The organism is Amycolatopsis melonis (assembly GCF_040064235.1).
In the GTDB taxonomy this organism is placed as follows: Bacteria; Actinomycetota; Actinomycetes; order Mycobacteriales; family Pseudonocardiaceae; genus Amycolatopsis; species Amycolatopsis melonis.
In genome coordinates this window covers 167,400-223,409 of sequence record NZ_JBDZYD010000011.1, presented here as the reverse complement: position 1 = coordinate 223,409, position 56,010 = coordinate 167,400, and the positions used below count along the sequence as shown (strand labels likewise).

Sequence of the window (56,010 nt, the reverse complement as noted above, 5' to 3'; positions counted from 1 at the left end):
GCCGAGGTTGAAGCCCGGCGAGCAGAACTGGCGCTCGTCGTAGCCGTACGGCGAGAAGTCGACGACGCGGTGTTCGCGCGTACGCAGCACGTGCTGCATGACGCGGTCGATCTCGGCGTCGCCGCGGCGGGACTTCTTGTACGTCAACGCTCCGGGGTCGCCCGCGCAGGCGAGGACCAGTCCGTGGCGGACCTTCTCGATGCGCGAGGCGTTGCGCGCCAGCCAGGTGATCGAGCCGATCGTGCCCGGCATGAACAGGAACCGGTACGTGTAATAGGGATCGACCAGCTGCTGGGCCAGCGAGATCGCCACCGCGATGCCCGCGAGGTTGTCGTTGGCCAGCGACGGGTGGCACACGTGGCAGGACACGATGACCTCGTCGGTGACGCGGCCGGGCACGACGTGCTCGGCATACGTCAGCGAGCCGTCGGCGAGCGTGGAGTCGATGACCACGTCGTAGTCGCCGTCGGGCAGCGCGTCGAGCTTCTCCTGCGCGAGGCAGAATCCCCAGGCCGGGGCGTAGTAGCTGGTCCGGTAGGGCACCCACGACGGCTGGTCCGGCAGCGTGTGCAGGTGCTCCCGCAGCTCGCTCAGCGGCATCCGCCGCCGCACCGGGACGCTGTAGCCGACGACGTGCAGGTTCAGCTCCTGGAAGTCGATCACCCGCTCGCCGGACGGCGAAGCGACGTACGCGTCGCGGATGTTCCACTCCTGCGGGATCGTCCAGTCCAGCACCTGGGTGCCGGTCGGGACTTCATGGCGTTCCAACGAGATGTGCTCGCCGATGACGTCCAGGGTCTGCCGCACCCCGTCGCCGGTGATGCTGCGGCAGATCGGGTACAGCCGCTCGACCAGGGCGTGCAGGTCCGCCCCGGTCCGCAGCTGCGGGGCGGCCACTACTGCCGCCGCAGGGTGTCGTCGACGCGGCCGGCTTCGCCCTCGCTCTTCAGCCAGGCGAGCCGGGTGAACAGCTGCTCGAACGACTCGCGGGTCAGCCCGAACTTGCGGTAGGCCTCGATGAGCTCGACGGCGCCGTCCTTGACCGACCAGTTGCAGGTGAACCCGGGGATCGCCGCGCGGAAGCGCGAGAAGTCGACGCGGTAGGAGCGCGGGTCGGCGCCCGCCTCGCCGGTGATGTTCAGCGTCGAGCCCGGCACGGCCTCGACGACCTCCTGCGCGATCTCGGCGACCGTGACGTTGTTCTCCTCGGTGCCGATGTTGAACGCCTTGTTGTGCACGGCCTCCTTCGGCGCCGTCAGGGCCGCCGTGAACGCGCGCGCGATGTCCTGGGCGTGCACCAGCGGCCGCCACGGCGTGCCGTCGGAGAGCACCAGCACCTCGCCGGACAGGTGCGCGTGCGCGGTCAGGTTGTTCAGCACGATGTCGCCGCGCAGCCGGGGCGAGTAGCCGAACGCCGTCGCGTTGCGCATGTACACCGGCGTGAAGTCGTCGTCGGCCAGCTCGTGGACGTCGTCCTCGACACGCACCTTCGACTCCGCGTACGGCGTCACCGGCTTTAGCGGCGCGTCCTCGTCGACCAGGCCGTCGCCGCCCGAGGCGCCGTACACCGAGCAGGTCGACGCGTACAGGTACCGCTGGACGCCGGCGTCCTTCGCCAGCTTCGCGAGCTTCACCGACGCGTGGTGGTTGATGTCGTAGGTCAGCTCCGGCGCGAGCGAGCCGAGCGGGTCGTTCGACAGCGCGGCCAGGTGGATGACCGCGTCGAAGCCGGCAACATGCTCGGCGGAAACGTCCCGCAGGTCGACGACGTGCCCGGCCGGGTCGGCGGGGGCGGGGCCGAGCAGGCAGTCCTCGAACAGCCCGGAGTCCAGGCCGACGACTTCGTGGCCGGCGGCGGCGAGCACCGGGGCCATCACCGTCCCCAGGTAGCCCTTGTGCCCCGTCAGCAACACCCGCATCGGATTCAACCCTTCAGGTCGAGAGTGAGTTTCTTGACGAAAAACGCTTCGGCGTACTTCGCGGCGGCTTCGATCCCGCGGATCCGGGCCAGCCCGAGGAACGCTTCGCGGTCGTACCAGGGGCGGTGCCGCTGGGACGCGTAGTGCGCCTGCAGCAGCCGGACCTTCTCTTCCGCGACGTCGTCGGCGAGCGGCTGGTAGACCGACGGGCTGCCGAGGTCGCCGTCCCACTTGACGATCTCGTAGCCCAGCGCCAGGTGGTCGCGGAACGCGGTCGGCACGAGCTTCGCCAGCCCGCGGTGGTCCTGGTGGGCGTCGTCGGTCCGCGGCGCGAGGACGACGTCCGGGTCGGTCCGCCGCCGCAGTTCCTCCAGCGCGTTCTTGGCCTCTTCCCAGTGCGCCGGGAACCGCCCGTCCGGCAGCTTCAGCACCGTGACGTCGAGGTCCGCGCCCGGGCAGAACGCCGCCAGCGCGGCGCGCTCCTCGTCCTCGCGCGGCGTGCCGCCGCCGGACAGGACCAGCGCGTCGACCCGCAGCCCCGGCCGCGACCCGCACAGCGTCAGCAGCGTGCCGCCGGCGCCGATCGCGATGTCGTCGCAGTGGGCGCCGAGGGCCACGACGCTGCCGAGCCGCCCCGGCCGCAGCCCGATCACGCGATGCTCGCGGCGGGACGCTCCCACAGCGCCCACGGCCGGTCGCCGTGCGAGTAGGCGTAGTCCAGCGCCGCCCGCTCCTTGACCGTGTCGGTCGGCTTCCAGAACCCGCGGTACGGGTAGGCCAGCAGGCGGCCGCGCTTGGCCAGCTCACCGCAGCCGTCGGCGACGAGGTCGCCGTTTTCCGGAATGTGGTCGAACACTTCCTGCCGCAGCACGAAGTACCCGCCGTTCTCCCACAGCGGCATTTCGCTCACCGCGGTGATCGAGCCGACCCTGCCGCCCTCGTCCATTTCGACGCAGTGGAACGACGACTGCGGGGGGACGACCATCATCGACGCACCGGCGTCCGAATTCGAGAACCGCTCGATCATGTCGGGAAGCGGGACGTCGGAAAGGACGTCGGCGTAGTTCGCGAGGAACATTTCGTCGCCGTCGAGGTAGTGGCGCACGCGCCGCAGCCGCTCGCCGATCGGCGACTCGATCCCGGTCTGCACGAACGTGATCGTCCAGTCCGCGATGTCCGTCGACAGCAGCTCCGGCTTGCCGTTGCGCAGCACGAAGTCGTTCGACGCCGTTTCCTCGTAGTTCAGGAAGAAGTTCTTGATGTGCGACGCGCCGTAACCGAGGCAGAGAATGAATTCGGTGTGGCCGAAATGCGCGTAGTAGCGCATGACGTGCCAGATGAGCGGTCTCGGACCGACCATCGCCATCGGCTTCGGGACGTCGTCGGCCGCGCCGTTGCGCATCCGCATCCCGTAGCCACCGCAGAAGAGGACGACCTTCACTTCACTGCACCTCGACGATTTCCAGGCGGGGAATCGGGAACACGAGCTTTCCGCCCCACGCACCGATGTAGGAGAGCTGTCCGGTCAGTTCCTCCCGGAGGTTCCACGGGAGGACGAGCACGTAGTCGGGCCGGTCCGCTTCGATCCGTTCCGGGGGCAGCACCGGGATGCGCGTGCCCGGCGTGAACCGGCCGTGCTTGTAGGGATTGCGATCGACGGTGTAGGCCAGCAGGTCCGTGCGGATCCCGCAGTGGTTGAGCAGCGTGTTGCCCTTGCCCGGCGCCCCGTAGCCGACGACGGTCTTGCCCTCGGCACGCGCCTCGATCAGGAACTTCAGCAGGTCCAGCCGCACGCGGGTGACGCGCTCGGCGAACTCGGTGTACCCGGACAGCTCGTGCAGCCCGGCGGACTTCTCGCGCTCCAGCACGTCGGTCATCCGCTCGCTGGGCTCACCCGCCACCTCGGCAGGACGCGCCCACAGCCGGATCGACCCGCCGTGCGTCGGCAGGAGTTCGACGTCGACCACGGTCAGCCCGCCGGTCGCCAGTGCCCGGCGCGCGGATTCGACCGTGTAGTACTGGAAGTGCTCGTGGTAGATCGTGTCGTACTGGTTCTTCTCGATCAGCGTGAGCAGGTGCTGGACCTCGATGGAGACCCAGCCGTCGTCGGCGACCAGTGCCCGCAGGCCCTTGGTGAAGCCGAGGACGTCGGGGATGTGCGCGTAGACGTTGTTCGCGGCGACGAGGTCGGCCGGCCCGTGTTCCTCGCGCACCCGCAGGCCGGTTTCCTCGGAGAGGAACGCGGTCAGGGTGGGCACGCCGGCGTCGCGCGCGGCCTGCCCGACGTTCACCGAAGGTTCGACGCCCAGACACCGGATTCCGTGTCCGACGACGTGCTTGAGCAGGTAACCGTCGTTGCTCGCGACCTCGACGACGAAGGACTTCTCGCCGAGCCCGAGCCGTTCGACGGCGCCGTCGACGAACCGCTTCGCGTGGTCGACCCACGACGTCGAGAAGGACGAGAAGTAGGCGTACTCGGTGAAGGTGTCACCGGGGTCGATCAGCGGCGGGATCTGGGCGAGCCAGCAGTCGGTGCAGACCTTCAGGTGCAGCGGGAAGGTGGCTTCCGGCTCGTCGAGCTGGTCCGCGGTCAGAAATCGCTCACACGGGGGAGTCGCACCGAGGTCGACGACGCTGGCCGTGTTTGTCGAACCGCAGAGTCGACATGTGGTCATCTACCAGGCTCCTTGGCTCGCGGTCGCGATATGCACCTGACACGTCGACCGGCGCCGGGAGGTCGTTACAGCGACGCGTGAGCCATTGGTGGACCGATTCGGAACCGCAACCTGAACGGAGCAACTGTGGTGAAACTCACCAACCGTGCCCGAGTGTACCCGTAACGTCCACTGTGGACCACCCCTAGGCTGGCGCGATGACTTCGGAGCCGACTCCGCGCGTGGGCGTGGTGCTGACGGTCCGCTTCCTGACGGAGCTGGCCCTGCTGGGCGGCCTGGCCCTGGCCGGCACCCAGCTCGGCAGCGGAGTGGTGCTGGCGATCGCGGACGCCGTCCTCCTCCCGGCCGCGGCGGCCGCTGTCTGGGGTTTGTTCATCGCCCCGCGCGCCCGCCGCCGTCTCCCGGAACCCGGCCGCTTCCTGCTGGAGTTCGCCCTGTTCGCGGCCACCGGCGCGGTGCTGGTGCTGATGGGCTGGCCGGTGACCGGGATCGTGCTGGCGGTCGCCGGGATCGGCGTCGCGGCCCTGACCCGGGTCGTCGCCAAGGACGGCTGAGGCCTCCGCGCCGTCGACGCGGAGGCCCCAGAAGACGGCAGTCAGAGCTTTTCGACCGCCGGAATGACCTCCGAGCCGAACTTCTCCAGGACCGACGGCTGGTGCACGTGCGGCACCATGCCGAGGGCGACGTCGATGCCCAGCCCGTTCAGCCGCTCCAGCTCCTCGACGAGGGCGCCCACCTTCGAGCCGTCCTCGCCGATGTCGAGGATGTGGTAGACCGTCTTGGTGATCGAGCCGTAGTCGCGGCCCTCGTTTTCGCAGTGCTGCTTGAGCACGTCGAGCTTGTGCTCCAGGTCCGGGGTGTTGAAGAGGTTGCACTGGTCGGCGTACTTCGCCACCAGGCGCAGCGTCTTCTTCTCGCCGCCGCCGCCGATCATGATCGGGGGGCGGGGCTTCGAGAGGGCCTGGGGCACGTTGAGCAGCCGCGTCGCGTCGAAGTGCTTGCTCTTGAACGGTGCGTCGCCGTCGGCCCACATCTGGAGCACGTACTGGAGGTTCTCCTCCAGCAGCTCGAAGCGCTCGGCCAGCGGCGGGAACGGGAAGCCGAGCCCGCGGGACTCCTCCTCGTTCCAGCCCGCGCCGATGCCGAGGATCGCGCGGCCGCCCGACAGGACGTCCAGGGTCGTGATCGCCTTCGCGAGCAGGGCCGGGTGCCGGTAGAGGACGCCGGTGACGACCGTGAGCAGCTTGGCGCGCTCGGTGTGTGCCGCGATGAAGCCGAGGGTCGTGTACGCCTCGAGCATGTCGTTTTCCGCCGGGCCGACCGCGCTGATCTGGAAGAAGTGGTCCATCACGGCGATCGAGTCGAAGCCCGCCTGGTCGGCCGTGCGGACGATGGCGGCCAGGTCGGCGCCCAGTGCGGCCGCCCCGTTCGGCCACGTGAAGTCGGGGATCTGCAGTCCGAGTTTCATGTTTTCCCACCGTATACCTGGAGTTACGCCAGGTGGGTCGTCAGAAGTCGCGGACGACGAACACCCGGCCGTGCAGCGGGTCGGTGACGTACACCGTGCGGGTGTGCTGGTCGACCGCGACGTCGCCGGGGTTGACGCCCAGTGACAGCTCGCCGCTGAGCGTGCCCGCCGCGCCGTCGACGCGGCTGATCCCGTTCTGGCCGCCGTTGGTGTACACGGTGTTCGTGCCCTGGTGCACGGCCAGTGCCGAGGATTCGCTGCGCAGCAACACGGTCTTGCGTTCCGTGCGCGTTGCCGCGTCCACAATGGACATGTGGTGGATGCCGGAGTTCGCGACGTACACCGTGCCGCTCGGGACGTGCACCGCGACCGCCGTCGGGTTGCGGCCGACCTTCGCCGACGCGACGAACTTCCCGCTGTCGATCGAGAACACCTCGACCGAATCCGTCGCCGTGCTCGCGCAGTAGGCCAGCTTGCGGCCGGTGTCGACAGCGATCCCGGCGAGGCTCGGCTTCGGGCCCGGCACGAGGGTCACCAGGGAGCAGCTCACGCCGTCGAGGATCGCGAGCATCCCGGTGGCGGCGCTGGTCACGTACACGCGGTCGGCCTGCTCGTCGACCGCCAGCGCCGACGCGCCGTCGCCCGCGCCGACCACGCTCACCAGGTCGTGCGTGCGGCCGTCGAGGACGACCACGGTGCCCGCCGGCGGGTTCGCGACGTAGATCCGGTTGGCCTTCGCATCGACGGCGACGTCACCCGGCGCGCCGCCGACGGGGATCACCGTGTCGACCGACGCGCTCCGCGGGTCCACGGCCGTCACCGTCCCGGCCTCGGCGTCGGTGACGTACGCGAGGCCGGTGACCGGGTTCACCGCGAGCCCGCCCGGTGCCCCGCCGACGTCGACCGACCGGACGTCCTCCGCGCGCGCCGACCCGGGCAGCGCCAGAACTCCGGCACCGGCCGTGAGCAGGGCGAACAGGCTCCGCCGGGGTAGCTGGCGACCTTGCATCGGCGCCTCCGCTCGTGATCAACTCGCGTTCCGAGCGTAACTCGCGCGAGGATCACGTGAAGGAACTTCGCGTCCCCCGATCGCGTTGTTTCCACTGGACAACCCCCCTGAAGAGCGGACGGAGGCGAGCGCGCGTGCACGGCCACCAGAACGGACTCAAGACAGCGTTGCTGCTCGGCCTGCTGTCGGCGATCATCGTCGCGATCAGCGGGCTCTTCGGCCGCGGTGCCCTGGTCGTCGGCCTGGTCATCGCTCTCGGGATGAACGCCTACGCGTACTTCAACTCCGACAAGCTGGCGCTGCGCGCGATGCGGGCGCGGCCGGTGTCCGAGGTCGAGCAGCCCGCGATGTACCGGATCGTGCGCGAGCTGGCGCAGGTCGCCCGCCAGCCGATGCCGCAGCTCTACATCAGCCCGACGGTCGCGCCCAACGCGTTCGCGACCGGCCGCAGCCCGCGGCACGCCGCCGTGTGCTGCACCACCGGCATCCTCGACCTGCTCGACGAGCGCGAGCTGCGGGCGGTGCTCGGCCACGAGCTGTCCCACGTCTACAACCGCGACATCCTGATCTCGTGCGTCGCCGGCGCGCTGGCCAGCGTGATCAGCGTGCTCGCGAACATCGCGCTGTTCTTCGGCGGCAACAACCGCGACGGGAACCCGCTGGTCAGCCTGCTGCTGGTCTTCGTCGGCCCGATCGCCGCGGCGGTCATCCGGATGGGTGTGAGCCGGTCGCGGGAGTACCAGGCCGACGCGTCCGGCGCGGAACTGACCGGCGACCCGCTGGGCCTGGCCTCGGCGCTGCGGAAGCTGGAGGCCGGGACGCGGGCCCGGCCGCTGGTCGCGGAGCCGCAGCTGGTGTCGCAGTCGCACCTGATGATCGCCAACCCGTTCCGGCCCGGCGAGGGACTGAGCAGGCTGTTCTCGACCCACCCGCCGATCGCCGACCGCATCCGGCGGCTCGAGGAAATGGCCCGCCGCCCGTTCTGATCCCAGCTGATGGGAGCGGGAATCCGGGCTCCGCCCGCGGAGTTGGCCAGGCATGGTTTCCGCACAGCTGCACCTGGGCGTCGCCATCGACGGGGCCGGGGCACACCCGGCCGCTTGGCGTGTTTCCGCGGTCGAGCCCGCCGCCCTGTTCACCGCCGGCCACTACCTGAAGCACGCGAAGCTCGCCGAAGCCGCTTCGCTCGACTTCGTCACCCTCGACGACTCCCTGGCGCTGCAGCCCGGCGGCGAGGACGTCGTCCGCGGCCGCCTCGACGCGCTGCTCACCCTGTCCGCCATCGCGCCGCTGACCAGCCGGATCGGCCTGGTCCCGACCGTCACCACCACGCACACCGAGCCTTTCCACGTCTCGACGTCGGTCGCGACGCTGGACTACGCGAGCCGCGGCCGGGCCGGCGTCCTCGCGGTGCCGTCCCTGACCGACGCCGAAGCCGCGCACTTCGGCCGCCGCCCGGCCCCGTCACCGGAAGACGCCGCGGCCGAGAACGCCGAAGTCCTCGACGTGATCGCGCGGCTGTGGGACAGCTGGGAGGACGACGCGATCATCCGCGACGCCGCGACCGGCCGGTTCATCGACCGCGACAAGCTGCACTACGTCGACTTCCAAGGCCGTTTCTTCAGCGTCAAGGGCCCGTCGATCACGCCGCGCCCACCGCAGGGCCACCCCGTGACCTTCGCGTACGAGGGGCCCGCCGACGTCCTCCTGACCGGCGAGCGCGTCCCGGGCGCGAAGGCCGTCGAGCCGATCACGGTCCTGCTCGCGCCGACCGACGAAGCCGCGGCCGAACGCCGGCGCGTCCTCGACGACCTGCACCCGTGGCAGCCGGAAGGCCGGTTCTTCGCCGGTACCCCGGCCCGGCTCGCCGAAGAACTGCAGGGCGGCGACGTCGACGGCTACCTGATCCGGCCCGCCGTCCTGCCCGACGACCTCGCGCTGTTCACCGCCGAGGTCGTCCCCGCCCTGCAGGCCGCAGGCGCGTTCCGGATCGGCTACGCGGGCACCACGCTGCGCGAGCACCTCGGCCTCGGCGTGGCCGTCAACCAGTACCAGGGGGCCTGAGATGACCAAGCAGATCAAGCTCGCCGCGCACTTCCCCGGCGTCAACAACACGACCGTGTGGAGCGACCCGGCGTCGGGCAGCCAGATCGACTTCGCGTCCTTCGAGCACCTGGCGCGGACCGCCGAGCGCGGCAAGTTCGACTTCCTCTTCCTCGCCGAAGGCCTGCGGCTGCGCGAGCACGCGGGCAAGATCCTCGACTCCGACGTCGTCGGGCGGCCCAACACGACCACCGTGCTCGCCGCGCTGTCCGCCGTCACCACGCACCTCGGGCTGGCCGGGACGCTGTCGTCGACGTTCAACGAGCCCTACGAGGTGGCCCGGCAGGTCGCCACCATCGACCACCTGTCCGGCGGGCGCGCCGCGTGGAACGTCGTGACGTCGCCGGACGCGTTCACCGGCCAGAACTTCCGGCGCGGCGGCTTCCTCAAGCGCGAGGACCGCTACGCCCGCGCCGAGGAGTTCCTGGCCACCGTGCGCGAGCTGTGGGACAGCTGGCAGCCCGGAACCCTGGTCGGGGACAAGGAAAACGGCGTCTTCGCGCGCGACCCCGGCAAGTTCGCCCACCGGGGACCGCAGTTCGACATCCACGGGCGGTTCACGCTGCCGCGGACCCCGCAGGGGCAGCCGGTCGTCATCCAGGCAGGCGACTCCGACGAGGGCCGCGAGTTCGCCGCGAAGGCCGCCGACGTCATCTTCAGCAGGCACGGCACCCTCGAAGACGGCCAGGCGTTCTTCCACGACGTCAAGCGCCGCCTGGCCGCGTACGGCCGCGAGCCCGGCGACCTGCTGATCATGCCCGCGGCGACGTTCGTCCTCGGCGACACCGACGCCGAAGCCGAGGAACGCGCCCGCGAGATCCGGCTCCAGCAGGTCCGCCCGGCCACCGCGATCCAGTTCCTCGAGCAGGTCTGGAGCCGCGACCTGTCCGGCTACGACGTCGACGGGCCGCTGCCGGAGGTCGACCCCGACCCGGACGCCGAGCCGCTGACCTGGGGCCGCGTCCGGCACGAGAAGGACCTGCTGGAAACGGCGCGGCGGTGGCGGGCCATCGCGGAGGAGAAGAAGCTCTCGATCCGCGAGCTGGTGATCGAGGTCACCGCGCGCCAGCAGTTCGTCGGGACGCCGTCGACCGTGGCCGCGGCGATCGACGACTACGTCCAGTCCGACGCGGCCGACGGATTCGTCCTCGTCCCGCACCTGACCCCGACCGGGCTCGACGAGTTCGTCGAGAAGGTCGTCCCGCACCTGCAGGAACGCGGGGTGTTCCGCACCGAGTACGCCGGGCCGACGCTGCGCGAGCAGCTGTTCTAGACCGAAGCTCCCGCCGCTACGGCGACTGCCTTGACGTAGTCGCCGTAGCCGGACTTCGCCAGCTTCTCGCCCAGCGCGTAGCACTCGTCGGCGTCGATGAAGCCCATGCGCAGCGCGATCTCCTCCAGGCACGCGATGCGGACGCCGGTGCGGTGCTCCAGCACCTGGACGAACTGGCCGGCTTCCAGCAGCGAGTCGTGCGTGCCGGTGTCGAGCCAGGCGAAGCCGCGGCTCAGCTCGACCAGCGTGGCGCGGTCCTGCCGCAGGTAGGTGAGGTTTACGTCGGTGATCTCCAGCTCACCGCGCGCCGACGGAGTCAGCGAGCGGGCGATGTCGACGACCTGGTTGTCGTAGAAGTACAGCCCGGTGATCGCCTTGTTGGAGCGCGGCTTGGCGGGCTTCTCCTCGATGGTGATCAGCCTGCCGTTCTCGTCGACTTCGCCGACGCCGTAGCGCTCCGGGTCCTTGACCGGGTAGCCGAACAGGACGCAGCCGTCGAGGTCGGCGACGGCCTGCCGCAGGCGGCCGGAGAAGCCCTGGCCGTAGAAGATGTTGTCGCCGAGCACGAGCGCCACGTCGTCGTCGCCGATGAAGTCCGCGCCGATGACGAACGCCTCGGCCAGCCCGTTCGGGCTGGGCTGCTCGGCGTAGGAGAACGAGACGCCGAACTGGTCGCCGTTGCCCAGCAGCTTGCGGAACATCGGCAGGTCGGCGGGGGTGGAGATGACGAGGATCTCGCGGATCCCGGCCAGCATCAGCACCGAGATCGGGTAGTAGACCATCGGCTTGTCGTAGACGGGCAGCAGTTGCTTCGACACCGCCTGGGTGATCGGGTGCAGGCGCGTCCCGCTGCCTCCGGCCAGCACGATGCCCTTCATGGACTGCCTCCCTTTCCCCGTGACTGGACCACTCCAGCCTACGGGGACGCGGTCAGAAGGCGGGTCCCTTGCCGAAGTAGGCCTTGCAGCCGAGGTTGTACTCGGTGGCGATCTCCAGCACGTTCTTCCCGCCGTCGACCGGCAGCAGCGTCGAGGAGTAGTTGGGGCAGAAGTTGTTGTGGATGCCGGTGATGTGCACGGGAGCAGGCAGCTCGTACCAGTGGCCGCTGCCGAAGTTGTCGTTCGCCAGCAGCACCTGGCCGTTCTTCGGCTGCGGCTCGCCCTTGGCGTTGGTGTAGATCTGCCCGACCATGACGATCCGCACACCGTTCGGGCCGCCGGGGAACAGCGTGATCGTCTGGGCGTGCTGGAAGTAGTTGCCGCTGGCGGTGGTGACCCGGGTGCCCGGATCGCCGGGATCGCCCCAGTTCGCGCCGTCGGCGGAGATCTTGAAGTAGGGGTCGCAGTAGCGGTCGCGGAAGTTGCAGATCTCGTAGGCGAAGTAGTACCGGCCGTCGGGCAGCCGCCGGATGATCGGCATGCCGGGCCGGACCCGGTCCGGCGGGATCGCCATGGTGAGCTGTTTGGTGCCCCACGTCACGCCGTCGGTCGAGGCGACCCGGTTGAGCACCTGCGCGTACTTCGGCGCCTGCGTCTCGTCGGCGTAGTGCAGCCAGAGCGTGCCACCGGCGTCGACGGTGAACTCGGGCTCCCAGATGCCGTCGATGTTGTGCGACCGCGCGGCCTCGGACAGGAACGACCACGCGCGGCCGCCGTCCTTGCTGGCCCAGACGCGGATGCCGACGCGCCGCTGCGGCCCGGCGTCCTGCCGGTAGGACGCGGCCCACAGCAGCGTCCCGGCGCGCAGCTTCCCGACCCGCTGGGGGAGTTCGTAGACGGTGCCGCAGCACATGCCGAAGCGGCCGTCGGCGTCGTGGATCTCGCCGATCTTGTGGAACGACTCGCCCTCGTCGGTGCTCTCCAGCACCGGCGTGAACTTCCCGCCGGCGTCTTCGCTGGTCAGCGTGGCGATGATGCGGCCGCGGCCGATGACGGAGTGTTCGAGGCGGATCAGCCGCGCGTACGAGCCGTAGCCCGGGATGAGCTGCTTGCGTTCGGCGGCCTGCGCCGGCGTGAGTGTGGCGCCGATCACGGTGAGTGACAGCACCAAGGCGAGCAAGCGCATCGTGACCCTCTCCACGCGGTGACCGCGCGATTACAACACGCAGGTGGGCGAGTTCCGGGGGAGTCACGCGGCCCATTACCGCGTTCGAGGGGTTTGATATGCCCCAACGGGTGACGGCGAAGGTAACGCTTTGGCGGAGCGTGTCGAAAAGCTCACGAGAGGGACCGGCGGCGGTCCCGAGGGGGAACGATGAAACTCCGGCTGTCCTGCCTGCTGCTCCTGGCGGCGGTGCTGGCCTCGGCGTGCGCGCCCGCCGCCACCGGCTTCGGCGAGATCGTGGGAGCCGCGGGTTCCCGGCCTGCGCCCACATCGGCACCGCCGTCGACGTCGGCCGCGCCACCGGCACCCCGCGAAGTCCCGGCGGAGACACACACGGGCAAGGGCGACGGCCAGTTCTCCACGGCATGGCCCGCGGACCAGCCGGCATTCCTGACGTTCGAGTGCCCGAAGTGCTCGTCCAACGTGTTCGTGGAGACCGACGGCGCGGACGGACTCCTGGTGAACGCGATCGGCAGGTACAAGGGCACATCGTGGTTCAACGTGTCCCCGTTCGACCAGCCGGCGACGGAGATCACGGTCCGCGCGAACGCCGCCTGGACGGCAACGATCACCGACTTCCGCAGCGTCCCCGAGCTGACCGCGGGTGCGCCGAAGTCCGGCAAGGGCGACGCGGTGTTCCGGGTGGCGAAGGGCGTCACGAAGGCGGCGTTCACGGCGAAGGGCCGCGGCCACGTGGCGGTGTGGGTGACGACGGAGTCGAGCATCGACCTGCTGGTGAACGAGATCGGCGACCAGCAGCGAACGCTGGAACTGCGCGAGCAGGCCTTCCTGCGCATCGAGGACTGGGACGGCAGCTGGACGATCACGCCGTCCTGACCGCGGGGTGACCGGACGTCATGAACGAGTCGTTCATGACGTCCGGCGACCGGAAAGAGTCGTTCATGTCGCGGGGGCGGAGGCCCCGGGCGACGTGCGGCTCAGCGGTAGTTGGTGAACTGCAGCGCGATCTCGAAGTCCTTGCCCTTCAGCAGGGCGATGACCTCCTGCAGCTGGTCCTTCTTCTTGCCCGACACCCGCAGCTGGTCGCCCTGGATCTGGGCCTGGACGCCCTTCGGGCCCTCGTCGCGGATGAACTTGGCGATCTGCTTCGCCTTGTCCGAGGCGATGCCCTGGAGGATCTTGCCGCTGATCTTGTAGATCTTGCCCGACAGCGCGGGCTCGCCTGCTTCGAAGGCCTTCAGGGAGATGCTGCGCTTGATCAGCTTCTCCTTGAACACCTCGACCGCGGCCAGCGCACGCTCCTCCGTCTCGGACTCGATCGTGATCGCCTCCTCGCCGGCCCAGCTGATCGTCGTGCCGGTGCCGCGGAAGTCGAACCGCGTGCCGAGCTCCTTGCTTGCCTGGTTGAGCGCGTTGTCCACCTCCTGGCGGTCGACCTTGCTCACGACGTCGAAAGAGGGATCCGCCACGTGTCCTCACACCTCGTACTCGCTTGTCAGGGGCACCCAGCCTAGCCCCCACCGGCGGATGGGTATCCCGGTTGACCCCCGCTCGAGACCCTTGGGTAAGCTTTCCCCCGGCCGGAGCGAACCGGCCTGGGCGGGTTACCCGAGTGGCCAAAGGGGACTGGCTGTAAACCAGTTGGCTTACGCCTACGGGGGTTCGAATCCCTCACCCGCCACGTCGATTCGTGAGAGAGCCATGTCTGCGGAAAGCGCAGACATGGCTCTCTCCGTTGTGTCTTGTGGGGGCCGAGCCCCCACACCCCCGCCGGGGGCAAGCCCCCGGACCCCCGGCCGGTCACCTTGGGTGGTGAGGCACCGGTTCCGTTATGCGGCTTGGGGAACCGGGGTCGAGGCGGGGGTCAGGGCCAGGTCGAGGACCTCGCGGACGTTCGCCACCGCGTGGACGTCCAGCTCGGCCAGCACCTCCGCCGGGACGTCGTCGAGGTCCGGCTCGTTGCGCTGGGGGATGATCACTGTCTTCATGCCTGCCCGGTGGGCTGCCAGCAGCTTCTGCTTCACTCCGCCGATCGGCAGCACCCGGCCCGTCAGGGACACCTCGCCCGTCATGGCCACGTCCGCGCGGACCACGCGGCCCGACAGCAGCGACGCCAGCGCCGTCGTCATCGTGATGCCCGCCGACGGGCCGTCCTTCGGGACCGCGCCCGCCGGGACGTGGACGTGGATGCCTCGCTCGCGCAGGTCGCCCACCGGCAGCTCCAGCTCCGCTCCGTGAGACCGCAAGTACGACAACGCGATCTGGACCGACTCCTTCATCACGTCGCCGAGCTGGCCGGTCAGCTGGAGGCCGGATGCGCCGGACTCCTTGTCCGCCAGCGACGCCTCGATGTACAGGACGTCGCCGCCCGCGCCCGTCACCGCCAGGCCCGTTGCCACGCCCGGGGTTGCCGTGCGCTGTGTCGACGCCGGGAGCGACGACTCCGGGATGTGCCGCGGGCGGCCCAGGTAGGTCTCCAGGTCGGCGGCGTCGACCGAAACCGGCAGCGAAACCTCGTCCAGTGCCACCTTGGTCGCGATCTTCCGCAGCACCTTCGCGATCGTCCGGTTCGCGTCGCGCACGCCCGCCTCGCGGGTGTACTCGGCCGCGATCCGGCTGAACGCCGCGTCCGTCAGGACGACGTCCGCAGCGCCGAGGCCGGCGCGCTCCAGCTCGCGGGGGAGCAGGTGGTCGCGGGCGATGGTCACCTTCTCGTGCTCGGTGTAGCCGTCCAGCGTCACCAGCTCCATGCGGTCCAGCAGCGGGCCGGGGATGGTCTCCAGCGCGTTGGCCGTCGCCAGGAACACGACGTCGGACAGGTCCAGCTCGACCTCGAGGTAGTGGTCGCGGAACGTGTGGTTCTGCTCCGGGTCCAGCACTTCGAGCAGCGCCGCCGTCGGGTCGCCGCGGTAGTCCGCGCCGACCTTGTCGATCTCGTCGAGCAGCACCACCGGGTTCATCGAGCCGGCTTCCTTGATGGCGCGGACGATCCGGCCGGGCAGCGCGCCGACGTACGTGCGGCGGTGACCGCGGATCTCCGCCTCGTCACGGATGCCGCCCAGCGCGACCCGGACGAACTTGCGGCCCATGGCCTTCGCGACCGACTCGCCCAGCGACGTCTTGCCGACCCCGGGAGGACCGGCGAGCGCGAGCACCGCGCCCGAACGCCGTCCGCCGACCGGGCCGAGACCCGATTCGGCACGGCGCTTGCGCACGGCCAGGTACTCGATGATGCGTTCCTTCACGTCGTCGAGGCCGGCGTGGTCGGCGTCCAAAATGGCCCGTGCGGCCGCGATGTCGTAGACGTCCTCGGTGCGCTCGTTCCAGGGCAGCTCCAGGACGGTGTCCAGCCACGTGCGGATCCAGCCGCCTTCGGGGGACTGCTCGGACGTGCGGTCGAGTTTGTCCACTTCGGCCAGTGCGGCCTTCTTGACGTGCTCGGGCAGGTCGGCGGCTTCGACGCGGGCGCGGTAGTCGTCGTCCTGCGCGGTGCCGTCGAGTTCGCCCAGCTCCTTGCGGATCGCTTCGAGCTGGCGGCGCAGCAGGAACTCCTTCTGCTGCTTTTCCATGCCTTCGGCGACGTCCTTGCGGATCGTGTCGGTGACCTCCAGCTCGGCGAGGTGCTCCTTGCTCCACTCCAGCGCCTTCTCCAGGCGCGCACTGACGTCCAAAGTGGACAGAAGCTGGAGCTTCTGCGCGGTGTCGAGGTACGGCGCGTTGCCGGACAGGTCGGCGATCGCGGACGGCTCTTCGACCTGCTGGACGGCGTCGATCAGCTGCCAGCCGCCGCGCTGCTGCAGGATCGAGATGACCACGGCCTTGTACTCGGCCGCGAGCTTGGCGGTGCGGTCGTCGGTGGTCTCGGGGGCGTCCTCGGCGTGCACCCAGCGGGCGGCGCCGGGACCGTCGGCGATCCGGCCGACGAGCGCGCGGGCCGTGCCGCGCAGCAGGACGGCGGCCTTGCCGCCGGGGACGCGGCCGATGCGCTCGACCGTGGCGACGGTGCCGAACTCGGCGTATTCGCCGTGGACGCGCGGGACGATGAGGACTTCGGCCTTGGCGGCCGCGGAGGACCGGATGCCGGGGAAGGACGCCTGGCTCGGCGTCCTGGCCTGGGCGGACTCCACCGCTGCCCGCGTCTCGGTGTCGGTCAGGTCGAGCGGGACGACCATGCCCGGCAGCACGACGTCGTCATCGAGCGGGAGCACGGGCAGGAGGCGGGTGTCGGACATGTGCACTCCTCGTGTAGTTGAGTCTGCCTAGCTCAACTCTCCAATGGGCATGTTTGTTTCCCGGAGTGCGTTCGCCAACAGCGATCAGGAAAAGCACAGGTCAGCGGCCTGGGTGACGCGCGACGGCGCACCAGACGAAGGGACGCGTCTCGGCGTCGATCTCCGTCGGCGGCGACGCGGGACGCCAGTCCGGCAGCGACGTCATCCCGGGCGGCAGCAGCGGCCAGCCGCCGAACCAGGGCAGCAGCTCCTCGGCCGAGCGCAGCCACGCGGGGTTCGAGGTGTCCTGGTAGGCCTCGATGAACCGGCGGACCTCCGCCGCGCGGTCCGGCGGGGCGTCGTCGCGGCACGTGCCGTGTGTCAGCGCCGGCCAGCTGCCCGGGGCGAGCTTCGACCGGTAGGCCGCCATCAGCCCGTCCGGGTCGTCGGACGGCCCGATGAAGTGCATGACCGTGATCATCAGCAGGCACACCGGCCGCGACCAGTCGATCAGCGCCGTCGTCACGGGGTCGGCGAAGATCCCGGCGGGACGGCGGATGTCCTTCTCCGCCAGGCCCGCCCAGCCCGACGCGCCCTCGCCTTCGGGCAGCCGGTCGCGGACGATCTCGTGCACGTTCCCCGCCGTCGGCACGCCGGAGCCGAGGTCGACGAACTGCCGGCGTCCATCGCCGCCGAGACGACCCGGTTCATGAACGCCCGGTTCTGCCGCGAGATGGGCCGGATCAGCGGCCACAGTTTCTCGACGCGGCGGCCGAACTCGCGGTCGACCGCCCAGTGGTGGTTCCCGCCGAGGTACCAGTCGTAGACACGCGCCGCGGACGGCTTCTCCGTGTCGACCCCGGCGGGAGCGATCGAGCGGCTTCGCTCACGCGCCCGGCTTCTCCGCGATGCCGCACCACGCGAACGGCCGCGCCTCCGCCTCCAGGGCGTTGAGCTTCCGGTCCGGCCGCCAGTCCGGCAGGTGCACGATGCCCGGCTCCAGCAGGTTCCAGCCGCCGAACAGCGGCTCGATCTCCTCGCGGCTGCGCAGCCACACCGGGTTGCTGGTCTTGCGGTACTGCTCGACGAACCAGCGCAGCCCTTCGAGTGCTTCGCCGGTCCCGTCGCCCTCGCTCATCTGCGAGATCGCCAGCCAGCTGCCCGGCGCGAGTGCGTTCCGGTACGTCTCGAGCAGGCCCTCCGGGTCGTCGTCCGGCCCGACGAAGTGCAGCACCGCCATCATCATCAGGCAGACCGGCTGCGAGAAGTCGATGAGCCGCCGGGTCTCCTCGGCGCGCAGCACGGCCTTCGGGTCGCGCATGTCGGCCTGGACGATGCCCGCCCAGTCGGTCGCCGCCTCCTCTTCGAGGATCAGCGTCGCGTGCGCGACGGCGACCGGCTCGTAGTCGACGTACACGACCTTCGCGTCGTGCTCGTCGGGCAGCTCGGCCTCGACGACCTCGTGCACGTTCCCGGCCGTCGGGACGCCGGAGCCGAGGTCGATGAACTGCCGGATGCCCGCCCGCAGCGCCGCGCGCACCGCGCGGTTCATGAACTCGCGGTTCTGCTTCGACCCCGGGCGCACCAGCGGCCACTGCTGCTCCATGCGCCTGCCGAACTCGCGGTCCACGGCCCAGTTCTGGGTACCGCCCAGGTACCAGTCGTAGATCCGGGCCGCGGACGGCTTTTCGACGTCCACACCCTCGGGTGCTCTCGGCGCGGAATCCCGTTGATCGGCCACTTCCGGCTCCCCTCGCTGCTCGCGCGGGTCAGCCTATGCCGCCGGAGGTTCAGCGAACAGCCGGGCGGCGCTGCCAGTACGTCCACAGCGGGCGGTAGCCCTGGGCGTACCAGAACGGCGTCGACAGCGGGTTGGCCGCCGCGTGGTGCAGCAGGACGACGTCGGCGCCCTCCTCGTCCAGCACGTGGTGCGCGTGGGTGGCCAGCGCGGTGCCGACACCGGACGAGCGCGCGGCCTCCGCGACGGCCAGCGACGACAGGTAGCCGACGCGGGCCGCGGCGACGCGGCCGCTGATCCAGCCGGTCTCGCCCGGGTGCTGGACGCTGACCATGCCGAGCGGGCGGCCGTACAGCTCCGCGATCCACAGCGGCGGCTCCGGCCGCTTCAGCTGCTCGGCGAGGTCCTTGGCCAGGATCTCCTCGACGCCGTCGCGCCAGTTGACCGTGCCGTACTGGGCGTCGTAGGAGTGCAGCTCCATGCCGAGCGCCACCGCGGTTTCGAGGTCGCCGGGCTCGGCGCGGCGGATCTTGACGCCGGGGGTCCCGAGCGGGGTCGCCGGCACCATCCGCTGGGCGGGGCGGACCGCGATCACCCGCAGCGGCGCGAAGCCGTGGTGCAGCATTTCGCGGGCGCCGGCGGCGTCGCGGCTCGCGCGCGGCACGATCGCCGCGGTCTCGGTGTCGCCGCGCTCGGCGACCGCGCGCAGATGTTCATCCCATCGAGTGAGGAGGGCGTCCAGGGCGGCCGCCGGCTGCGGGCCCGCGAGCTGGAGGTCGAGCCGGTGCTCGGTCAGCGCGCGCCACGGCGCGTTGGGGGCGTCGCGGTCGACCTGGACGCGCGAGGCCAGCCCGGAAGCGGCGGAGTCACCCGTCGCCACCTCCAGGACCACGGCGTTTTCGGCCGCTTCGAACGGGGTCGAGCCGGGGAGGAGGGGATCCACCGCCGCGAGCCGCGCCGCGTGCTCGGTGGCAATCACATCGCTGTGCATGCGCCCATTGAAGCGCGACCCGAGCGAGCTTGGGCGGGGAACTGCTAGGACTGGGGAAACCCGACGTTTCACCCTTTGGTCCACGCAGGTCAGCGCGTTCTAGGCATTGTTAACCCTGGGGTGATCTCCTACTGTCTCGAAAGGGACACGGGTACGCCCTACGGGGTACGGTATGGCCCTTGTCCACACCCGAAGTCACGGATCATTGCCGGTGGACAAGCCGGGAGGGAAGGTCGGATGCCGGACACCAACGCCCACGGCGACGCCGTCGCGCAGGCGCAGCCCGGGCCGGGAGCCGCTTCCGGGACACCACCGCAGCCCGCCGCCTCGGCCGAAGCCCGCACCGACGAACGCCGGTTCCGCGCGTACACCTTCGCCGTGCTGAGCCTCGGGCTCGTCGCCGCCTTCGCCGTCGGCTCGTGGCTGCCGTTCCACTGGGACAGCAAGCTGCTGTGGATCGGCCCGGTGCTCGCGATCGCGTTCCTGCTCGCCGAGCAGCTCGGCATCAACGTCGACGTCCGCAGCGGCATCTCGTGGACCATCTCCTTCACCGAGATCCCGCTCGTCATCGGGTTCTTCATCGCGCCGTTCGAGGTCGTGCTGGCCGCGCACCTGGTCGCCGGCATCGGCACGCTGCTCGCGCGGAAGGTCGCCGGCCGCGTCCTCTACAACGCGGGTGCGTTCCTGCTGGAGATCACCGGCGCCTTCGCGGTCGCCGGCCTGGTCAAGTACGCCGTCGGCGCCGGGGTCGGCGAGAAGATCCCGTGGGTCGCGGCGCTGGCCGGGACGCTCACCGCGCCGCTGGTGAGCACGCTGCTCGCGCTCGCCGCGGTCCGCGTGCTGCGGCGCCGCATGCGGGTCAGCACCGCCGTCCGGCTCACCGCGCGGATCCTGGTCGTCGGCTTCGTCAACGCCTCCGTCGGCCTGTCCGGCTACCTCGTCATCTCGAACACGCCCAAGGCGTGGCCGCTGGTGCTCGCCGTCTTCCTCGGCCTCACCGCGCTGTACTGGGCCTACTCCGACCTGCTGCGCGAGCAGCGGGACATGGAGGCGCTCTCCGACGTCAGCCTGATGGTGGCGCGCTCGGGCCAGCAGGCCGCGGCCCGCCCGGCCAGCCGCGCCGACGAGCTCGTCGGCGGCGTCGACGTCCGCGAATGGGCCACCATCGCCGAGCGCATCAAGGACCAGCTCGCCGCGGGCCGCGTCGTGCTCCGGCTGCGGCTGGAGGCGAAGGACACCATGCGGGTCGTCGTCGCGGGCGACGACCTGCCGCCCGCCGACCCGGCCGCCGACGACCCGCTGCTGCGGCTGCCCGGCGCGCACGTCCGGCACTTCCGGATCACCGAGGCCAACCCCGACGTCCGCGCGGCGCTGCTCGACCGCGGCGCGCAGGAGGCGCTGGTCGTCCCGCTGCGCAGCGCGAACCAGCTGCTCGGCGTCGTCGAGGCGCACGACCGGCTGTCCCGGTGGCGTGGCTTCGGCAAGTACGACGTCCAGCTGCTCGGCACGATGGCCAGCCACCTCGCGACGTCGCTGGACAACCGGCGGCTGCTGGCGACCCTGCGGCACGACGCCTACCACGACCCGCTCACCGGGCACCTCAACCGGCCGGGCTTCCGGCAGGTGGCCAAGGAGCCGCTGCGGGACTTCGCCAACGCCGTGGTGCTGCGGATCGACCTCGACGTGTTCTCGACCGTCAGCGACGCGCTGGGCTACGCCTGGGCCGACCGGATGGTGATCGCCGCCGGCCGCCGCATCCGCGACGCGCTCGGCCCCGACGTCCCGCTCGCCCGGCTCGAAGGCGCGTCGTTCGCGGCGCTGCTCGTCGGCTGCCCGCCGGAGGACGCGCACGCCGCGGCCGAACGGCTGCGCCGCGAGCTGTCCGCGCCGTACCCGGTGGACCGCCTTTCGGTCGAGGCCAACGCGATGATCGGCTACGCGACGACGTCCGCGGAGGAACCGGGCGACGTCGTCGACATCGAAGGCCTGCTGCAGCGCGCCGACGTCGCGGTCCGCGCGACCAAGGGCGGCGAAGAGGTCCGCGGGTACGTGCCGAGCATGGGCCAGATCTTCCTGCGGCGCTTCCAGATGGTCACGCAGTTCCGGCAGTCGCTGGAGGACGGCCAGGTCAGCGTCCACTACCAGCCGAAGATCACCCTGCCGAACCGGCAGGTGCAGGGCGTCGAGGCGCTGGTGCGCTGGGTGCACCCGGAGTTCGGCAGGCTCGGCCCGGACGAGTTCGTCCCGGCCATCGAGGCGGCGGGCCTGATCGGCGTCCTGACGTCGTTCGTGCTCGGCGAGGCACTGAAGCGCTGCCGCAAGTGGCTCGACGAGGGCCTGCGGATCTCGGTGGCGGTCAACCTGTCGGTGCGCAACCTCGCCGACGAGAACTTCCCGGACAAGGTCGCCCGCGAGCTGGACCGCTTCGGCGTCCCGCCCGAGCTGCTGACGTTCGAGCTGACCGAGTCCGGTGTGATGTCGGATCCGCAGAAGGCGCTGCCGATCCTGCGCGAGCTCCACTCGCTGGGCATCGTGCTGGCGGTCGACGACTTCGGCACGGGCTATTCGTCGCTGGCGTACCTGCGGCAGCTGCCGGTCGACCAGGTGAAGATCGACAAGAGCTTCGTCCTCGGCATGGGCACCGACCTCGGCGACCTCGCGGTGGTCCGGTCGATCGTCGAGCTGGGCCACTCGCTCGGGCTGACGGTGGTGGCGGAGGGCGTCGAGGAGGACGTGGCCCGCGACCAGCTCGAGGCGATGGGGTGTGACGTCGCCCAGGGCTACCTGATCTCCCGGCCGCTGCCGGAGGACCGCCTGGAGGCGTGGCTGCAGGCCCGCACGGCACGCTCGCCGGGGCGGCACTCGGAGACCGTCCTGACCCTGCTGACCTGAGGTTTTGCCGTTAAGGGACCCCGGTTGCACGGCCGGGTGAAGGCCCTTGCTAATCTTTCAAAGTCCTCGCGAGAGGCCAGGCCCCTTTAGCTCAGTCGGCAGAGCGTCTCCATGGTAAGGAGAAGGTCTACGGTTCGATTCCGTAAAGGGGCTCTCGACCTCAGCCGCGTCACGCCTGCGTGTCGCGGCTTGGGTCATGTAAGGGCGGTGTAGCTCAGTTGGCAGAGCAAGCGGCTCATAATCGCTGTGTCGCCGGTTCAAGTCCGGCCACCGCTACGCGGTAACGACGGGGCCGGCCCCCGGGACCTGAGAGAGAAGGAAACGCTGTGGCTTCCACCGACGTGCGACCGAAGATCACGCTGGCGTGCGAAGAGTGCAAGCACCGCAACTACATCACCAAGAAGAACCGGCGCAACAACCCGGATCGCCTGGAGATGAAGAAGTTCTGCCCGAACTGCGGTACGCACCGGACGCACAAGGAAACCCGCTGACGTAGCGCGTTCACCCCAGCTTCGAAGAGCCGCCCCGGACCACCGGGGCGGCTTTTCTGCTGTTGGTAGCCTCCTGGTCGTGCCCTTGGACCAGTCGTTCACCGGGCGGAGCTATCCGCCGCAGACCAGCTACGAAGTCAGCCGGGAGAAGATCCGGGAGTTCGCCGACGCGATCGGCGACGCCAACCCGGTCTACCGCGACCCGGAGGCGGCCCGCGCGGCCGGCCACCCGGACGTGATCGCCCCGCCGACGTTCCTCACCATCATCAACCTCGCCGCGATCAACTCGATCGTCACCGACCCCGAGCTCGGCCTCGACTACTCGCGGATGGTGCACGGCGACCAGGGCTTCACCTACACGCGCCCGGTCTACGCCGGTGACGTGCTCGAGGTGACCACCCACATCGACAACATCATGGCCCGCGCCGGCAACGACTTCATCAACCTGCGCGCGGACATCACCGACGCCGCGGGCGCGCGGGTGTGCACCACGCGCGCGCAGCTGGTGGTCCGAGGGGAGGGCGTGTGAACACCGGCGACGAACTGCCCGCCCTCGAGGTCCGGATCACCCGTGAGCAGCTGGTGCGCTACGCCGGGGCGGCGCTGGACTTCAACCCGATCCACTGGAACGAGGCGTTCGCCAAGGACGTCGGCCTCCCGGACGTCATCGCGCACGGGATGCTGACGATGGCGGTGGCGGGCCGCGTGGTCACCGACTGGCTCGGCGACCCGGGCAGGCTGATCGACTTCAGCGCCCGCTTCACGCGCCCGGTCGTGGTGCCGAACACGCCGGAGGGCGCGCTCGTCGAGATCACCGGCAAGGTGGCCGACGTGAAGGACGACGGCATCGCGCGCGTCGACCTCGTGGTGAAGTTCGACGGCAAGACCGTCCTCGGCAAGCCGCAGGCCCTCGTCCGCCTCTAGGGCAGCTTGAGCACGGCCAGGACGGCGTCGGCCATGCCTTGCTCGCCGCGCGCGTTGGGATGCAGCGGCGCGGCGGGCGAGGCGGGCAGGACGCCCTCCACCCAGCGCTGGTCCGGGGCCGCGCAGACGTCGTGGCCCTTGCCCGGCGTTGCCGTGTCCGCGTAGCCCGCGCGGTGGGCGTCCGCCTGGTCCTCGAGCATCTTGTTCAGCTTGCCCAGCGCCGCGCGGAAGTACGCGATGTCGCCGGCGCCGAAGGGCAGGGACGGCCAGCAGCCGTCGCCGTCGGGCAGGACCGTCGGGTAGCCGACGACCACCACCTTCGCCTTCGGGGCCTTGGCGTGGATCCGGTCGAGGGCCGCGCCGATCTTCGGGGCCGTCGCGTCGATCCGCTCGGCGAGCTGGTCGTGGCCGCCCGCGGTCAGGCGGTCCTTGCACGGCGACGACGCCTGGTGCGTCGTCGCGCACGACGACGCGTACGAGAAGAAGCCGACGTCGTTGCCGCCGATGCCGAGCGTCACCAGCGTCGTGTCCGCGGTGACGGCGTCCAGCTGCGGCGGGTTCGTGCCGTTGCCGGTCTTCTGCGCCGCGGTCAGGTGGGCGGTCGTGGCGCCGCTGCAGCTGACGTCGGCGAACTGGGCCGGTTTCAGCTTCGCCGAGACCAGGTGCGGGTAGTTGTCGTCCGAGCGCTCGCAGCCGGCGGGCGTGCCCGCCTGCCGCCCGGTGCGCGGCGCGGACGTGTACGAGTCGCCGAGCGCCACGTAGCGGCCGCTGCCGCCGCCGGTGTCGGCGCCGTCCGGTGGCGCCGACGACGAGCCGTGCTGCCACTTGTAGTACCCGAAGGCCAGTACCCCGAGCACGAGCACCACGACCAGGCAGCCGCCGCCACCGCTCTTCTTCGCCACTTCTTCGTTTCTACCGAACGCGGTGCGTCCCCGGCCTAGCCAATCCGGGTGATCCGCTGCGCGATCAGGTCGTTGACCAGCCCGGCGCCGGTTTCCGGGTCGTCCACGCTCACCAGCACGGTCCGCCCGTTCTCCAGCGACAGCGCCAGTGCCGGGCCGCCGCGCACCTTGTACGCCGTCGTGCCGGTGACCGGGTTGAAGCGGAGCCCGAGCCCGCCGTCGCCGAACGTGCTCAGCTCGCGCGTGGCCGCTTCGCGGATGCTGTCCAGCTTCAGGTGCCGCCACGGGAAGCCGAAGAGACCGAAGCGGATCGTCACGCCCTTGGCGTCCACGGTCGCCTTCAGCCGGTACGTCAGCGCCGTCACGACCGCGCCGACCAGCGCGATCCAGAGGCCGGTCTGCCACGGCAGCCCGGCGGGCACCAGCGCGACGGCGACCGGGATCAGCGCGAGGACCCCGAGCATCGCCGGGTTCTCCGCGCGGCTCGACCAGAACGCGCGCTGCCCGGGCCGGAGCCCGACGCTCGGCCGGGCGGCCCCGGTTTCGCGGACCGGCGAAGGCAGGCCGCCGGCGAAGGCCGCGACGACGCCGAGTGCGGCCGCGCCGAGCAGGAACAGCACGACGACGCCGGCGCCGCGGGCGGCCTGCCAGTCCGGGACGTCGAGGTTCGCGACGAGCACCGTCAGCAGGACCGCGGCGGGCATGGCGGCGAAGCCGGCACCGACCCCGACGGTCGGCCGCGGCAGTGGCCGCCCGCGGCGCAGCGCGGCGACCGCGGTCGCCGTCAGGACCGCGACGGCGACGACGCCGAGCCCGAGGCACATGCCGGTGAACGGCCCGAGCGCGGTGTGGCCGTTCGGGCGGGTGCCCCAGTGCGTCGCGACGGGGTCGGGAAGCCGCGCCCACCAGGCGTTCGCGAGCACGCCCGCCACGGCCAGCGCGGCGCCCGGCAGCACGGCCGTGGCGGTCAGGACCCGGATCAGCTTGCTCATGAGTATTTCTCCTTCAGCACCCCGGTGAGTTCGTCCAGGCCGACGCCCGCGCGTTTCGCCTCGCGGACCAGTTCCGCGGCCAGCTCGGCCAGCCGCGCCCGGGACGACGCGCCGCCGATGACCACCGCGCCACGTCGTCGCCGCAGGTCGATGAGGCCTTCGTCGCGCAGCAGCGCGTACGCCCGCAGCACGGTGTGGACGTTGATGTCCAGCGACGCCGCCAGCTCGCGGGCGGGCGGCAGCTGCTCGCCGGGCGCCGGGCTGCCGTCGGCCATGGCGCGGCGGAGCGAAGCCGCCACCTGTTCGAAGAGCGGGACGGTCGAACTCGGGTCGATCCGGACCAACATAGTTCTAACTATAATAGAACAAAGAGACCCCGGCGAACGAGACGAGAATCACACTCAGGGTTCAGCCGCCGATCAGCTGTGCGGCGAGTTCGAGAGCGTGGTCGACGTCCTTCGCGACGTAGTGCAGATCGACGAGCACCTCGGAAATGCCCAGCTCGCGGGCCACGTCGAGGCAGGGGGCGACGTCGTCGGCGGTCTCGACGGCGGTGCCCCGGCGCGGGTTGATCCGCAGCACCCGGCGCAGCGCTCCGGGGTCGCGGCCGGCCTTCTCGGCCGCTTCGAGGGCGACCGACCAGAGCCCGGTCAGGTACTGCTCCGGCAGCCAGCCCGCCAGCCAGCCGTCCGCGCGGCGGCCGACCCTGGCCAGCGCCGCCGGCGAGAACCCGCCGAGCAGCACCGGCGGCCGCGGGTCCTGCGCGGGCCGCAGGCCCACCGTCGACGGCGCGATCCGCCACTGCGGGCCGTCGTGCTCGGCCGGGTCGCCGGTCCAGAGCGCTTCGAGCGCGTCGAGGACCTCGTCCAGCCGGCGGCCCCGGCCCGGCCACGGCACACCGGTCGCGTAGTACTCCTCGCGCAGCCAGCCCAGCCCGAAACCGACGTCGAGGCGTCCCGAGCTGGCGAGATCGAGCGAGGTCAGGGCCCGGGCGAGCAGCACCGGGGAGTAGGCGGGGCCGGTCAGCGCGCTCGTCCCGAGCCGGGCCGTGCGGGTCACCGCGGCGGCCGTCGCGAGGGTCGTGAACGGGTCGGCGAAGGTCTCGAACTCCTTCGGGTACGGGTGCTCCGGCGTCCCGCCGCCCGGGTAGACGTCGGACGGCTCGCGGGGCGCCAGGATCCGGTCGCCGACCCACAGCGAGGCGAAGCCGAGGCCCTCCGCGGCGGCCGCGAAGCGCGCGACGGCGGCCGGGTCGGCGAGCGGGCCGTACTGCGGCAGCGCGAGCCCGAGCCGCAGCCCGCTCACCGGCGCCGCGCCGGGACGACCGACGGACGGGGGGTGCACGTCATGGCCGACATCCTGGCATGATCAGGAGGTCGGCGGGAGGTTTTCCGCAGGCAGGCCGGGGTTCGGCGGTCGATCGGGGGGCGCGGTTGCGGGCTCTCGCGAGGCTTGCCGTAGACTTCGGGACTTGGAACGCACTACGGTCATCCCCGCCTGGATGGTGGGGATGCTGGAATGCGTCCTCCGGGGCTCCGAGCGATCGGGGTTCCACAGGGGTGTAGCTCAATTGGCAGAGCAGCGGTCTCCAAAACCGCAGGTTGCAGGTTCAAGTCCTGTCACCCCTGCGTAACGGAACTGGTGGAGCGGAGGAGTGGTCGTGAGCGACAGCGACGCCAGCGGCGGCGAGCAGGAGCAGGACGGCACCGGGCAGAAGCCCGAGAGCCCGTCCCGTCCCGTCACAGCCGCTGCTCGGCGTGAGCGCCGTGCGACCGCTCGCCCGGCGGGGAAGTCCGCGGCACGTGCGGACGACAAGACCCGCCCGGCCGGGAAGTCGGGGGAGAAGACCGCCCCCGACGCGAAGGGCGCTCCGACTCCGAAGCGGGAGCAGAAGCCGAAGAAGGCCTCCGTGTTCGCGCGGCTGGTGCGCTTCATCCGCGAGGTCTGGGCGGAGCTGCGCAAGGTCATCTGGCCCAACCGCAAGCAGATGGTCACCTACACCGCGGTCGTGCTGGTCTTCGTGGTGTTCATGGTGGCCCTGGTGAGTGGCCTGGACCTGCTGTTCAAGTGGGGCATCGGCCACATCTTCGGCTGACGCGCCCCCCGGGTGCGGTGCCGATCGGGGCCCCGGCCCCGGCAATGATCAACTGAGAGGACGGAACGTGACCTCCGACAACGGCACAGCAGCCGGTCACGACCTGACCGAGCTTTCCGACGAGCAGGTGCACGCGGCACTCGGTGACGAGGAGTCCGCGCACCTCGAGCCCGTCGACGTGTCGGACTCCGAGGTCGACGACTCCCCTTCCGACGACGACGCTTCCGCCGACGCCGTGGCCGAGGTGGCCGACGAGGCCGAGCCCGCCGCGGACGACGAGGATCCGGTCGCCAAGCTGCGCGCCGAGCTCCAGGCCGCGCCCGGCGAGTGGTACGTCGTGCACTCGTACGCCGGGTACGAGAACAAGGTCAAGACCAACCTCGAGACCCGGACCCAGACCCTGGACGTCGAGGACTACATCTTCCAGATCGAGGTCCCGACCGAAGAGGTCACCGAGATCAAGAACGGCCAGCGCAAGCAGGTGCAGCGCAAGGTGCTGCCCGGCTACATCCTGGTCCGGATGGACCTGAACGACGCCTCGTGGAGCGCGGTGCGCAACACGCCGGGTGTCACCGGGTTCGTCGGCGCCACCTCGCGGCCGTCGCCGCTGACCGTGGACGAGGTGCTGAAGTTCCTCGCGCCGCAGGTCGAGAAGGAAGCCCCGGCCAAGGCCAGCAAGGGCGAGGCCGCCGCGGCCGCGCCGCTGGGCGGCCCGGCCGTCGAGGTCGACTTCGAGGTCGGCGAGTCGGTCACGGTCATGGACGGCCCGTTCGCGACGCTGCCGGCGACGATCTCCGAGGTCAACGTCGACGGGCAGAAGCTGAAGGTCCTGGTGTCGATCTTCGGCCGGGAGACCCCGGTCGAGCTGTCGTTCAACCAGGTCTCCAAGATCTGACGGCCGGCCTTCTCGGCCGCAGTCCCCGCGTCCACGGCAGGTACGCGGGGAACGTAGTACAGGACAGGAAAAGAAATGCCACCCAAGAAGAAGAAGCTTGCGGCGATCATCAAGCTGCAGATCAAGGCGGGTGCGGCCAACCCCGCGCCGCCGGTCGGCCCGGCGCTGGGTCAGCACGGCGTCAACATCATGGAGTTCTGCAAGGCCTACAACGCCGCGACCGAGTCGCAGCGCGGGGACGTCGTCCCGGTCGAGATCTCCGTGTACGAAGACCGGTCGTTCGACTTCAAGCTGAAGACGCCGCCGGCCGCCAAGCTGCTGCTGAAGGCCGCGGGCGTGGAGAAGGGCTCCGGCGAGCCGCACAAGACCAAGGTCGCCAAGGTCACCTGGGACCAGGTCCGCGAGATCGCCAAGACCAAGGAGACCGACCTCAACGCGCACGACATCGACCAGGCCGCGAAGATCATCGCCGGCACCGCCCGCTCCATGGGCATCACGGTCGTCGACGCCTGATTTCGCTGCACCCGTGGGAGAGCCAGGGGCTGGCTCGCACCACACTGATCCACCTCGAAGTTAAGGACAGAAGAAATGCCCAAGCACAGCAAGGCTTACCGCCAGGCTGCGGAGCTCGTCGACAAGACGCGTCTGTACGCGCCGCTCGAGGCCGCGAAGCTGGCGAAGGAGACCTCCAAGACCAAGATGGACGCGACCGTCGAGGTCGCGATGCGTCTCGGTGTGGACCCCCGCAAGGCCGACCAGATGGTCCGCGGCACCGTGAACCTGCCGCACGGCACCGGTAAGACCGCCCGCGTCATCGTCTTCGCCGTCGGCGACAAGGCCGCCGAGGCCGAAGCCGCCGGCGCGGACGCGGTCGGCACCGACGAACTGATCGAGCGCATCCAGGGTGGCTGGCTCGACTTCGACGCCGCGATCGCGACGCCGGACCAGATGGCCAAGGTGGGCCGCATCGCCCGCATCCTCGGCCCGCGTGGCCTGATGCCGAACCCGAAGACCGGCACGGTGACCCCCGCGGTCGAGAAGGCCGTGAAGGACATCAAGGGCGGCAAGATCAACTTCCGCGTGGACAAGCAGGCCAACCTGCACCTCGTGATCGGCAAGGTGTCCTTCGACACCGAGAAGCTGGTCGAGAACTACGCGGCCGCGCTGGACGAGATCCTCCGCGCCAAGCCGTCGTCGGCGAAGGGCCTCTACCTCAAGAAGGTCACCTTCACCACGACCATGGGCCCGGGCATCCCGGTCGACCCGCTGCGGACCCGCAACCTCCTCGCTGAGGAAGCGGCAGTCTGAGGTTGAGATCACCAGAAAGGGCGTCCCTGCTTGCTGCGGGGGCGCCCTTTCTTCGTGTCTGATGGACATCATGCCGACTTTCGCGTCGTTCGACGGGCTCCGGTTGAACTACACGGTGTGGGAGGGCGACGACGCCCACCGCCCGGTGCTGCTGCAGCACGGCTTCGCGGCCGACACGAACGCGAACTGGATCTCCACGGGCGTCGTCGCGGCGCTGCGCAAGGCCGGCTTCACGGTGATCTCCCTGGACGCCCGCGGCCACGGCCGTTCGGAGAAGCCCCACGACGAGTCCCGCTACACCGAGAACGCGATGGCCCGCGACGTTTCGGCACTGCTGGACGAACTGGGCTTGGACGAGGTCTCGATGGTGGGCTACTCGATGGGCGCGATCATCGCGTTGGCGGCAACGGCGGCGGACAAGCGCATCCGCTGCCTGGCCACAGGCGGAGTGGGCGCGGGCATCGTCGACTTCGGCGGCGTCGACCTGCGAGTGGTGAAGCCCGCGGACATCGCGTCGGCTCTCCTGGCCGAGGACCCGTCGACGGTCCCGCCCGCGGGAGTCCCGTTCAGGCTCCTGGCCGACGCGGTGGGCGGCGACCGCAAAGCCCTGGCGGCGGTGGCCCTGGCCTCACGGGAGGGACACCTGGAACTGTCGTCGATCGGCGTGCCGACCCTGGTGCTGGCGGGAGACCAGGACCAGCTGGCAGCCGAGCCGGAGCGCCTGGCAGCGGCCATAGCGGGAGCCCGCCTGGTCCGCATCCCCGGCGACCACATGACGGCGGTGATGTCCCCGGCCTTCGCGGAGGCACTGGTGACGTTCCTCTCGGCACCGCACCCCCGCTGAGTCAGCTGGTCGGCGTGGTCGAGCCCGGAGTGCCCGAGCACACCTTCGGTCCCGCCGCGTGCCCGGTGATCAGCCACTGGCCCAGCTCGACCTTGGTCACCGTGAAGACACCCAGCGCCGGTCCGCCGCGGATGGAAAACGCGCAGGAGTCGATGGTGACGGTGTCGCCGGGCAGCGTCTCGGAAACGTACGAGGGGACGGATTCGGCGTAGTCGTTCCGGTTCTTCGGTGCCACCTGCGCGTGGATGGCCTGGACGGCTTGGCGGCAGTCGTTGTACCCGAGGTCCGCGGCGAACTTGCTTTGGATATCGATGCCCTTCGCCGTGTCGTAGGCGAACCGGCCGCAGGCATCGTCGACGCTGCCCTGGGCGATGTCCTGGTACACGAACCGCACGGCTTCGTACGGATTCTTCGAATACACGTGGTTCGTGTGGTACTTCCCGCCGCCCTCCTGGGCGAGCTGGGCGGAGGTCTTGCCTGCGTCGTTGGGGAAGAAGTGGTTGTACAGCCACGTGCCCGCGACGCCGAGGATCACGATCGCCAGCACCCAGGCGATGACCTTCTTCCCGAGCCAGGTCACCCACTTCGGCGCGCGGCGCCGCTCGGTGGGGACCAGCTGGTAGCCCGGCGGGATCGCCGGGGGCTGGGACGGCGGGGCCTGGACCACGCCGGCGTCCGGGGGTGGGGCCGGTTGGTTGCCCTGCTGGGCCTGGGTGAACTTCAGGTAGTCCTGGAACTGCTGGAACTGGCGGAACTGCTCCAGCTCCGCCGGGTCGATCGGCGGCTGCCCGGACGGCTGGGGGAGTGCTGGAGAACCGGGTGCCGGACCTCCCGGGGACGCGGGCGCGTTCGAGCCCGCCGGTTCGATGGCCGATCCCGGCTTTCCGTCATCGCGCTGCTCCGCCACGTCACCATGATGCCCTCCGGCTCGTTCCGGGGAACCCCCAGGCGCCCTAATCGCAGGTCATCGCAGGGGGTGAGTAAGCCTCCTCCGGGGGACCACGTATGATGGACGACGGTTCTACCGAAGACCGCTGGTTTTCCCCGCTTCCCGTGGGGAACGAAGGTCCCGCACTCGCCGGGCGGCCCGCGCAGGAGGAACGAGGCCGGGCACCCTTGCGTGCCCCACAACGCCCCGCGCCTGTCTGCGTGTGGGCGTTTCGTCGTCTGAGGGGCTCCTCGAACGCCAGTGGAAACACTAGCCAAGAGAGGAGGCGACCATGGCGAAGCCCGACAAGGTGGCGGCCGTCGCCGAGATCGCGGAGAGCTTCCGCAACAGCTCGGCCACCGTCGTTACCCAGTACACCGGCCTCTCCGTGTCCCAGCTGTCCCAGCTGCGCCGCGCTCTCGGCACCAGTGCCAAGTACCGGGTCGCGAAGAACACCCTCGTCAAGCGTGCCGCCGAGGATGCCGGCGTTCAGGGCCTCGAGGACCTGTTCGTCGGTGCCACCGCGATCGCCTTCGTCGAAGGTGAGCCGGTCGACGCCGCGAAGGCGCTTCGCGACTTCGCGAAGGAAAACAACGCGCTTGTCATCAAGGGCGGCTACATGGACGGCAAGGCGCTGTCCGTGGACGAGATCACCCGGATCGCCGATCTCGACAGCCGTGAGGTCCTGCTCGCCAAGGCGGCGGGCGCGTTCAAGGCGAAGCTGTCCCAGGCCGCCGCGCTGTTCCAGGCGCCGGCGTCCCAGGTCGCCCGCCTGGCTGCCGCGCTGGAGGAGAAGCAGCGCAACGCCGCCGGTACCGAAGCAGCCGAAGCACCCGCCGAGAGCTGAACCACCCCCACCCCGAACGCCTAGTTCGTTTTTCTGAGAGGAAGCCATCATGGCGAAGCTGAGCACCGCCGAGCTGATCGACGCCTTCAAGGAGCTGACCCTCCTCGAGCTGTCCGAGTTCGTGAAGGAGTTCGAGGAGACCTTCGACGTCACCGCCGCCGCCCCGGCCGCCGTCGTGGCCGCCCCGGCCGCCGGTGGCGCCGCTGCCCCGGCCGCCGAGGAGCAGGACGAGTTCGACGTCGTCCTCGAGTCCGCCGGTGACAAGAAGATCCAGGTCATCAAGGTCGTCCGCGAGGTCGTCTCGGGCCTGGGCCTGAAGGAGGCCAAGGAGCTGGTCGAGGCCGCTCCCAAGGCCCTCCTGGAGAAGGTCGACAAGGAGGCCGCCGACGCCGCCAAGGAGAAGCTCGAGGCCGCCGGCGCCAAGATCACCATCAAGTGATCCCGGGCGCGTCAGCGCCTGTGCACCACCTCGTGACGGGGCGGGTACCCACCAGGGTGCCCGCCCCGTCCGCGTTTGTAGCGCAGACGGGCCCCGCAGCGACTCCGAGGCGACGAAGGAGGCGCATGACCAGCGACCCGCACATCGAACTCCTCGCGCAGGACCTGTCCGGCCGCAGGCCCCTGCTGACCCTCTCCCCGGCCGCGGTGGCCGCGCCGGTGCTGTCGCTGCTGGTGATCGCCGCCGTCACCCTTTTCGTGGCGGTGGCCCCCTAGGAGTCGTGTCCGAATGGCCCCGAGCCCCTAAAACTGCGGTTTCGGGGCCGCCCGGCCTGCGATACTGCCCCGTTTGGACTACGGTGCTGCCAGTTGCCGATCACGGCGGGGTGACGATCAAACCGGGTCTGGCCAGACAACAAAACTGGTGAGTAACCTGTTCGCACTCAGCTCGTTGCACCTGGTTGACGCGGGTTCAGGGTGCCTACCGGCCCCCGCCCGCCACCGGCGTGGGTGGCAGGGTGTGGCAGCGGGCGCAATGACGCGGAACAGCTCCTGGAGGTGCGATGGGTGCCGAGGTGGTCATCGAAGGCCTGACCAAGTCCTTCGGTAAGCAGGCCATCTGGCGGGACGTCACGTTGACGCTCCCTCCGGGCGAGGTCTCGGCGATGCTCGGGCCGTCGGGCACCGGCAAGTCGGTGTTCCTCAAGTCGATGATCGGCCTGCTCAAGCCCGACCGCGGCCGCTGCGTCATCAACGGCGTCGACATCGTCACCTGCTCCGAGCACAAGCTGTACGAGATCCGGAAGCTCTTCGGCGTCCTGTTCCAGGACGGCGCGCTGTTCGGCTCGATGAACCTCTACGACAACGTCGCCTTCCCGCTGCGCGAGCACACGAAGAAGTCCGAGACGGAAATCCGCCGGATCGTCCTCGAAAAGCTCGACATGACAGGTCTGAACGGCGCCGACAAGAAACTGCCCGGCGAGATTTCCGGCGGTATGCGCAAGCGCGCCGGCCTCGCCCGCGCCCTGGTGCTGGACCCCGAGATCATCCTGGTCGACGAGCCGGACTCGGGCCTCGACCCGGTCCGCACCACCTACATCTCGCAGCTGTTCCTCGACGTCAACGCGCAGATCGACGCGACGTTCCTGATCGTCACGCACAACATCAACCTGGCCCGCACGGTGCCGGACAACCTGGGCATGCTCTTCCGCAAGGAACTGGTCATGTTCGGGCCGCGCGAGGTGCTGCTGACCAGCGAGGAGCCGGTCGTCAAGCAGTTCCTCAACGGCCGGATGCAGGGCCCGATCGGCATGTCCGAGGAGAAGGACAGCGCCCAGATGGCCGCCGAGCAGGCGATGTTCGAGGCCGGGCACCACGCGGGCGGCGTCGAGGACATCTCCGGCGTGCCGCCGCAGATGCAGCCGACGCCGGGCGTGCCGACCCGGATGGGTGCCGTGCGCCGCAAGGACCGCGTCATGGAGATCATGCACCGGCTGCCGCCTGCCGCGCAGGAGAGCATCATCGCCTCCCTGTCGCCGGAGGAGCAGCGCCACTACGGCGTCCACCCGCGGCGCGTCGCGCAGGCCCAGCAGCAGGCGCAGCAGCAGGTCCCGGCCGGGGCCCGCCCGCCGGTCGACGGCGTCCCGAACCAGCACCACGGGCAGCTGCCCGCCGACCAGGTGGCGCGCATCCCGGGCGGCGGGCAGCCGCCGAGACCGGCCTCGCACCGGATGCCACCCCGCGACAACGGGCCAGGTGGCCGGTGAGCTCTCCCGCAACACAGGCGAAGATCCCCGGGATCGGGATGCTCCGAGAGACCGGGAACCTGTTCGCTCTCGGCCTGGACATCGTCCGCGGCCTGTTCCAGCGCCCGTTCCAGCTGCGGGAGTTCATCCAGCAGTCGTGGTTCATCGCGAGCGTGACCATCCTGCCGACGGCTCTGGTGGCCATCCCGTTCGGCGCGGTCATCTCGCTGCAGTTCGGCTCGCTCGCCCGCCAGCTGGGCGCGCAGTCCTACACCGGCGCGGGCTCCGTGCTCGCCACCGTGCAGCAGGCCAGCCCGCTGGTCACCGCGCTGCTGGTGGCGGGCGCGGGCGGCTCCGCCGTCTGTGCCGACATCGGCGCGCGGACCATCCGCGAGGAGATCGCCGCGATGGAGGTGCTCGGCGTCTCCCCGGTGCAGCGGCTGATCGTGCCGCGCACCCTGGCGATGATGCTGGTCGCGCTGCTGCTCAACGGCATGGTCAGCGTCATCGGCGTGCTCGGCGGCTACTTCTTCAACGTCGTGCTGCAGGGCGGGACGCCGGGTGCGTACCTGGCCAGCTTCTCCGCCCTCGCGCAGCTGCCCGACCTGTGGGTCGGCGAGATCAAGGCGCTGATCTTCGGGTTCATCGCCGCCGTCGTCGCGTCCTACCGGGGCCTCAACCCCTCCGGCGGCCCGAAGGGCGTCGGGGACGCGGTGAACCAGTCGGTGGTCATCACGTTCCTGCTGCTGTTCGTCGTGAACTTCGTGATCACCCTGATCTACCTGCAGATCGTGCCCGGAAAGCTGGACTAGCGCCATGACGTTCCTCCAGGGCGCGAAACGCGTCGCCAACCGTCCTTTGCAGACACTGGACACCCTCGGTGACCAGATGTCGTTCTACGGCAGGGCACTGCTGTGGACCCCGCGGACCATCCGCCGCTACACCAAGGAGGTGCTGCGGCTGCTGGCCGAGGTGAGCTTCGGTTCCGGCTCGCTGGCGGTCATCGGCGGCACGGTCGGCGTGATGGTCGGCCTGACGCTGTTCACCGGTGTCCTCGTCGGCCTCCAGGGCTACTCGGCGCTGAACTCGATCGGGACGTCGGCCTTCACCGGCTTCCTGACCGCGTTCTTCAACACCCGCGAGATCGCCCCGCTGGTCGCCGGGCTGGCGCTGTCGGCAACGGTCGGCGCCGGGTTCACCGCCCAGCTCGGCGCGATGCGGATCTCCGAGGAGATCGACGCGCTCGAGGTCATGGGCGTGCCGAGCCTGCCGTACCTGGTGACGACGCGGATCATCGCCGGGTTCGTCGCGGTCATCCCGCTCTACATCATCGGCCTGCTCAGCTCGTACCTCGCCTCACGGCTGGTCGTCATCTACATCTACGGCCAGTCGGCGGGGACCTACGACCATTACTTCGATCTGTTCCTGCCACCGCAGGACGTGTTGTATTCGTTCATCAAGGTGCTGTTGTTCAGCGTCTTGATCATCCTGTCGCACTGCTACTTCGGCTACCGGGCCACCGGTGGCCCGGCCGGGGTCGGCGTCGCGGTCGGCAAGGCCGTGCGCCTGTCCATCGTCACGGTGTCGATCATGAACTTCTTCATCGGGTTCGCCATCTGGGGAACCGACGTCACGGTAAGGATCGCGGGATGAGGACGCTCCGTCGCAGGCTGCTCGGCCTGCTGCTCATCGCCGTGCTGGTCGGCGGGGTGGCGCTGTCCATCGCGCTCTACGACAAGGCGTTCACGCCGGTCGTCACGGTCAAGCTGGAGGCCGACAAGATCGGCAACCAGCTGCTCAAGCAGTCCGACGTCAAGGTGCGCGGCCTGATCGTCGGCTCGGTCTCCGACATCACCGCCACCGCGGAGGGCGCCGAGCTGACGCTCGCGCTCAAGCCGGAGTCGGCGAAGCTGATCCCGGCGAACGTCTCGGCGCGGTTCCTGCCGAAGACGCTCTTCGGCGAGCGGTTCGTGTCGCTGGAGATCCCGGACCAGCCGTCGGCGAAGACACTGAGCAGCGGGGACGTCATCCCGCAGGACCGCACGACCAACGCGGTCGAGCTGGAGCAGGCGTTCGCGCACCTGATGCCGGTGCTGCAGGCGGTCCAGCCGCAGAAGCTGTCGGCGACGCTCACCGCGATCTCCACCGCGCTGCAGGGCCGCGGCGACCAGCTCGGCGACACGCTGTCCCAGCTGGGCACCTACATCGGCGAGCTGAACCCGCACGAGCCGGAGCTGCAGCACAACCTCAAGGCGCTCGCGGAGTTCTCCGACCACCTCAAGGACGCGGCGCCGGACCTGGTGCAGAGCCTGGACAACCTGAGCACGACGACCCGGACCGTGGTCGACGAGCGGCAGAACCTGGCGAACCTCTACGGCAGCCTGACCCAGGCCTCGGTGGACCTGCAGACGTTCCTGCAGAACAACCGGGACAACATCATCGCCCTCGCCGGCACCGCGCGCCCGACGGCCGAGCTGCTGGCGAAGTACGCGCCGGAGTACCCCTGCGTGATCTCCCAGATGGCCGACAACGTCCCGCTCATCGACCAGGCGCTGGGCAAGGGCACCGACAAGCCCGGCCTGCACGCGACGATCGAGATCGTCGTGCCGCGCGCGCCGTACCAGGCGGGCAAGGAAGAGCCGCGGTTCGACGACAAGCGCGGCCCGCGCTGCTACGGCATCAAGGACGTCCCGAAGCCGTTCCCGTCCGAGCCGCCGGACGGCGCGTTCAAGGACGGCACGAAGCACCAGGCCGCGCCGAAGAGCGTCGGCGAGGGGCTCAACCCGGCCAAGTTCAAGGCCGACGCGGCGGGCAACGGCGCGGCAGGCGGTGACCTGGCGTACTCGACGGCGGAACAGGGCTTCCTGGCCGACCTGCTGGGCCCGCAGCTGGGCATGAACGCCGCGGACGTGCCGGGCTGGAGCGCCCTGCTCGTCGGCCCGCTCTACCGCGGTGCGGAGGTGACGGTCCGATGAGGGGACTGCTCGCACCGCTGATCAAGCTCGGCATCTTCGTGGTCGTGACCGTGCTGTTCACGACGATCCTCGGGATCAGCATCGCCAACATCAACACCACCAGCACCAACGCCTACAAGGCCCGCTTCACCGACGCGACGCTGCTGCTGCCCAACGACGACGTCCGCATCGCCGGCGTCCGCGTCGGGCAGGTCAAGGACGTGCGCATCGTCGACAAGCGGCAGGCGGAGGTCGAGTTCGAGGTCGACGCCGGCCGGACGCTGCCTGCCGGGGTGACCGCGCAGATCAAGTTCCGCAACCTGGTCGGCCAGCGCTACGTCTCCCTCGGCGAGGGCGACGACACCTCGGGCAAGACGCTGGCGCCCGGCGGCACGATCCCGCTGGAGCGGACCACGCCGGCACTGGACCTGACCGAGCTGTTCAACGGCTTCAAGCCGCTGTTCACCGCGCTCAACCCCGACGACGTCAACAAGCTGTCGTACGAGGTCATCCAGGTCCTGCAGGGCGAGGGCGGCACCATCGAGAGCCTGCTGTCGCACACCGCGTCGCTGGCCACCACGATCGCCGACAAGGACAAGGTGATCGGCGAGGTCATCGACAACCTGAACTCGGTGCTCGACACGGTCAACGCGCACACCCCGCAGCTGAGCGACCTGATCGTCAAGCTGCAGCAGCTGGTGTCCGGGCTGGCCGCCGACCGCAAGCCGATCGGCGACGCGATCGAAAGCCTCGGCAACCTGGCCCAGACGACGTCCGGGCTGCTGGGCGAGGTCCGCGAGCCGCTGAAGAACGACATCGGCGCGCTCGGGAACCTCACGCAGCAGCTCAACAAGAACGAGCCGGAGCTGGAGCACTTCATCCAGTTCCTGCCGACCAAGGTGAGCACGCTGACCCGCACCGCGGACTACGGCTCCTGGTTCAACTTCTACGCCTGTGAGTTCTCCGGGAGCGTGAGCTTGCCGCCACTGATCAACGACGTCGCCCTGCCCCTGCTGCCGGCGAACCGGGCGAGGTGCTCCGGATGAAGTCGTTCCAGAGCCGCAACCCCGTGCCGATCGCGGTTGTCGGCATCGCCGTCCTCGCGCTCGGCTTCATCGCCGCGCTCAACTCCGACGACCTGCCGGTGATCGGCGGCGGCACCACGTACTCCGCCGAGTTCAGCGAGGCTTCCGGGCTGCAGAAGGACAACGACGTCCGGATCGCCGGGGTCAAGGTCGGCAAGGTCAGCGACATCGAGCTCGACGGCGCGTCGGTCAAGGTGTCGTTCAAGGTCAAGGACGCCTGGCTGGGCGACCGGACCAGCGCCGCGATCAAGATCAAGACGCTGCTCGGCCAGAAGTACCTGTCGCTGGACCCGCAGGGCCAGAGCGCGCTCGACCCGGGCACCGCGATCCCGCGCGACCGCACGATGGCCCCCTACGACGTGCTCGACGCGTTCCGCGGGCTCTCGCAGACCGTCGACAACATCGACACCAAGCAGCTCGCCCAGAGCTTCGACACGATCTCGCAGACGTTCGCCAACACGCCCGAGGACGTGAAGGGCGCGCTGTCGGGGCTGTCGAAGCTGTCGGACACGATCGCCTCGCGCGACCAGCAGCTGTCCACCCTGCTGGCCAACACCCGCGAGGTGTCGCAGACGCTGGTCGACCGCGACGCCGAGGTGCAGAAGCTGCTCACCGACGGCAACAAGCTGCTCGACGAGCTGGCCAAGCGCGAAGAGGCGATCACCGCGCTGCTCGACGGTTCCCGCGAGCTGGCGACCCAGCTGCAGGGCCTGATCGACGACAACTCCAAGCAGCTCGACCCGGTGCTGGCCCAGCTCGACCAGCTGACCTCGATGCTGCAGCGCAACCAGGACTCGCTGGCCGAGGGCATCCGGAAGTTCGCCCCGTTCATCCGGGTCTTCACCAACACCATCGGCAACGGGCGCTGGTTCGACAACTACATCTGCGGCCTGCTGCTGCCGTCGATGGGCCCGATCAACGAAGAGGGGTGCTACACGAAATGAGTGACACCCGCTTCGGGCAGGCCCTGACCAGGGGCTTCACCATCGCGATCGTGCTCGCGCTCGTCGTCGCCGGCGGGATCTGGTGGACCCTCAAGGACGCCGGCCGCAACCACCTGACCGCGTACTTCGCCGGCGCTGTCGGCCTGTACGAGGGCAACAGCGTCCGCATGCTCGGCGTCGACATGGGCACGGTCACCAAGATCACGCCGATGGGCAACCAGGTGAAGGTCGACTTCGAGTACGACCGCTCGGTGCCCGTCCCGGCCGACGCGAAGGCGCTCATCGTGGCGCCGTCGCTGGTGTCCGACCGGTACGTCCAGCTGGCCCCGGCCTACACCGGCGGCCCGCGGATCTCCGACGGCGCGGTCATCGGCCTCGACCGCACCGAGGTGCCCCTGGAGGTCGACCAGCTGGCCGCCAGCCTGGCGCGGGTCAGCGAGACCCTCGGCCCGAACGGCGCCAACAAGACCGGGTCGCTGTCGAACCTGCTGAACACCGCGGCGGCCAACGTCGACGGCAACGGCAAGGCCCTGCACGACACGATCACCAAGCTCGGCCAGGCCGCCGGGACGCTGGCGGGCAACAAGGACGACCTGTTCTCCACGGTGGAGAACCTCGGCAAGTTCTCGCAGACGCTGGCCGATTCCGACAAGCAGGTCCGCAGCTTCGAAAGCCAGCTCGCCGACGTCAGCGGCTACCTGGCGTCCGAAAAGGACAATCTGGCCGCCACGGTGCGGCAGCTGGGCACGACGCTGACCGCGGTGCAGGCGTTCATCGACCAGAACCACGACCGGCTCAAGTCCAATGTGGACAAGCTGGCCGGCATCACCAAGGTCCTCGTCGACCAGCGCAGCTCGCTCGCCGAGATCCTCGACGTCGCCCCGGTCGGCCTGAGCAACCTGGTCAACACCTACAACGGCGCGTCCGGCACGCTCGACGCCCGGCCGAACCTCAACGAGCTGACCCAGCCGCCGCTGGTGATGATCTGCCGGCTGCTCAAGCAGACCCCGGACGCCCTCGACGCGCTCGGCAACATCTGCGAGGGCATCGCCGGCGTGGTCGACGGGCTGATCCCGCTGCCGTCGGTGGCGCAGACCGTCCAGGCCCTGCAGTCCGGCAAGCTGCCGCCGCTGCCCCTGCCCGTCGCCGGGCAGCTCTACGGCTCGGGAGGTGGCCAGTGAGGAAACTCCTGACCGTCGGGACGCTCGCGACGGCGTCGGCGCTGCTGCTGTCCGGCTGCGCGTTCAAGGGCATCTACGACCTGCCGCTGCCCGGCGGCGCCGACCTCGGCGACCACCCGTACACGGTGAACGTCGAGTTCCGCGACGTGCTCGACCTGACCCCGCAGGCCGGGGTGAAGGTCAACGAGGTGCCGGTCGGCCGGGTCGAGAACGTCGGGCTCACCAAGGACGGCTGGCACGCGCTGGTCACGCTGAAGGTCAACGGCAACGTCAAGCTGCCTGCCAACGCGCTGGCCAATGTGAAGCAGTCGAGCCTGCTGGGCGAGAAGTACGTCGAGCTGGCCTCGCCGGGCGACGACCAGGCCCAGGGCAAGCTCGCCGACAACGCGACCATCCCGCTGGCCCGCACCAACCGCAGCGTCGAGGTCGAGGAACTGCTCGGCGCGCTGTCGCTGCTGCTCAACGGCGGTGGCGTCGACCAGCTCAACACCATCACCAAGGAACTCAACAACGCCACGTCCGGCCGCGAGCCCGACATCAAGGCGTTGCTGGACAACGCGAACCAGCTCGTCACGAACCTCGACAAGCAGTCGCAGAACATCACCCGCGCCATCGACGGGCTGAACCGGCTGTCCTCGACACTGAAGGACCAGAAGGACAAGCTGGTCGGCGCGGTCGACAACCTCGGGCCCGGGCTCGGCGTGCTGGAGCAGCAGCGCGGCCAGCTGGTCACCATGCTGCAGGCGCTGGACAACCTCTCCGGCGTCGCCACCGACACGATCAACCGGTCGCAGAAGGACCTCGTCGCCGACCTCAAGGCGCTGACGCCGACGTTGCAGAAGCTCGGCGAGGCGGGCAACGACCTGCCGAAGGCCCTGCAGATCCTGCTGACGTTCCCGTTCAGCGACCAGGCCGTCAACGACGTCAAGGGCGACTACTTCAACCTGTTCGCGAAGGTGGACCTGAACCTGAAGACCATCGTCGAGAACCTGGGCAACAGCAGGCAGAACGCCCTTTCCGGGCAGCTCCCGCTGGCCGGCCTCACCGGCGGGGTCGAGGGCACGCCCGCCAACCAGCCGCCGCCGCTGCCGATCCCGGGCGCCACCGGGCAGCAGCCGTCCGGGTCGTCGCAGCCGGGGCTGGGCAACCTCTTCGGTCTTCTCTCGGGAGGTGCGGGCTGATGCTGGTCCGGAAGACGAAGATCCAGCTGGTCGCCTTCGCGGTGATCTCGGTCGTCGCGATCGTGTACGCGCTGATCCGGTTCGCCGGGCTCGGCAGCGTGTTCGGCAACGACGGCTACACGGTCAAGCTGCAGCTCAACGAGTCCGGCGGCATCTTCACCGGCTCCGAAGTCACCTACCGCGGCTACAACATCGGCCGGGTCGGCGAGCTGCGGCTGACCAAGACCGGGCTCGAAGCCGACCTGAACATCGACCCGTCGGCGCCCCAGGTGCCCGCGGACCTCGACGCCGTCGTCGCCAACCGGTCGGCGGTCGGCGAGCAGTACGTCGACCTGCGGCCCAAGGCCGACAAGGGCCCGTACCTGGCGGCGGGCTCGGTCATCCCGGCCACCAAGACGACCACCCCGGTCAGCACCGACCGGCTGATCGGCGACCTCGACTCGCTCGCGGCGTCGGTCCCGGTCGACTCGCTGCGCACGGTCGTCGACGAGTCCTACGACGCGTTCCGCGGCACCGGCGGCGACCTGCAGAAGCTGCTGGACACCGCGCGCAGCTTCACCGGCACCGCGCAGGAGTACCTGCCGCAGACCATCCAGCTGCTCGACGCGGGCGGCAAGGTGCTGGACACGCAGAACCACGAGGCCGCGAACTTCGCGTCGTTCAGCAAGAGCCTCAACGAGCTGACCGGCACGCTGAAGAACTCCGACGGCGACCTGCGCAAGCTCATCGGCATCACGCCGCAGGTGGCGTCGCAGATCAGCCAGGTGCTGCAGGAGTCGGGGCCGGGGCTGGGTGCGCTGACGGCGAACCTGCTGACCACGGCCAACCTGACCGTGACCCGGCTCGACGGCATCGAGCAGGGCCTGGTGACGTACCCGGCGCTGTCCGCCGCGGCGAGCAGCGTCGCCCCCGGCGACGGGACCGCGCACCTCGGCCTGGTGCTCAACCTGTTCAACCCGCCGTCCTGCACGAAGGGCTACATCCCGTACTCGCAGTTCCGCACCGGAAACGACCTGACCCCGCGGCCGGCGAAGGACGACGCGTACTGTGCCGAACCGAAGGGCAGCCCGATCAACGTGCGCGGAGCGCAGAACGCGCCGTACGGCGGGGTGCCGGTCGCGCCGTCCGACGCGGACGTCGCGGCGAACGCGAACCGGCCGGCGGAGGAGCTGGCCGAGGAGCGGAACACCCGGGGTGTCCCGGGCATCGTCGGCAGCCCCGGCGTCAGCCTGAACAGCCTGGGCTCGCTGCTCGGCCTGTCCTGACACCGATTTGATGACCGTTACCTACTCTGGAGTGCTATGAGTTCGGACGAGCCCGCCGCGGCGGCTTCCCCGGTCGCCGGTGAGCGGTCGTCGCGCATCCTGGTGCTCGGCGCCGCGGCGCTGGCGCTGGCCGCGCTGATCTCGGCGGCGATCTTCGGGATCATGTGGTGGGCGGCCGCGTCCGACGACAACGCCGAGCTGGCCGCCTCGCGCGAAGCCGTGGTCAAGGCGGGTACCAACGCGCTGAAGGCGTACACGGAGGTCGACTACAACGACCTCGACGGCTTCTTCGCGCGGCAGAAGGCCGTGTCGGACGACAAGATGGCGCAGCAGATCGACCAGTCGGCGCCGACGTTCCGCAAGGCACTCGCCGACGCCAAGACGAAGGTCACCACGGACGTCCAGGACATCGCCGTCGAAGAGCTGGACGACCACGAAGGCAAGGCCAGCTTCCTCGCCGCCATCGCCACGACCGTCACGCAGGGGGACAAGAGCAGCGCGAAGCCGCTGCGCCTCGAAGTGTCGATGACCCGCGTGGGCGACGAGTGGAAGCTGTCGGGCATCGACAGCGTCCCGCTCGTCGCGGCCGGCCAGTAGCGTCACCCAGAAGGAGCCCGTAGTGCCCCCCTCCCGCCGCTCTTCGCCGTCGCGCCGCCCCCGCGTGGCGGGCCTGCGCAAGCCGAACGAGTCCACCGCCGAGCGGACCGGCCAGTTCCCGGCGGTGCAGCCGCCTGCCGAGCGCAAGCCGCGGCCGCGGCCGGTTCCGCGTCCGATGCCGCGTCCTGCTGCTGCTCCTTCTCCTGCCTCTGTGGATCCTGCCGAGGACACGGCGGTTTTCGAGGCTGTCGAGGAATCTGCTGCTCCCGAGCGTCCGGCACCGCGGCAGAAGAAGCGGGACACCGGGGTCGCGAAGCCGACGGAGGAGCCCGAGGTTCAGTCGTCGTCGGAGCCGGTCTCGCGGGTGCCGAGGCCGTACCTGGTGGCGGGCGCGCTGGTGCTGGTGGCGCTGGTCCTCGGCGGGCTGGCGGTCTGGTTCAAGACCGAGGAGTCCAAGATCTCGTCGGCGACGAGCAACACGGCCCTGCTGGACGTGGCGAAGACGGCCCAGGTGAAGGACGCGGTGTCGAAGGCGGCGGAGGCGCTGTTTTCCTACGACTTCAACAACATCAAGAAGACCGAGGACGCGGCGAACGACCTGCTGGCCAACGACGAGGTCAAGGCGAAGTACAACTCGCTGATGGGCGAGGTGAAGAGGCTGGCCCCGCAGCAGAAGATGATCGTGACGTGCAAGGTGACCCGCGCGGCGGTGATCATGCTGAACGGTGACCTGGCCAAGGTGATGGTGTTCGTCGACCAGACGTCAACCCGAACGGACACGAAGAAGACAACGGCGGGGACGGCCCAGCTGCACTTGAACGCCCAGCTGCAGGGCGACAAGTGGAAGATCACGGACATGGACACGTACAACGCGCCGAAGATCCCGGCGGCGGCCCCTTCGTCTTCGGCTCCGGCGCCGTCTCCGTCACCGTCTCCGTCGAAGTAGCTTCCCCACCGGCCAGGGCGGAGCAGACGGCACAGCGGCTGAGCGGCGGCCCGACCTGCGCACCACAGCGTCCGCGTCCATCGGCGGACAGCAGGTGGAGCCGGTCGGGGCGCAGGTGCCCCGGTCGCCAGTCGGAGGTCATGGGGTCACGGTAAGACGGGGTTTCCGGGTGCGGAACTGCACGATGGAGATCTCTGTTTCGCCGGAGTGACAGCCGATCCAGCGGCCATGCGCGCATTCTGGTTGGCCGCCGTCCTGCTGCTCATGTCGGCCTGTTCGCTTGACGACCTAGGCTCGGGCTGGACGCGGGCAGCCGACGCGTGGCAGCTGGGCCCGGCCCGATTCGAGGTATCCCGCCACGGCACGAGCCGATGCGTCGACGCGGACCGCCCCGAAGCGGTGATGGGGATCGGCGTGGTCCGGGGTGTCCAGAACGTCGACGCGGTGTTGCGGAGCCTGTCGGGGGCGCTGGTGAGTCGCCTGTCGGGCCCGGATGCCCGGACGGCCGGAGGGATCCCGTCTGATGTGGGGTCTGGCCGCGGCGCATCGGTCATCGTCGTCGAGGCTCCCTGCATTCCCGCGGACTTGTCACCTTCCCGGGAAATGGTGCTCGACCTGCGGGGATATGCGGTTCCCGACGGCGTGCAGGTGGTGTTCCTGGCGGGCACGCTTTCTGCGGCGGAACGGGAACGGATTCTCTCCTCCGTCCGGGTGACCCGTTGAACTCCTTGGAACGACTGACTCGGCTGGAGGCGTCTGATAGCTTGATCTGTTGACAGAGTGTGTGTGGACGCTCACGGAGCTTCGGGGAGGAAGTTCTGCATGGTTGATTTCGCACGCGAAGTATCGGGGGCAGCTGGGTACCGGGTACCGGTGGACGACCCGTCGTTCAGGGGCATCCACGCGACGGAGATGCAGATGCTCCAGGCCCGGCTGGAGCAGGCCGCCAGCGGCGGAGGTGGGGGCGGGTTCAAGCTCGATGTGGAGCAGATGCGGGCGCTGTTGCCCCAGTGGCAAGAACTGCGGGACAAGCTTGATGATCTCCGGGCGCACGCAAGCGAGCTTCGGGCAGTGGCCCCACCTGCTGCCGATGTGGCGAGCATGAGCCACAACACCGCCGCGAAGACGCATGGCGACCTGTACCAGCGCAGTATCGAGCAGCAGTGGAATTACGCGGTCGGCTATGTGAACGCACTCGAAAAGATGATCAAGGCGTACCAGGAGTCCGATGGCTCGGCAAGTCACTCGTTCAACGTCATAGGGATTGATCTGTGAAACAGGGCAAGCTTGCGGTCGTGCTCTTGGTGGCAGCCTTGGGGGCCGGTTGCTCGGATGGTGTGGCGGGCAATGCCTTGCCGTCGTCAAGTGTCGCCGGTTCATCTCCTGCCACCTCGAGTGATGCTCCGAATGTGCCCAAGGTTGCCCAGCCTCTCGATACGGCTCGCTACGAGAAAGAGCCTTGTGCTGCGCTCACCGTCGATCAGCTCTCGCAGCTCGGTATCACGACGCAGCCGAAGCCTGACCTGGAGAGCAAACTGGGGCCTGGTTGCGAGTGGAATGCCTTCGATGAAGTCGGGGTCACATTGCACGCCACTTTGCTGACGGCAGGCAGTAGCCTCGCAAAGCTCTACAAGCAGCACGAGCAAGGACAATGGCCGTTCTTCGAGCCGGTCTCCGACCTTTCCGGTTATCCCGGCGTGCTGCTGGACTCCCTTGATGCGCAGCCAAAAGGGAAATGCCAGATCGGCGTTGGTGTGCGCGATGACCTTGTCTACAGTGTCCAGGTTTCGGTAGACCCGGAGTCGAAGAACTACTCGGATCCCTGTCCTGTTGTTCGGAAAGCCGCCGAGATGGCTGTTTCCACCATGAAGGCCGGTGCGTGATGACCGAATACACCGCCCAGCAGATCGTGGACTTCCTCAAGTCCGGTGAAGGACCCGACAGCCTGTACGCCTCCGGCCGGATAGCCGAGCAGATGGCGGCCAAGCACGTCGAGGCCCGCGACATGATGACTCGTCTCCAGGCCGCCATGAGCGAAGCCTGGTCCGGTAATGCCGCGGGTCAGGCGCAGGCCGGGGCCGGGCCGTTGCTCGCTGCTTCCGAGGTCAGTGCCGTGCACCTCGCTGCGGCCCAAAGTGCGTTGACGACCCAGGGGGTCGACTACACCGACCTCAAGAACAAGGTCGGTGACGGGCCCGGCCCGCAGCCCCAGGAGGACTTCCTCAGCCGGCACCTGCCGATGCTCACCGACAAAGACGAAGAAATCGCGGCCTGGAATGCCAAGGCTCAGGAAGTCGTTCAGCACTACGGCACCTACAACGGCCAGAGTACCGACAACACCGCCGGCCTCCCCACCGATTACGGCGACCTGACCCTTCCCGCCGGCGGCACCGACGTCCAGCACGCCGAGAAGCCGGCGACCGTCACTCCTCCGGGTGATCATCGGGCGAGCACCGACCGCACCACCACCACCCACGTCGACCAGCATCGGGCCACCGTCCCCGGGCAGGACGTCTCCTGGCAGCAGCAGCGGCCCGGTGACCACACCGAAACGCACACCAGCACCAGCACGAACACGAGCACCACGAACACCAGCACGAACACGAACACGAACGTCCCGACCGGGACCACAACCCCGCCTGGACAGGACGACACCACCCGGACCTCCGGGCTCGCCCCGGTCGCCAGCAACAACCCAGCCGACGGCAGGACGTCCCCGAACCTCCCCGGCACCAGCTTCGGCCGCGACGGCGGGTCCGGCGACATCAACGCCCGCCTCGGCCCCGGCGTCCCGGGCACACCCGAAACCCTCGGAGTCCCGGGGACCGGGCGCATCGGGACACCCGGCAGCGGAAGCAGCAGCAGCGGCGGAACCTCCGGACGCGGCGGCAGCGTCGTCGAAGGACCCGGTGGCCGCAGCGGCGCCGGACGGCTCGGAGCCGGTGGGATGACTCGCGCCGGTATTGCCGGTGCCTCCGGGAAACCCGGCATCGGAGGCGGGATGGCCGGGCCGGTGGGCCGAGGCCAGAAAGAGGAAGACAAAGAACACAAACGGCTCGAAGTCCTCCTCGAACCCGACCCCGACGAGCTGTTCGGGGGCTTTCCCGACGGCATGAAACCGGTGCCGCCGACCATCGGCACCTGATGGTCGTCCGGCACGAAACCGTTCTCGCCGCGCGGAGCGTGCACTGGGCCGCCGAACGGCTGGGGCTCACCCTCCCGTCCGTTCTCGCCCCCGAACCCGTGTGGCGCAACGCGGACGCCGAAGCCGGACGGGAAGAGGCCGCGCGGGACGAACTTGCCGCCGAAGGGCTGCTGGACCGGGGTGAACCCGGCGATGACCTCGGGGACAGCCTGTGGCTGCTCTGCCAGGGCCCGGCCGAGGTCTCCGCGTACGTGCAGACCGCGGACCTGAGCTACCGGTTGCACGCCGCGGCCGGACGGCGGTCCGGGGCCTTTGCCTGCTACCTGCCCCGGGAAGGCCGGTTCCTGCTGCGGCCCGCCCGCCTGGAGGCGCTGGCCAGGACCGTCGTCCGCGAGCTGCCCGAGCATCCGGCCGCGCGGTCGGTCTCGTACTCCGTGCCGGTCGCGGACCTCACCGCCGAAGAACCGCACGGCCAGGCCGCCCGGGTCGCCGGGATCTTCGCGCAGCCGCGGTCCGCGGGCGGCCAGCTGTTCGCCGGGGTGCGGGACCAGCGCGGCCATCGCCGCAGCGAACCGGTCACCTTCGTCGACACCGAGCAGGGGCGCTGGGTCAGCCACACCGATGGCCGGTACGTGGTCGTCGTCGGGGGTTCCGATGCCGTCCTGCTCGCCAAGCTCGCCGAACTGCAAGACGGGCTGGAGTGACCCATGGGACTCGAGCAGGCTCGCGCCGGTCTTGCCGGACTCGCCGTCGGCGACGCCTTCGGGGCGCAAATTCTGCTGCCCGGCGATCACCCGGACGTGGTGGATCGCCGGTTGCCGTCCGCGCCGTGGCAGTGGACCGACGACACCGAGATGGCGTGCTCGGTCTTCGCCGTCCTGCGGCGGTTCGGCCGGATCGAGCAGGACGCGCTGGCCGCGTCGTTCGCCGAGCACCTGGACCCGGCCCGCGGCTACGGCCCGGGCGCGGAGTGGCGGCTCATCCGGATCCGCGCCGGGCAGTCGTGGCGGACCGTGAACGTCGACGACGGCCGCGGCTCCTGGGGTAACGGCGCCGCCATGCGCGTCGCGCCGCTCGGGGCGTGGTTCTGCCACGACCTGCCGCAGGCGCTGCGGGAAGCCGAGCTCTCCGCCGAGATCACGCACGCGCACTTCGAGGGCATCGCGGGCGCGGTGGCGGTCGCGGCGGCGGCCGCCCTGCGGGCCGCGTCCCCCGGGCTGGGCGGGCCGGACCTGCTGAACAGGGTCATTCCGCTCGTCCCGCCCGGCATGGTCCGCGACGGCCTCGAGATGGCGGTGAAGGTGCCGGGTGAAGCCGCGGCGGCGACGCTCGGCACGGGCCGGGAGATCGCGGCGCACGACACGGTTCCGCTCGCGCTGTGGATCGCCGCCCGGTTCCCGGACAGCTACGTCGACGCCCTGTGGACGGTCGCCCGGCTGGCGGAGGACGTCGACACCGTCGGGGCCATCGTCGGCGGAGTGCTCGCCGCCGGCGGCACGGCGGTTCCGGGCGCCTGGCTCGCCGCGTGCGAGCCGCTGCCGGACTGGATCCAGGCGGGCCCGACACGCCGCCCCGCTTGATCCCGCCGAACGCCCGACGAGATCATCCCCACGTCCCGGGACCGCTCCCAGCTCCGCGAAACCCCAGGTAGATCCCCCAAGGTGGCGCTACCAGCGAGTAACTGGAATGATATTCGGCCGCTTACGCTCCGCTGAACCTCTTCCACGCTGCGCCAACCGGCGGGACCCCCGTGTGGCATCTTGACTGGAGGCTCCGGTGGGGTCACGCTTACTCCCGACGGCGAAACCGGGAGCCCTTGCGGGAGGGACGACCGGGTCGCTGGGAGGCATACCTGAAGACGTCGCGATGCAGGCTGGGCCCCGTCGGGAGCGCCCCCTGGACAAGCCGTGGCGTTCGGGCTAGACTGTCTCTTTGCGCTGCCCTCTTTCAGGCTGCCCGGAGCCGGTAGTTAGGATAGTGGGCACACGGCACCCTTGACAGTCGCTGATAGCTGTTGCTATGGCGGCCGTCACCGCTCATTGTCCCCGGAAGGACGCATCTTGGCAGTCTCTCCCGCGAACCAGGCCACTGCTGCGACCACCTCGGCTGAATCTCGCTCGGAGTCCACGGGTATCCCCGGCGCGCCCAAGCGGGTTTCCTTCGCAAAGATTCGCGAACCGCTCACCACCCCCAACCTGCTCGACGTCCAGATCCAGTCGTTCCAGTGGTTCACCGGGGACGAAGCGTGGTTCCAGCGCCGTGTCGAAGAGGGTGAGGAAAACCCCGTCGGCGGTCTCGAAGAGGTCCTCAACGAGATCTCCCCGATCGAAGACTTCTCCGGCTCGATGTCGCTGTCCTTCTCCGCCCCGCGCTTCGACGAGGTCAAGGCCTCGATCGAGGAGTGCAAGGACAAGGACATGACCTACGCCGCTCCGCTGTTCGTCACGGCGGAGTTCGTCAACAACAACACGGGCGAGATCAAGAGCCAGACGGTCTTCCTCGGCGACTTCCCGGTGATGACCGACAAGGGCACCTTCGTCATCAACGGCACCGAGCGCGTCGTCGTGTCCCAGCTGGTCCGCTCTCCGGGCGTCTACTACTCCAAGGAGATCGACAAGACCAGCGACAAGGACGTCTTCAGCGTCCGCGTCATCCCGAGCCGGGGTGCCTGGCTGGAGTTCGACGTCGACAAGCGCGACACCGTCGGCGTCCGCATCGACCGCAAGCGCCGCCAGCCGGTCACCGTGCTGCTGAAGGCGCTGGGCTGGACCACCGAGGCGATCCGTGAGCGCTTCTCCTTCTCGGAGACGCTGCTGGCCACCCTCGAGAAGGACCACACCGCCGGCACCGACGAGGCGCTGCTCGACATCTACCGCAAGCTGCGCCCGGGCGAGCCGCCCACGAAGGAGAGCGCGCAGACCCTGCTGGAGAACCTGTTCTTCAAGGCGAAGCGCTACGACCTGGCCAAGGTCGGCCGCTACAAGGTCAACAAGAAGCTGGGCCTGTCGACGCCGATCGACAACGGGACGCTGACCGAAGAGGACATCGTCACGATCATCGAGTACCTGGTCCGGCTGCACGCCGGCGAGGACAAGATGACCGCGGCGAACGGCACCGAGATCCCGGTCGAGACCGACGACATCGACCACTTCGGCAACCGCCGCATCCGCACGGTCGGCGAGCTGATCCAGAACCAGATCCGGGTCGGCCTCTCCCGCACCGAGCGCGTCGTGCGCGAGCGCATGACCACGCAGGACGTCGAGGCGATCACGCCGCAGACCCTGATCAACATCCGCCCGATCGGCGCGGCGATCAAGGAGTTCTTCGGCACCTCGCAGCTGTCGCAGTTCATGCAGCAGACGAACCCGATCGACGGCCTGACCCACAAGCGCCGCCTCAACGCGCTGGGCCCGGGTGGTCTGTCGCGTGAGCGCGCCGGCATGGAGGTCCGCGACGTCCACCCGTCGCACTACGGCCGGATGTGCCCGATCGAGACCCCGGAAGGCCCGAACATCGGCCTGATCGGCTCGCTCTGCTCGTACGCGCGGGTCAACCCGTTCGGCTTCATCGAGACGCCGTACCGCAAGGTCGTCGAGGGCCGGGTCACCGACCAGATCGACTACCTGACCGCCGACGAAGAGGACCGCTTCGTCAAGGCGCAGGCGAACGCCCCGATCGACGACGAGGGCAACTTCCTCGAAGACCGGGTCATGGCGCGGCGCAAGGGCGGCGAGGTCGAGCTGATGGACCCGCTCGACATCGACTACATGGACGTCTCGCCGCGGCAGATGGTGTCGATCGCGACGGCGATGATCCCGTTCCTCGAGCACGACGACGCGAACCGCGCGCTGATGGGCGCGAACATGCAGCGTCAGGCCGTGCCGCTGCTGCGCAGCCAGGCGCCGTACGTCGGCACCGGCGTGGAGCTGCGTGCCGCGATCGACTCCGGCGACATGCTGGTCGCCGAGCAGTCGGGCGTGGTGGAGGAGCTGTCCGCCGACCTGATCACGATCATGCACGACGACGGGACGCGGAAGAGCTACAGCCTCTACAAGTTCCGCCGCTCGAACCACGGCACCTGCTTCAACCACCGCCCGATCGTCAACGAGGGCGACCGGGTCGAGGCGGGCCAGGTCATCGCCGACGGGCCGTCCACCGAGAACGGTGAGGTCGCGCTCGGCAAGAACCTGCTCGTGGCGGTCATGCCGTGGGAGGGCCACAACTACGAGGACGCGATCATCCTCTCCGAGCGCCTGGTGCAGGACGACGTGCTGACGTCGATCCACATCGAGGAGCACGAGATCGACGCCCGCGACACCAAGCTGGGCGCCGAGGAGATCACCCGGGACATCCCGAACGTCTCCGAGGAGGTGCTGGCCGACCTCGACGAGCGCGGCATCATCCGGATCGGTGCCGAGGTCCGCGACGGCGACATCCTGGTCGGCAAGGTCACGCCGAAGGGCGAGACCGAGCTGACCCCGGAGGAGCGCCTGCTCCGCGCGATCTTCGGCGAGAAGGCCCGCGAGGTCCGCGACACCTCCCTGAAGGTGCCGCACGGCGAGACCGGCAAGGTCATCGGCATCCGGGTGTTCTCCCGCGAGGACGACGACGAGCTGCCCCCGGGCGTCAACGAGCTGGTCCGCGTCTACGTGGCCCAGAAGCGCAAGATCCAGCCGGGCGACAAGCTCGCCGGCCGGCACGGGAACAAGGGTGTCATCGGCAAGATCCTGCCGGTCGAGGACATGCCGTTCATGGAGGACGGCACCCCGGTCGACATCATCCTGAACACCCACGGTGTGCCGCGTCGTATGAACATCGGCCAGATCCTCGAGCTGCACCTGGGCTGGCTGGCGTCGCAGGGCTGGACGATCGAGGGCAACCCGGACTGGGCGAAGAACCTGTCGCCGGAGCTCTACGACGTCGCGCCCGGCACGAACACCGCCACCCCGGTGTTCGACGGCGCGAAGGAGGAGGAGCTCACCGGCCTGCTCGGCTGCACCAAGCCGAACCGCGACGGCGAGCGCATGGTCAAGGAGAACGGCAAGGCCACGCTGTTCGACGGCCGCTCCGGCGAGCCGTACCCGTACCCGGTGTCGGTCGGCTACATGTACATCCTGAAGCTGCACCACCTGGTCGACGACAAGATCCACGCCCGCTCCACCGGCCCGTACTCGATGATCACGCAGCAGCCGCTGGGTGGTAAGGCGCAGTTCGGTGGCCAGCGCTTCGGTGAGATGGAGTGCTGGGCGATGCAGGCGTACGGCGCTGCCTACACGCTGCAGGAGCTGCTGACGATCAAGTCGGACGACGTGGTCGGCCGCGTCAAGGTGTACGAGGCAATCGTCAAGGGGGAGAACATCCCCGAGCCGGGCATCCCGGAGTCGTTCAAGGTGCTCCTCAAGGAGCTCCAGTCGCTGTGCCTCAACGTCGAGGTGCTCTCCAGCGACGGCGCGGCGATCGAGATGCGCGACTCCGACGACGAGGACCTCGAGCGCGCCGCGGCGAACCTCGGCATCAACCTGTCCCGCAACGAGTCGCCCTCGGTGGACGACGTCGTGCACTGACGCGAGCTGAGGCGGGGCCTGCCTCCCGTGGGCCCCGCCTCGCCGCCAACCCCTCTAGCCGACAGGGATATCTGGGGAGCGACCCCCAGACCCCCGAAATAACCCCAAGGGGATCTAGACGTGCTGGACGTCAACTTCTTCGATGAGCTCCGCATTGGTCTCGCCACGGCCGACGACATCCGTCAGTGGTCCTACGGCGAGGTCAAGAAGCCGGAGACCATCAACTACCGGACGCTCAAGCCCGAGAAGGACGGCCTCTTCTGCGAGAAGATCTTCGGCCCGACCCGGGACTGGGAGTGCTACTGCGGCAAGTACAAGCGCGTCCGCTTCAAGGGCATCATCTGTGAGCGCTGCGGCGTCGAGGTGACCCGCGCCAAGGTGCGCCGCGAGCGGATGGGCCACATCGAGCTGGCCGCCCCGGTCACCCACATCTGGTACTTCAAGGGTGTTCCCTCCCGCCTGGGCTACCTGCTGGACCTGGCGCCGAAGGACCTCGAGAAGATCATCTACTTCGCGGCCTACGTCATCACCGGCGTGAACAAGGAGCTGCGGCACAACGACCTGCCGACCCTCGAGAACGAGATCGGCGTCGAGCGCAAGAACCTCGAGACGAAGCGTGACGCCGACATCGAGGCCCGCGCGCAGAAGCTGGAAGCCGACCTGGCCGAGCTGGAGGCGGAGGGCGCCAAGTCCGACGTCCGCCGCAAGGTCAAGGAGGGCGGCGAGCGCGAGATGCGCCAGATCCGTGACCGCGCCGGTCGCGAGCTGGACCGTCTCGAGGAGGTCTGGACGACCTTCACCAAGCTCGACACCCGCCAGCTGATCGCCGACGAGCTGCTCTACCGCGAGCTGGTCGACCGCTACGGCGAGTACTTCACCGGCGGCATGGGCGCGGAGGCCATCCAGAAGCTGGCCACCGAGTTCGACGTCAACGCCGAGGCCGAGAGCCTGCGCGACACCATCCGCAACGGCAAGGGGCAGAAGAAGCTCCGCGCGCTGAAGCGGCTCAAGGTCGTCGCGGCGTTCCAGGCCACCGGCAACGACCCGCGCGGCATGGTGCTCGACGCCGTCCCGGTCATCCCGCCGGACCTGCGCCCGATGGTGCAGCTGGACGGTGGCCGCTTCGCGACCTCCGACCTGAACGACCTGTACCGCCGGGTCATCAACCGGAACAACCGCCTCAAGCGGCTGATCGACCTCGGCGCGCCCGAGATCATCGTCAACAACGAGAAGCGGATGCTGCAGGAGGCCGTCGACGCGCTGTTCGACAACGGCCGCCGCGGGCGTCCGGTCACCGGCCCGGGCAACCGGCCGCTGAAGTCGCTGTCCGACCTGCTCAAGGGCAAGCAGGGCCGGTTCCGCCAGAACCTGCTCGGCAAGCGTGTCGACTACTCGGGCCGTTCGGTCATCATCGTGGGTCCGCAGCTGAAGCTGCACCAGTGCGGCCTGCCGAAGGACATGGCGCTCGAGCTGTTCAAGCCGTTCGTCATGAAGCGGCTGGTCGACCTGAACCACGCGCAGAACATCAAGTCCGCCAAGCGGATGGTGGAGCGCTCGCGGCCGCAGGTGTGGGACGTGCTGGAAGAGGTCATCACCGGCCACCCGGTGATGCTGAACCGCGCGCCGACGCTGCACCGCCTCGGCATCCAGGCCTTCGAGCCGCAGCTGGTCGAAGGCAAGGCCATCCAGCTGCACCCGCTGGTCTGCGAGGCGTTCAACGCGGACTTCGACGGTGACCAGATGGCGGTGCACCTGCCGCTGTCGGCCGAGGCGCAGGCCGAGGCCCGGATCCTGATGCTGTCGGCGAACAACATCCTGTCGCCGGCGTCGGGCCGTCCGCTCGCCATGCCGCGTCTGGACATGGTCACCGGCCTGTTCCACCTGACCCGCCTCAACGAGAACGCCGAGGGCGCGGGCAACGCGTACTCGTCGCCCGCCGAGGCGATCATGGCCTACGACCGCCGCGTGCTGAGCCTGCACGCGCCGATCAAGATCCGCATCACCGACCGTCAGCCCGCCAAGGCCGACGAGCCGGCGCTCGCGGAGAAGGGCTGGGAGCCGGGCAAGCCGTGGCTGGCCGAGACCACCCTGGGCCGCGTGCTGTTCAACGACCTGCTGCCGGCGGACTACCCGTTCATCAACGAGCCGATGCCGAAGAAGCGGCAGGCCGCGATCGTCAACGACCTCGCGGAGCGGTACTCGATGACCCAGGTCGCGCAGACCCTGGACCGGCTCAAGGACGCCGGCTTCTACTGGGCGACCCGGTCGGGTGTCACCGTGGCGATCTCCGACGTCCTGGTGCCGGAAGGCAAGAAGGCCATCCTCGACGAGTACGAGGGCAAGGCCTCCCAGGTGGAGAAGCGCTACCAGCGTGGTCAGCTGTCGCACGCCGAGCG

54 protein-coding genes, 4 tRNA genes and 1 pseudogene (2 of these 59 running past the window's edge) are annotated in these 56,010 nt (G+C 69.6%); 40 read left to right on the top strand and 19 right to left on the bottom strand.

Annotated elements, in window-relative coordinates:
- The 5 genes in view from ABJI51_RS28865 to ABJI51_RS28845 are tightly spaced (at most 5 nt apart) and all read right to left on the bottom strand, a layout consistent with a single transcriptional unit that may run on beyond the window.
- Positions 1–897: the 5' portion of a DUF4910 domain-containing protein gene (locus ABJI51_RS28865; RefSeq protein WP_348954175.1), read on the bottom strand. Its footprint begins 378 nt before the window's first position; only the first 897 of its 1,275 coding nucleotides appear in the window; its start codon is at positions 895–897; its stop codon lies off the left edge, out of view.
- The gene (locus tag ABJI51_RS28860; protein ID WP_348954174.1) at positions 897–1,919 is read right to left on the bottom strand and encodes an NAD-dependent epimerase/dehydratase family protein; all 1,023 of its coding nucleotides are present in this window, start codon (positions 1,917–1,919) and stop codon (positions 897–899) included. The genes ABJI51_RS28865 and ABJI51_RS28860 overlap by 1 nt, the downstream gene beginning before the upstream one ends.
- Before the next feature lie 5 nt (positions 1,920–1,924).
- Complete coding sequence (locus ABJI51_RS28855) at positions 1,925–2,572, bottom strand: PIG-L deacetylase family protein (protein WP_348954173.1); 648 nt, start codon at positions 2,570–2,572, stop codon at positions 1,925–1,927.
- The gene (locus tag ABJI51_RS28850; RefSeq protein ID WP_348954172.1) at positions 2,569–3,360 is read right to left on the bottom strand and encodes a glycosyltransferase family protein; all 792 of its coding nucleotides are present in this window, start codon (positions 3,358–3,360) and stop codon (positions 2,569–2,571) included. The genes ABJI51_RS28855 and ABJI51_RS28850 overlap by 4 nt, the downstream gene beginning before the upstream one ends.
- 1 nt (position 3,361) lies before the next feature.
- Positions 3,362–4,594: a class I SAM-dependent methyltransferase gene (locus tag ABJI51_RS28845; protein WP_348954171.1), complete on the bottom strand. Its 1,233-nt coding sequence runs from the start codon at positions 4,592–4,594 to the stop codon at positions 3,362–3,364.
- Positions 4,595–4,791: 197 nt separating this feature from the next.
- On the opposite strand from ABJI51_RS28845, the gene ABJI51_RS28840 reads away from it, so the two are divergent.
- The gene (locus ABJI51_RS28840) at positions 4,792–5,148 is read left to right on the top strand and encodes a YrdB family protein (RefSeq protein WP_348954170.1); all 357 of its coding nucleotides are present in this window, start codon (positions 4,792–4,794) and stop codon (positions 5,146–5,148) included.
- 41 nt (positions 5,149–5,189) lie between these two features.
- Here the strand turns inward: ABJI51_RS28840 and ABJI51_RS28835 are convergent, their stop codons facing one another.
- Positions 5,190–6,062 (bottom strand): LLM class F420-dependent oxidoreductase, encoded by an 873-nt coding sequence (locus ABJI51_RS28835; protein WP_348954169.1) that lies wholly within the window; start codon positions 6,060–6,062, stop codon positions 5,190–5,192.
- 40 nt (positions 6,063–6,102) lie between these two features.
- Entirely contained in the window at positions 6,103–7,071 is a 969-nt protein-coding gene (locus ABJI51_RS28830; protein ID WP_348954168.1) for a hypothetical protein, read from the bottom strand.
- Positions 7,072–7,205: 134 nt separating this feature from the next.
- Here ABJI51_RS28830 and htpX point away from each other — a divergent pair, with 134 nt between their 5' ends.
- Genes htpX through ABJI51_RS28815 form a run of 3 tightly spaced genes read left to right on the top strand, consistent with a single transcriptional unit; the run spans position 7,206 to position 10,447 of the window.
- Positions 7,206–8,057, top strand: coding sequence for a zinc metalloprotease HtpX (gene htpX / locus ABJI51_RS28825; RefSeq protein WP_348954167.1), 852 nt, complete (start codon positions 7,206–7,208; stop codon positions 8,055–8,057).
- A 52-nt stretch (positions 8,058–8,109) separates the two neighbouring features.
- Entirely contained in the window at positions 8,110–9,135 is a 1,026-nt protein-coding gene (locus ABJI51_RS28820) for an LLM class flavin-dependent oxidoreductase (RefSeq protein WP_348954166.1), read from the top strand.
- Between the two features lies 1 nt (position 9,136).
- Positions 9,137–10,447: an NtaA/DmoA family FMN-dependent monooxygenase gene (locus ABJI51_RS28815; RefSeq protein WP_348954165.1), complete on the top strand. Its 1,311-nt coding sequence runs from the start codon at positions 9,137–9,139 to the stop codon at positions 10,445–10,447.
- Here ABJI51_RS28815 and rfbA read toward each other — a convergent pair.
- Both rfbA and ABJI51_RS28805 read right to left on the bottom strand, forming a co-directional pair.
- Positions 10,444–11,325: a glucose-1-phosphate thymidylyltransferase RfbA gene (rfbA, locus tag ABJI51_RS28810; RefSeq protein WP_348954164.1), complete on the bottom strand. Its 882-nt coding sequence runs from the start codon at positions 11,323–11,325 to the stop codon at positions 10,444–10,446. The two genes, ABJI51_RS28815 and rfbA, sit on opposite strands and share 4 nt — an antisense overlap.
- 52 nt (positions 11,326–11,377) lie before the next feature.
- Positions 11,378–12,511 carry a sialidase family protein gene (locus ABJI51_RS28805; protein ID WP_348954163.1) on the bottom strand — a complete coding sequence of 378 codons (1,134 nt, stop codon included), beginning with the start codon at positions 12,509–12,511 and terminating at the stop codon, positions 11,378–11,380.
- A 189-nt stretch (positions 12,512–12,700) separates the two neighbouring features.
- Here ABJI51_RS28805 and ABJI51_RS28800 point away from each other — a divergent pair, with 189 nt between their 5' ends.
- Positions 12,701–13,387: a hypothetical protein gene (locus ABJI51_RS28800; protein WP_348954162.1), complete on the top strand. Its 687-nt coding sequence runs from the start codon at positions 12,701–12,703 to the stop codon at positions 13,385–13,387.
- A 101-nt stretch (positions 13,388–13,488) separates the two neighbouring features.
- Here ABJI51_RS28800 and ABJI51_RS28795 read toward each other — a convergent pair whose 3' ends face one another.
- Positions 13,489–13,980 (bottom strand): YajQ family cyclic di-GMP-binding protein, encoded by a 492-nt coding sequence (locus tag ABJI51_RS28795; protein WP_093949078.1) that lies wholly within the window; start codon positions 13,978–13,980, stop codon positions 13,489–13,491.
- Positions 13,981–14,109: 129 nt separating this feature from the next.
- On the opposite strand from ABJI51_RS28795, the gene ABJI51_RS28790 reads away from it, so the two are divergent.
- Positions 14,110–14,192, top strand: a tRNA-Tyr gene (locus ABJI51_RS28790).
- A gap of 148 nt (positions 14,193–14,340) precedes the next feature.
- Here ABJI51_RS28790 and lon read toward each other — a convergent pair.
- The 4 genes and pseudogenes from lon to ABJI51_RS28770 all read right to left on the bottom strand — a co-directional run bounded on the left by lon (position 14,341) and on the right by ABJI51_RS28770 (position 19,451).
- A complete protein-coding gene (gene lon, locus ABJI51_RS28785; RefSeq protein WP_348954161.1) occupies positions 14,341–16,743 on the bottom strand; it encodes an endopeptidase La in 2,403 nt (800 codons plus the stop codon).
- A gap of 100 nt (positions 16,744–16,843) precedes the next feature.
- Positions 16,844–17,595 (bottom strand): annotated as a pseudogene (locus ABJI51_RS28780) (SAM-dependent methyltransferase).
- Between the two features lie 13 nt (positions 17,596–17,608).
- Positions 17,609–18,463 carry an SAM-dependent methyltransferase gene (locus ABJI51_RS28775; protein ID WP_348954160.1) on the bottom strand — a complete coding sequence of 285 codons (855 nt, stop codon included), beginning with the start codon at positions 18,461–18,463 and terminating at the stop codon, positions 17,609–17,611.
- 49 nt (positions 18,464–18,512) lie between these two features.
- Complete coding sequence (locus ABJI51_RS28770) at positions 18,513–19,451, bottom strand: GNAT family N-acetyltransferase (protein WP_348954159.1); 939 nt, start codon at positions 19,449–19,451, stop codon at positions 18,513–18,515.
- Positions 19,452–19,688: 237 nt separating this feature from the next.
- On the opposite strand from ABJI51_RS28770, the gene ABJI51_RS28765 reads away from it, so the two are divergent.
- From ABJI51_RS28765 to ABJI51_RS28740, 6 genes are all read left to right on the top strand, one after another.
- Entirely contained in the window at positions 19,689–22,343 is a 2,655-nt protein-coding gene (locus tag ABJI51_RS28765; RefSeq protein ID WP_348954158.1) for a putative bifunctional diguanylate cyclase/phosphodiesterase, read from the top strand.
- 80 nt (positions 22,344–22,423) lie between these two features.
- Positions 22,424–22,496: transfer RNA gene (locus tag ABJI51_RS28760), tRNA-Thr, on the top strand.
- Between the two features lie 50 nt (positions 22,497–22,546).
- A tRNA-Met gene (locus tag ABJI51_RS28755) sits at positions 22,547–22,619 on the top strand.
- A gap of 50 nt (positions 22,620–22,669) precedes the next feature.
- Positions 22,670–22,834, top strand: a complete 165-nt coding sequence (gene rpmG, locus ABJI51_RS28750) for a 50S ribosomal protein L33 (protein WP_348954157.1) — start codon at positions 22,670–22,672, stop codon at positions 22,832–22,834.
- Positions 22,835–22,913: 79 nt separating this feature from the next.
- Positions 22,914–23,363, top strand: a complete 450-nt coding sequence (locus ABJI51_RS28745; protein WP_348954156.1) for a MaoC family dehydratase N-terminal domain-containing protein — start codon at positions 22,914–22,916, stop codon at positions 23,361–23,363.
- Complete coding sequence (locus ABJI51_RS28740; protein ID WP_348954155.1) at positions 23,360–23,758, top strand: MaoC family dehydratase; 399 nt, start codon at positions 23,360–23,362, stop codon at positions 23,756–23,758. Before ABJI51_RS28745 ends, ABJI51_RS28740 begins: the two co-directional genes overlap by 4 nt.
- Here ABJI51_RS28740 and ABJI51_RS28735 read toward each other — a convergent pair.
- The 4 genes from ABJI51_RS28735 to ABJI51_RS28720 all read right to left on the bottom strand — a co-directional run bounded on the left by ABJI51_RS28735 (position 23,755) and on the right by ABJI51_RS28720 (position 26,957).
- Positions 23,755–24,660, bottom strand: coding sequence for an SGNH/GDSL hydrolase family protein (locus ABJI51_RS28735; RefSeq protein WP_348954154.1), 906 nt, complete (start codon positions 24,658–24,660; stop codon positions 23,755–23,757). The genes ABJI51_RS28740 and ABJI51_RS28735 overlap by 4 nt on opposite strands.
- A gap of 35 nt (positions 24,661–24,695) precedes the next feature.
- Positions 24,696–25,652 carry a hypothetical protein gene (locus ABJI51_RS28730; RefSeq protein WP_348954153.1) on the bottom strand — a complete coding sequence of 319 codons (957 nt, stop codon included), beginning with the start codon at positions 25,650–25,652 and terminating at the stop codon, positions 24,696–24,698.
- Positions 25,649–25,999 (bottom strand): GntR family transcriptional regulator, encoded by a 351-nt coding sequence (locus tag ABJI51_RS28725; RefSeq protein WP_348954152.1) that lies wholly within the window; start codon positions 25,997–25,999, stop codon positions 25,649–25,651. Before ABJI51_RS28725 ends, ABJI51_RS28730 begins: the two co-directional genes overlap by 4 nt.
- A gap of 61 nt (positions 26,000–26,060) precedes the next feature.
- Positions 26,061–26,957 carry a TIGR03619 family F420-dependent LLM class oxidoreductase gene (locus tag ABJI51_RS28720; protein WP_348954336.1) on the bottom strand — a complete coding sequence of 299 codons (897 nt, stop codon included), beginning with the start codon at positions 26,955–26,957 and terminating at the stop codon, positions 26,061–26,063.
- Positions 26,958–27,207: 250 nt separating this feature from the next.
- Here ABJI51_RS28720 and ABJI51_RS28715 point away from each other — a divergent pair.
- From ABJI51_RS28715 to ABJI51_RS28690, 6 genes are all read left to right on the top strand, one after another.
- Positions 27,208–27,280, top strand: a tRNA-Trp gene (locus tag ABJI51_RS28715).
- A gap of 26 nt (positions 27,281–27,306) precedes the next feature.
- Positions 27,307–27,747 (top strand): preprotein translocase subunit SecE, encoded by a 441-nt coding sequence (gene secE, locus ABJI51_RS28710; protein ID WP_348954151.1) that lies wholly within the window; start codon positions 27,307–27,309, stop codon positions 27,745–27,747.
- A 67-nt stretch (positions 27,748–27,814) separates the two neighbouring features.
- Complete coding sequence (gene nusG, locus ABJI51_RS28705; RefSeq protein WP_348954150.1) at positions 27,815–28,642, top strand: transcription termination/antitermination protein NusG; 828 nt, start codon at positions 27,815–27,817, stop codon at positions 28,640–28,642.
- Positions 28,643–28,717: 75 nt separating this feature from the next.
- Positions 28,718–29,155 carry a 50S ribosomal protein L11 gene (gene rplK, locus ABJI51_RS28700; protein WP_043781763.1) on the top strand — a complete coding sequence of 146 codons (438 nt, stop codon included), beginning with the start codon at positions 28,718–28,720 and terminating at the stop codon, positions 29,153–29,155.
- Between the two features lie 75 nt (positions 29,156–29,230).
- Positions 29,231–29,950, top strand: coding sequence for a 50S ribosomal protein L1 (gene rplA, locus ABJI51_RS28695; RefSeq protein WP_348954149.1), 720 nt, complete (start codon positions 29,231–29,233; stop codon positions 29,948–29,950).
- Positions 29,951–30,020: 70 nt separating this feature from the next.
- A complete protein-coding gene (locus ABJI51_RS28690; RefSeq protein ID WP_348954148.1) occupies positions 30,021–30,794 on the top strand; it encodes an alpha/beta fold hydrolase in 774 nt (257 codons plus the stop codon).
- Position 30,795: 1 nt separating this feature from the next.
- On the opposite strand, the gene ABJI51_RS28685 is transcribed toward ABJI51_RS28690, so the two are convergent.
- Positions 30,796–31,701: a hypothetical protein gene (locus ABJI51_RS28685; protein ID WP_348954147.1), complete on the bottom strand. Its 906-nt coding sequence runs from the start codon at positions 31,699–31,701 to the stop codon at positions 30,796–30,798.
- Positions 31,702–32,014: 313 nt separating this feature from the next.
- Here ABJI51_RS28685 and rplJ point away from each other — a divergent pair, with 313 nt between their 5' ends.
- The 22 genes from rplJ to ABJI51_RS28575 all read left to right on the top strand — a co-directional run.
- Complete coding sequence (gene rplJ / locus ABJI51_RS28680) at positions 32,015–32,569, top strand: 50S ribosomal protein L10 (protein WP_348954146.1); 555 nt, start codon at positions 32,015–32,017, stop codon at positions 32,567–32,569.
- A 49-nt stretch (positions 32,570–32,618) separates the two neighbouring features.
- Complete coding sequence (gene rplL / locus ABJI51_RS28675; RefSeq protein ID WP_348954145.1) at positions 32,619–33,008, top strand: 50S ribosomal protein L7/L12; 390 nt, start codon at positions 32,619–32,621, stop codon at positions 33,006–33,008.
- 125 nt (positions 33,009–33,133) lie between these two features.
- Positions 33,134–33,283, top strand: a complete 150-nt coding sequence (locus tag ABJI51_RS28670; protein WP_348954144.1) for a hypothetical protein — start codon at positions 33,134–33,136, stop codon at positions 33,281–33,283.
- Positions 33,284–33,570: 287 nt separating this feature from the next.
- A complete protein-coding gene (locus ABJI51_RS28665) occupies positions 33,571–34,773 on the top strand; it encodes an ABC transporter ATP-binding protein (RefSeq protein WP_348954143.1) in 1,203 nt (400 codons plus the stop codon).
- Positions 34,774–34,811: 38 nt separating this feature from the next.
- Complete coding sequence (locus ABJI51_RS28660; protein ID WP_348954335.1) at positions 34,812–35,564, top strand: MlaE family ABC transporter permease; 753 nt, start codon at positions 34,812–34,814, stop codon at positions 35,562–35,564.
- A 4-nt stretch (positions 35,565–35,568) separates the two neighbouring features.
- On the top strand, positions 35,569–36,405 hold the full coding sequence (locus tag ABJI51_RS28655) for an MlaE family ABC transporter permease (RefSeq protein WP_072474798.1): 837 nt from the start codon (positions 35,569–35,571) through the stop codon (positions 36,403–36,405).
- Entirely contained in the window at positions 36,402–37,727 is a 1,326-nt protein-coding gene (locus ABJI51_RS28650; protein ID WP_348954142.1) for an MCE family protein, read from the top strand. Before ABJI51_RS28655 ends, ABJI51_RS28650 begins: the two co-directional genes overlap by 4 nt.
- Positions 37,724–38,752: an MCE family protein gene (locus tag ABJI51_RS28645; RefSeq protein ID WP_348954141.1), complete on the top strand. Its 1,029-nt coding sequence runs from the start codon at positions 37,724–37,726 to the stop codon at positions 38,750–38,752. Before ABJI51_RS28650 ends, ABJI51_RS28645 begins: the two co-directional genes overlap by 4 nt.
- The gene (locus ABJI51_RS28640) at positions 38,749–39,735 is read left to right on the top strand and encodes an MCE family protein (RefSeq protein WP_348954140.1); all 987 of its coding nucleotides are present in this window, start codon (positions 38,749–38,751) and stop codon (positions 39,733–39,735) included. Before ABJI51_RS28645 ends, ABJI51_RS28640 begins: the two co-directional genes overlap by 4 nt.
- Positions 39,732–40,916, top strand: a complete 1,185-nt coding sequence (locus tag ABJI51_RS28635; RefSeq protein WP_348954139.1) for an MCE family protein — start codon at positions 39,732–39,734, stop codon at positions 40,914–40,916. Before ABJI51_RS28640 ends, ABJI51_RS28635 begins: the two co-directional genes overlap by 4 nt.
- Positions 40,913–42,097, top strand: coding sequence for an MCE family protein (locus tag ABJI51_RS28630; RefSeq protein ID WP_348954138.1), 1,185 nt, complete (start codon positions 40,913–40,915; stop codon positions 42,095–42,097). Before ABJI51_RS28635 ends, ABJI51_RS28630 begins: the two co-directional genes overlap by 4 nt.
- Positions 42,097–43,362 (top strand): MCE family protein, encoded by a 1,266-nt coding sequence (locus tag ABJI51_RS28625; RefSeq protein WP_348954137.1) that lies wholly within the window; start codon positions 42,097–42,099, stop codon positions 43,360–43,362. Before ABJI51_RS28630 ends, ABJI51_RS28625 begins: the two co-directional genes overlap by 1 nt.
- Before the next feature lie 36 nt (positions 43,363–43,398).
- On the top strand, positions 43,399–43,959 hold the full coding sequence (locus ABJI51_RS28620; RefSeq protein ID WP_348954136.1) for a hypothetical protein: 561 nt from the start codon (positions 43,399–43,401) through the stop codon (positions 43,957–43,959).
- 64 nt (positions 43,960–44,023) lie between these two features.
- A complete protein-coding gene (locus ABJI51_RS28615; RefSeq protein WP_348954334.1) occupies positions 44,024–44,905 on the top strand; it encodes a hypothetical protein in 882 nt (293 codons plus the stop codon).
- A 228-nt stretch (positions 44,906–45,133) separates the two neighbouring features.
- Entirely contained in the window at positions 45,134–45,628 is a 495-nt protein-coding gene (locus ABJI51_RS28610; RefSeq protein ID WP_348954135.1) for a hypothetical protein, read from the top strand.
- A 99-nt stretch (positions 45,629–45,727) separates the two neighbouring features.
- Positions 45,728–46,180: a PE domain-containing protein gene (locus ABJI51_RS28605; RefSeq protein WP_348954134.1), complete on the top strand. Its 453-nt coding sequence runs from the start codon at positions 45,728–45,730 to the stop codon at positions 46,178–46,180.
- Entirely contained in the window at positions 46,177–46,788 is a 612-nt protein-coding gene (locus tag ABJI51_RS28600; RefSeq protein WP_348954133.1) for a DUF3558 domain-containing protein, read from the top strand. Before ABJI51_RS28605 ends, ABJI51_RS28600 begins: the two co-directional genes overlap by 4 nt.
- On the top strand, positions 46,788–48,050 hold the full coding sequence (locus ABJI51_RS28595; RefSeq protein ID WP_348954132.1) for a hypothetical protein: 1,263 nt from the start codon (positions 46,788–46,790) through the stop codon (positions 48,048–48,050). The genes ABJI51_RS28600 and ABJI51_RS28595 overlap by 1 nt, the downstream gene beginning before the upstream one ends.
- Positions 48,050–48,754, top strand: coding sequence for an ESX secretion-associated protein EspG (locus ABJI51_RS28590; protein WP_348954131.1), 705 nt, complete (start codon positions 48,050–48,052; stop codon positions 48,752–48,754). The genes ABJI51_RS28595 and ABJI51_RS28590 overlap by 1 nt, the downstream gene beginning before the upstream one ends.
- A gap of 3 nt (positions 48,755–48,757) precedes the next feature.
- Positions 48,758–49,630: an ADP-ribosylglycohydrolase family protein gene (locus ABJI51_RS28585; protein WP_348954130.1), complete on the top strand. Its 873-nt coding sequence runs from the start codon at positions 48,758–48,760 to the stop codon at positions 49,628–49,630.
- 480 nt (positions 49,631–50,110) lie between these two features.
- The gene (rpoB, locus tag ABJI51_RS28580; RefSeq protein ID WP_348954129.1) at positions 50,111–53,614 is read left to right on the top strand and encodes a DNA-directed RNA polymerase subunit beta; all 3,504 of its coding nucleotides are present in this window, start codon (positions 50,111–50,113) and stop codon (positions 53,612–53,614) included.
- 120 nt (positions 53,615–53,734) lie between these two features.
- Positions 53,735–56,010: the 5' portion of a DNA-directed RNA polymerase subunit beta' gene (locus tag ABJI51_RS28575; protein WP_348954128.1), read on the top strand. It continues 1,636 nt past the right edge of the window; only the first 2,276 of its 3,912 coding nucleotides appear in the window; it begins with the start codon at positions 53,735–53,737; its stop codon lies beyond the right edge, outside the window.

Excerpts from the sequence above, each read along its gene's own strand:
- ABJI51_RS28805 (WP_348954163.1), bottom strand. The coding sequence starts at position 12,511 with ATGCGCTTGCTCGCCTTGGTGCTGTCACTCACCGTGATCGGCGCCACA.
- rfbA (WP_348954164.1), bottom strand. The coding sequence starts at position 11,325 with ATGAAGGGCATCGTGCTGGCCGGAGGCAGCGGGACGCGCCTGCACCCG.
- ABJI51_RS28835 (WP_348954169.1), bottom strand. The coding sequence starts at position 6,062 with ATGAAACTCGGACTGCAGATCCCCGACTTCACGTGGCCGAACGGGGCG.
- ABJI51_RS28690 (WP_348954148.1), top strand. The coding sequence starts at position 30,021 with ATGCCGACTTTCGCGTCGTTCGACGGGCTCCGGTTGAACTACACGGTG.
- ABJI51_RS28770 (WP_348954159.1), bottom strand. The coding sequence starts at position 19,451 with ATGCACAGCGATGTGATTGCCACCGAGCACGCGGCGCGGCTCGCGGCG.
- ABJI51_RS28635 (WP_348954139.1), top strand. The coding sequence starts at position 39,732 with ATGAGTGACACCCGCTTCGGGCAGGCCCTGACCAGGGGCTTCACCATC.
- ABJI51_RS28640 (WP_348954140.1), top strand. The coding sequence starts at position 38,749 with ATGAAGTCGTTCCAGAGCCGCAACCCCGTGCCGATCGCGGTTGTCGGC.
- ABJI51_RS28665 (WP_348954143.1), top strand. The coding sequence starts at position 33,571 with ATGGGTGCCGAGGTGGTCATCGAAGGCCTGACCAAGTCCTTCGGTAAG.
- ABJI51_RS28765 (WP_348954158.1), top strand. The coding sequence starts at position 19,689 with ATGCCGGACACCAACGCCCACGGCGACGCCGTCGCGCAGGCGCAGCCC.
- ABJI51_RS28830 (WP_348954168.1), bottom strand. The coding sequence starts at position 7,071 with ATGCAAGGTCGCCAGCTACCCCGGCGGAGCCTGTTCGCCCTGCTCACG.
- ABJI51_RS28625 (WP_348954137.1), top strand. The coding sequence starts at position 42,097 with ATGCTGGTCCGGAAGACGAAGATCCAGCTGGTCGCCTTCGCGGTGATC.
- ABJI51_RS28590 (WP_348954131.1), top strand. The coding sequence starts at position 48,050 with ATGGTCGTCCGGCACGAAACCGTTCTCGCCGCGCGGAGCGTGCACTGG.
- rplA (WP_348954149.1), top strand. The coding sequence starts at position 29,231 with ATGCCCAAGCACAGCAAGGCTTACCGCCAGGCTGCGGAGCTCGTCGAC.
- ABJI51_RS28655 (WP_072474798.1), top strand. The coding sequence starts at position 35,569 with ATGACGTTCCTCCAGGGCGCGAAACGCGTCGCCAACCGTCCTTTGCAG.
- ABJI51_RS28845 (WP_348954171.1), bottom strand. The coding sequence starts at position 4,594 with ATGACCACATGTCGACTCTGCGGTTCGACAAACACGGCCAGCGTCGTC.
- ABJI51_RS28725 (WP_348954152.1), bottom strand. The coding sequence starts at position 25,999 with ATGTTGGTCCGGATCGACCCGAGTTCGACCGTCCCGCTCTTCGAACAG.
- ABJI51_RS28660 (WP_348954335.1), top strand. The coding sequence starts at position 34,812 with ATGCTCCGAGAGACCGGGAACCTGTTCGCTCTCGGCCTGGACATCGTC.
- ABJI51_RS28585 (WP_348954130.1), top strand. The coding sequence starts at position 48,758 with ATGGGACTCGAGCAGGCTCGCGCCGGTCTTGCCGGACTCGCCGTCGGC.
- rplJ (WP_348954146.1), top strand. The coding sequence starts at position 32,015 with ATGGCGAAGCCCGACAAGGTGGCGGCCGTCGCCGAGATCGCGGAGAGC.
- ABJI51_RS28860 (WP_348954174.1), bottom strand. The coding sequence starts at position 1,919 with ATGCGGGTGTTGCTGACGGGGCACAAGGGCTACCTGGGGACGGTGATG.
- ABJI51_RS28820 (WP_348954166.1), top strand. The coding sequence starts at position 8,110 with ATGGTTTCCGCACAGCTGCACCTGGGCGTCGCCATCGACGGGGCCGGG.
- ABJI51_RS28730 (WP_348954153.1), bottom strand. The coding sequence starts at position 25,652 with ATGAGCAAGCTGATCCGGGTCCTGACCGCCACGGCCGTGCTGCCGGGC.
- ABJI51_RS28605 (WP_348954134.1), top strand. The coding sequence starts at position 45,728 with ATGGTTGATTTCGCACGCGAAGTATCGGGGGCAGCTGGGTACCGGGTA.
- ABJI51_RS28645 (WP_348954141.1), top strand. The coding sequence starts at position 37,724 with ATGAGGGGACTGCTCGCACCGCTGATCAAGCTCGGCATCTTCGTGGTC.
- ABJI51_RS28840 (WP_348954170.1), top strand. The coding sequence starts at position 4,792 with ATGACTTCGGAGCCGACTCCGCGCGTGGGCGTGGTGCTGACGGTCCGC.
- ABJI51_RS28670 (WP_348954144.1), top strand. The coding sequence starts at position 33,134 with ATGACCAGCGACCCGCACATCGAACTCCTCGCGCAGGACCTGTCCGGC.
- ABJI51_RS28815 (WP_348954165.1), top strand. The coding sequence starts at position 9,137 with ATGACCAAGCAGATCAAGCTCGCCGCGCACTTCCCCGGCGTCAACAAC.
- rplL (WP_348954145.1), top strand. The coding sequence starts at position 32,619 with ATGGCGAAGCTGAGCACCGCCGAGCTGATCGACGCCTTCAAGGAGCTG.
- ABJI51_RS28610 (WP_348954135.1), top strand. The coding sequence starts at position 45,134 with ATGCGCGCATTCTGGTTGGCCGCCGTCCTGCTGCTCATGTCGGCCTGT.
- lon (WP_348954161.1), bottom strand. The coding sequence starts at position 16,743 with ATGTCCGACACCCGCCTCCTGCCCGTGCTCCCGCTCGATGACGACGTC.
- ABJI51_RS28800 (WP_348954162.1), top strand. The coding sequence starts at position 12,701 with ATGAAACTCCGGCTGTCCTGCCTGCTGCTCCTGGCGGCGGTGCTGGCC.
- ABJI51_RS28595 (WP_348954132.1), top strand. The coding sequence starts at position 46,788 with ATGACCGAATACACCGCCCAGCAGATCGTGGACTTCCTCAAGTCCGGT.
- ABJI51_RS28620 (WP_348954136.1), top strand. The coding sequence starts at position 43,399 with ATGAGTTCGGACGAGCCCGCCGCGGCGGCTTCCCCGGTCGCCGGTGAG.
- ABJI51_RS28650 (WP_348954142.1), top strand. The coding sequence starts at position 36,402 with ATGAGGACGCTCCGTCGCAGGCTGCTCGGCCTGCTGCTCATCGCCGTG.
- rplK (WP_043781763.1), top strand. The coding sequence starts at position 28,718 with ATGCCACCCAAGAAGAAGAAGCTTGCGGCGATCATCAAGCTGCAGATC.